31 protein-coding genes (2 of these 31 only partly in view) are annotated in these 57,671 nt (G+C 64.7%); 11 read left to right on the forward strand and 20 right to left on the reverse strand.

Features of this window, described 5'->3' with window-relative positions:
* The 3 genes in view from J3U95_RS17120 to J3U95_RS17130 are tightly spaced (each overlapping or abutting the next) and all read right to left on the reverse strand, a layout consistent with a single transcriptional unit that may run on beyond the window.
* A protein-coding gene (locus J3U95_RS17120; RefSeq protein WP_229519890.1) for an ABC transporter ATP-binding protein crosses the window boundary here: on the reverse strand, positions 1 to 483 show its start. Its footprint begins 1,218 nt before the window's first position; 483 of the gene's 1,701 nt are visible here — the first part of the coding sequence; its start codon is at positions 481 to 483; its stop codon lies beyond the left edge, outside the window.
* On the reverse strand, positions 480 to 1,511 hold the full coding sequence (locus J3U95_RS17125) for an ABC transporter permease (RefSeq protein WP_208279877.1): 1,032 nt from the start codon (positions 1,509 to 1,511) through the stop codon (positions 480 to 482). Before J3U95_RS17125 ends, J3U95_RS17120 begins: the two co-directional genes overlap by 4 nt.
* Positions 1,508 to 2,446 (reverse strand): ABC transporter permease, encoded by a 939-nt coding sequence (locus J3U95_RS17130; RefSeq protein WP_208279878.1) that lies wholly within the window; start codon positions 2,444 to 2,446, stop codon positions 1,508 to 1,510. Before J3U95_RS17130 ends, J3U95_RS17125 begins: the two co-directional genes overlap by 4 nt.
* Positions 2,447 to 2,980: 534 nt before the next feature.
* Between J3U95_RS17130 and J3U95_RS17135 the strand changes: the two genes are divergently transcribed.
* Entirely contained in the window at positions 2,981 to 5,893 is a 2,913-nt protein-coding gene (locus J3U95_RS17135; RefSeq protein WP_229519891.1) for a TonB-dependent receptor domain-containing protein, read from the forward strand.
* An 85-nt stretch (positions 5,894 to 5,978) separates the two neighbouring features.
* Here J3U95_RS17135 and aroG read toward each other — a convergent pair whose 3' ends face one another.
* On the reverse strand, positions 5,979 to 7,037 hold the full coding sequence (gene aroG, locus J3U95_RS17140) for a 3-deoxy-7-phosphoheptulonate synthase AroG (protein WP_208279879.1): 1,059 nt from the start codon (positions 7,035 to 7,037) through the stop codon (positions 5,979 to 5,981).
* A gap of 516 nt (positions 7,038 to 7,553) precedes the next feature.
* Between aroG and J3U95_RS17145 the strand changes: the two genes are divergently transcribed.
* Positions 7,554 to 10,421, forward strand: a complete 2,868-nt coding sequence (locus J3U95_RS17145) for a TonB-dependent receptor (protein ID WP_208279880.1) — start codon at positions 7,554 to 7,556, stop codon at positions 10,419 to 10,421.
* A gap of 73 nt (positions 10,422 to 10,494) precedes the next feature.
* Here the strand turns inward: J3U95_RS17145 and J3U95_RS17150 are convergent, their stop codons facing one another.
* The 4 genes from J3U95_RS17150 to J3U95_RS17165 form a co-directional block, all read right to left on the reverse strand.
* Positions 10,495 to 13,194 carry a TonB-dependent receptor gene (locus J3U95_RS17150; protein ID WP_208279881.1) on the reverse strand — a complete coding sequence of 900 codons (2,700 nt, stop codon included), beginning with the start codon at positions 13,192 to 13,194 and terminating at the stop codon, positions 10,495 to 10,497.
* Positions 13,195 to 13,356: 162 nt separating this feature from the next.
* The gene (tldD, locus tag J3U95_RS17155) at positions 13,357 to 14,817 is read right to left on the reverse strand and encodes a metalloprotease TldD (RefSeq protein WP_208279882.1); all 1,461 of its coding nucleotides are present in this window, start codon (positions 14,815 to 14,817) and stop codon (positions 13,357 to 13,359) included.
* 89 nt (positions 14,818 to 14,906) lie between these two features.
* The gene (locus tag J3U95_RS17160) at positions 14,907 to 15,704 is read right to left on the reverse strand and encodes a carbon-nitrogen hydrolase family protein (protein ID WP_208279883.1); all 798 of its coding nucleotides are present in this window, start codon (positions 15,702 to 15,704) and stop codon (positions 14,907 to 14,909) included.
* 1 nt (position 15,705) lies between these two features.
* Positions 15,706 to 19,899: a YhdP family protein gene (locus J3U95_RS17165; RefSeq protein ID WP_208279884.1), complete on the reverse strand. Its 4,194-nt coding sequence runs from the start codon at positions 19,897 to 19,899 to the stop codon at positions 15,706 to 15,708.
* A 214-nt stretch (positions 19,900 to 20,113) separates the two neighbouring features.
* On the opposite strand from J3U95_RS17165, the gene glnE reads away from it, so the two are divergent.
* The 4 genes from glnE to map all read left to right on the forward strand — a co-directional run bounded on the left by glnE (position 20,114) and on the right by map (position 30,196).
* On the forward strand, positions 20,114 to 22,831 hold the full coding sequence (glnE, locus tag J3U95_RS17170; RefSeq protein WP_208279885.1) for a bifunctional [glutamate--ammonia ligase]-adenylyl-L-tyrosine phosphorylase/[glutamate--ammonia-ligase] adenylyltransferase: 2,718 nt from the start codon (positions 20,114 to 20,116) through the stop codon (positions 22,829 to 22,831).
* Between the two features lie 348 nt (positions 22,832 to 23,179).
* On the forward strand, positions 23,180 to 26,047 hold the full coding sequence (locus J3U95_RS17175; protein ID WP_208279886.1) for a TonB-dependent receptor domain-containing protein: 2,868 nt from the start codon (positions 23,180 to 23,182) through the stop codon (positions 26,045 to 26,047).
* 319 nt (positions 26,048 to 26,366) lie between these two features.
* The gene (locus J3U95_RS17180; protein ID WP_208279887.1) at positions 26,367 to 29,276 is read left to right on the forward strand and encodes a TonB-dependent receptor domain-containing protein; all 2,910 of its coding nucleotides are present in this window, start codon (positions 26,367 to 26,369) and stop codon (positions 29,274 to 29,276) included.
* Positions 29,277 to 29,431: 155 nt separating this feature from the next.
* The gene (map, locus tag J3U95_RS17185; protein ID WP_208279888.1) at positions 29,432 to 30,196 is read left to right on the forward strand and encodes a type I methionyl aminopeptidase; all 765 of its coding nucleotides are present in this window, start codon (positions 29,432 to 29,434) and stop codon (positions 30,194 to 30,196) included.
* Positions 30,197 to 30,289: 93 nt separating this feature from the next.
* Here map and J3U95_RS17190 read toward each other — a convergent pair whose 3' ends face one another.
* The 3 genes from J3U95_RS17190 to tkt all read right to left on the reverse strand — a co-directional run bounded on the left by J3U95_RS17190 (position 30,290) and on the right by tkt (position 36,612).
* Positions 30,290 to 33,034: a TonB-dependent receptor gene (locus tag J3U95_RS17190; RefSeq protein ID WP_229519892.1), complete on the reverse strand. Its 2,745-nt coding sequence runs from the start codon at positions 33,032 to 33,034 to the stop codon at positions 30,290 to 30,292.
* Between the two features lie 478 nt (positions 33,035 to 33,512).
* On the reverse strand, positions 33,513 to 34,526 hold the full coding sequence (gap, locus tag J3U95_RS17195; protein ID WP_208279890.1) for a type I glyceraldehyde-3-phosphate dehydrogenase: 1,014 nt from the start codon (positions 34,524 to 34,526) through the stop codon (positions 33,513 to 33,515).
* An 88-nt stretch (positions 34,527 to 34,614) separates the two neighbouring features.
* Positions 34,615 to 36,612, reverse strand: a complete 1,998-nt coding sequence (tkt, locus tag J3U95_RS17200; protein WP_208279891.1) for a transketolase — start codon at positions 36,610 to 36,612, stop codon at positions 34,615 to 34,617.
* A gap of 133 nt (positions 36,613 to 36,745) precedes the next feature.
* Here tkt and J3U95_RS17205 point away from each other — a divergent pair, with 133 nt between their 5' ends.
* Positions 36,746 to 37,471 (forward strand): 16S rRNA (uracil(1498)-N(3))-methyltransferase, encoded by a 726-nt coding sequence (locus J3U95_RS17205; protein ID WP_208279892.1) that lies wholly within the window; start codon positions 36,746 to 36,748, stop codon positions 37,469 to 37,471.
* A 76-nt stretch (positions 37,472 to 37,547) separates the two neighbouring features.
* Here J3U95_RS17205 and J3U95_RS17210 read toward each other — a convergent pair whose 3' ends face one another.
* The 4 genes from J3U95_RS17210 to J3U95_RS17220 all read right to left on the reverse strand — a co-directional run bounded on the left by J3U95_RS17210 (position 37,548) and on the right by J3U95_RS17220 (position 47,871).
* Positions 37,548 to 40,439 carry a TonB-dependent receptor gene (locus J3U95_RS17210; protein WP_208279893.1) on the reverse strand — a complete coding sequence of 964 codons (2,892 nt, stop codon included), beginning with the start codon at positions 40,437 to 40,439 and terminating at the stop codon, positions 37,548 to 37,550.
* A gap of 660 nt (positions 40,440 to 41,099) precedes the next feature.
* Positions 41,100 to 42,494: an outer membrane beta-barrel protein gene (locus J3U95_RS28380; protein WP_229519893.1), complete on the reverse strand. Its 1,395-nt coding sequence runs from the start codon at positions 42,492 to 42,494 to the stop codon at positions 41,100 to 41,102.
* On the reverse strand, positions 42,395 to 44,137 hold the full coding sequence (locus J3U95_RS28385) for a TonB-dependent receptor (RefSeq protein ID WP_229519894.1): 1,743 nt from the start codon (positions 44,135 to 44,137) through the stop codon (positions 42,395 to 42,397). The genes J3U95_RS28380 and J3U95_RS28385 overlap by 100 nt, the downstream gene beginning before the upstream one ends.
* Before the next feature lie 671 nt (positions 44,138 to 44,808).
* Positions 44,809 to 47,871, reverse strand: a complete 3,063-nt coding sequence (locus J3U95_RS17220) for a TonB-dependent receptor (RefSeq protein WP_208279894.1) — start codon at positions 47,869 to 47,871, stop codon at positions 44,809 to 44,811.
* Between the two features lie 666 nt (positions 47,872 to 48,537).
* Between J3U95_RS17220 and J3U95_RS17225 the strand changes: the two genes are divergently transcribed.
* Complete coding sequence (locus J3U95_RS17225; RefSeq protein WP_208279895.1) at positions 48,538 to 50,157, forward strand: NAD(P)/FAD-dependent oxidoreductase; 1,620 nt, start codon at positions 48,538 to 48,540, stop codon at positions 50,155 to 50,157.
* On the forward strand, positions 50,154 to 51,032 hold the full coding sequence (locus tag J3U95_RS17230; protein ID WP_208279896.1) for an EamA family transporter: 879 nt from the start codon (positions 50,154 to 50,156) through the stop codon (positions 51,030 to 51,032). Before J3U95_RS17225 ends, J3U95_RS17230 begins: the two co-directional genes overlap by 4 nt.
* On the opposite strand, the gene corA is transcribed toward J3U95_RS17230, so the two are convergent.
* The 5 genes from corA to glnA form a co-directional block, all read right to left on the reverse strand.
* On the reverse strand, positions 51,033 to 52,001 hold the full coding sequence (corA, locus tag J3U95_RS17235; RefSeq protein WP_208279897.1) for a magnesium/cobalt transporter CorA: 969 nt from the start codon (positions 51,999 to 52,001) through the stop codon (positions 51,033 to 51,035).
* Positions 52,002 to 52,079: 78 nt separating this feature from the next.
* Entirely contained in the window at positions 52,080 to 53,594 is a 1,515-nt protein-coding gene (gene ntrC, locus J3U95_RS17240) for a nitrogen regulation protein NR(I) (RefSeq protein ID WP_208279898.1), read from the reverse strand.
* Positions 53,595 to 53,657: 63 nt separating this feature from the next.
* On the reverse strand, positions 53,658 to 54,746 hold the full coding sequence (gene glnL, locus J3U95_RS17245; RefSeq protein ID WP_208279907.1) for a nitrogen regulation protein NR(II): 1,089 nt from the start codon (positions 54,744 to 54,746) through the stop codon (positions 53,658 to 53,660).
* An 11-nt stretch (positions 54,747 to 54,757) separates the two neighbouring features.
* The gene (locus J3U95_RS17250) at positions 54,758 to 55,273 is read right to left on the reverse strand and encodes a DUF4124 domain-containing protein (protein WP_208279899.1); all 516 of its coding nucleotides are present in this window, start codon (positions 55,271 to 55,273) and stop codon (positions 54,758 to 54,760) included.
* 161 nt (positions 55,274 to 55,434) lie between these two features.
* Positions 55,435 to 56,850: a type I glutamate--ammonia ligase gene (glnA, locus tag J3U95_RS17255; protein ID WP_005668489.1), complete on the reverse strand. Its 1,416-nt coding sequence runs from the start codon at positions 56,848 to 56,850 to the stop codon at positions 55,435 to 55,437.
* Positions 56,851 to 57,167: 317 nt separating this feature from the next.
* Here glnA and J3U95_RS17260 point away from each other — a divergent pair, with 317 nt between their 5' ends.
* Positions 57,168 to 57,623 carry a rhodanese-like domain-containing protein gene (locus J3U95_RS17260; protein WP_208279900.1) on the forward strand — a complete coding sequence of 152 codons (456 nt, stop codon included), beginning with the start codon at positions 57,168 to 57,170 and terminating at the stop codon, positions 57,621 to 57,623.
* Positions 57,620 to 57,671, forward strand: the 5' end (the start) of a protein-coding gene (locus tag J3U95_RS17265; protein ID WP_208279901.1) for a hypothetical protein. It continues 704 nt past the right edge of the window; 52 of the gene's 756 nt are visible here — the first part of the coding sequence; it begins with the start codon at positions 57,620 to 57,622; its stop codon lies off the right edge, out of view. Before J3U95_RS17260 ends, J3U95_RS17265 begins: the two co-directional genes overlap by 4 nt.

Consider the following 57,671-nt stretch of genomic DNA (forward strand, 5'->3'; position numbering starts at 1 on the left):
CGGGTAGGCGTCGATCTTGCGCTCGGGTTCGGGAATGCCGACTTCGTGCAGCAATTCCAGGGTGCGCGCGCGCGCCGCACGCTTCGTCATGCCCATGTGCAGGCGCAGGACTTCGCCGATCTGGAAACCGACCGTGAACACCGGGTTGAGCGAGGACATCGGCTCCTGGAAGATCATCGCGATGTCCTTGCCGCACAGCGCGCGCCGTTCGCGCAAGGGCAGGCCGAGCAGTTCGCGGCCGGCGAAGCGGATGCTGGAACCAGGATCGACGATGGTGGTCTGCGCCGGCAGCAGGCCCATCACGGCCATCGAGCTGACCGACTTGCCGCTGCCGGACTCGCCCACCAGCGCCACCGTGCCCGTCGCCGGCACGTCGAACGAGATGCCCCTCAAAGCCTCGAAGGTGTTGTGCTTGTCGGTGCGAAAGGCAATGCGCAGGTCACGCACTTGCAGCAACGGTTCCTGGGTCATAGTGAGGGTCATTTAATCTTGGGGTCCAGCGCGTCGCGCAGCGCATCGGCGAACAACGAGAAGCTCGTCACCAGCAGCGCCATCGCGCCGGCGGCGGCCGCCAGCTGCCACCATTTGCCGAGGATCAGTTCGTTTTGTGCCTCGTTGAGCATGCTGCCCCAGGAAACGGTGCCGACCGGCACGCCAAAGCCCAGGAACGACAGGATCACCTCGGCCTTGATGAAACCCACCACCAGGATCGACATCTGCACCAGCGCCACGTGCGAGACATTGGGCAGGATGTGGCCGAACATGCGCTGCCAACCGGAAGCGCCGATGGCATCCGCCGCCATCACGTATTCGCGCGCGCCGTGCTTGATGTATTCGGCGCGCATCAGGCGATAGGGCCCGGTCCAGCCGGTCAGGCCGAGGATCAGCACGATGGTGGCGACGCCTTTTTGCTGGAGCACGGCGGCCACGGTCAGGATCATGAGGATCGAAGGGATCGCCGTGAAGATGCTGTAGAACCAGTTGAACAGGTCGTCGACCCAGCCGCCATAGAAGCCCGAGACGGCGCCGAACAGGGTGCCCAGCGTCACCGCCAGCAGGGCCGCCACCAGGCCCACCACGATCGAGGTCTCGCCGCCCTTGATGGTTTTCTTGACGATGTCATGGCCCCATTTGTCGGCGCCGAACGGCAAGGTGGTGCGCTTTTCCACCGGCGGATGGGTCTGCGCCACCTGCGCCTCGAGCTCGGCCAGATCAAGCGCCAGCGGATCGAAGGCGTTCGGCGGCGTGGCGCGCGGCAACTGGGCTTGTGCCAGCGCGCGCGCCGTGGCGTCGGCGCCGACGAAGGTGGGCGGCGCATAATTGACCGCCACCTCTTCTTCCCAATCACTGGCCACCAGACCCATGCTGGAAGCCAGCACCAGCAGCAGGAAAGCGGCGACGACGGCCAGCGCCGCCATCCCGACGCGGTCGGCGCAGAGGCGCCGCCAGGCGAGCGCCCACAATCCGGGCGAACGCGCTTGCATGGTCATGTGCATGGTCGTCATGGTCATTTGAGCTGCACGCGGGGATCGACCGCCTGGTACAGCAGGTCGGCCAGCAGGTTGAACACCATGGTCGCGGCGGCCACGTAGACCGTGATCGCCTTGATCACCGGGAAGTCGCTGCGTTCGACGGCCAGGATCACTTCGCGGCCGATGCCGGGAATGCCGAAGAAACGTTCGAGCAGGAAGGCGCCGATCAGCAGCGCCGGCAGGTTGGCCATCACGTGGGTGATGATCGGGATGGCGGCATTGCGCAGCACGTGGACCCAGACGATACGCCCCTCCGGCAAACCCTTGGCGCGCGCGGTGCGCACATAGTCCTGCCCTGCCTCGTCGAGCACGAAGCTGCGGTACAGGCGCAGGGTCGGCGCGATCGAGACCGCCAGGCCGATGACGATCGGCAGCAGCGCATAGCGCAGCAGGTTCTCGCCCAGGCTATTGCCCCAGCCCTGGACCGGAAACAGCCCCAGCTGGTAGGCGAAGACGTACTGGAACACGATGATATAGACCAGGATCGAGATCGACATCCCGACCGTGCAGGCGACCATCACGGCGCGGTCGGTCAGCGAGCCGCGCACGAAGGCGATCGCCAGCGCCAGCGCGATGCCGAACACGGTTTCCAGCACGGTGAGCGGAATCAGGACCGTGAGCGACGGCCCCAGGCGGCTGGCGATGATGTGGGACACCGGCTCGCCCGTGCTCCAGGCATTGCCGAAGTCGAAGGTCAGGATCTGCTTGACGAAGATCCACAGCTGCACGGTATAGGGCTGGTCGGTGCCGAGCTGGCGCCGGATGTTCTCGATCGCTCCCGCGTCGGCCATCTTGCCCGCCAGGAGGTAGGCGGGATCCCCGCCGACCCAGTTGAACAGGAAAAACACCAGCAGCACGACGCCGGCCATCGTCGGCAGCATCTGCCAAAGGCGTCGCAAGACATAAGCGAACATCGCACTCCCGAATTTGCGGATTGGGCGAACGGGCCGCCCCCAAGGTTTGCCACCATGCCAAATCCAAGGTGACTAAACCGACACGATAGCGCATATCCGTACGCACCAACAGACGCGCAATCTTATGCCTCGATAGTCACAGGTTATTACCACGTAATGACATGATTATCATGGATATGTATAAAAAGCTTGCGCACGCGCTGAAATATGCATATCGGATTTTAAGCAATTTCATGCCTTGAAAATATAGTTTGATCGAATCAAATTTCATATCAAACTTTATTTTCCGCATGATATTCCACGTTTCGAGTTTTGTGACTTTTGCGTGACTAGCATCAATAATTCAAATTGTAAAGACAAGTTATCAAGTAGTTGTATTTTGCATCAGTATGTACCTTCAGGATTGACACTGTCTTATGGTCAATGTTTTTATTGCCAAGTAGTAAAAAAATGCTGCGTCAAAAGATCGTGGCGATTCACTTGACTTTACTGGCCGGCGCAACCCGCCGCCAGGTCTTACGGGGAAGACTGACTATGATGGTTGAAACTGTGTTATCTCGATCGGTGCGCCTGATCTGCGCCGGCGGCCTGGCCGTCGCCTGCACGACGGCGTACGCCCAGGAAGCGGCGCCTGGCGCCGAATCGCTCCAACGTGTGGAAGTGACCGGCTCGCGCATCGCGACCGCCAACCTGGAAAGCGTCAGCCCGGTGACCGTGGTCAACGCCAAGGACATCAAGTTGGAAGGTGTCCGTTCGGTCGAGAACCTGCTGAACAACCTGCCACAGGTGTTCGCCGACCAGGGTGGTTCGGTCTCGAACGGCTCGTCCGGCACCGCAACCGTCAACCTGCGCAACTTCGGCGCCGACCGCACCCTGGTGCTGGTCAACGGCCGTCGCCTGCCAGCCGGCAGCCCGCGCAATACCGCGGCCGACCTGAACCAGATCCCGGTGGGCCTGATCAAGCGCGTCGAAGTGCTGACCGGCGGCGCCGGCGCCATCTACGGCTCGGACGCCGTGGCCGGCGTGGTCAACTTCATCATGGACGACCGCTTCCAGGGCGTCCAGATCGACGCCAACTACCAGTTCTACAACCACGACCAGAACGGCGGTCCGGTGGCAGAAGCCGCCCAGCGCCGCAATTTCCCGCTGCCGGGCGACAAGGGCGCCGACGGCAAGGTCAAGGACATCAGCCTGACCATGGGCGGCAACTTCGCCGACGGCAAGGGCAATGCGGTCGTCTTCTTCGGCTACAAGAAGGAAGACGCGCTGCTGCAATCCGAGCGTGACTTCACCTCCTGCGCGCTGAACGGCTCCACCGTTGGCAACACCTTCAACTGCGGCGGTTCGGGCACCAGCTTCCCTGGCCAGTTCATCACCGCCACCGGCCTGAAAACCGTGGCCGACGCCGCCGGCAACGTGCGTAACTACGTGGCCGCCCAGGACGCCTACAACTTCGGCCCGCTGAACTACTTCCGCCGTCCGTCGGAACGCTATACCTTCAGCTCGTTCACCCACTACGACATCAACGACAAGGCCCGCCTGTACGCCGAGGCCAGCTTCCACGACGACAGCACCGTGGCCCAGATCGCGCCATCCGGCCTGTTCGGCCTGGACGCTTCCGGCGCCAACGCGATCCGTTGGGAAAACCCGCTGCTGTCCGACGCCTGGCGCAGCGCGCTGGGCATGACTGGCCCCGGCGACACCGCCGACGTCGTCATCCTGCGCCGTAACGTCGAAGGCGGCGGCCGCCGCGACGACCTGCGCCACACCTCCTACCGCGGCGTGGTCGGCGTCAAGGGCGACATCGGCAACTGGCAGTACGACGCCTTCGCCCAGGTCGGCAAGGTGCTGTACTCGGAAACCTATTTCAACGACTTCTCGGTCTCGCGCAGCGCACGCGCACTGAACGTGGTCCCGGGCGCCAACGGCCAGCCGGTCTGCGCCAGCACGCTCAACGGCGTCGACCCGAACTGCGTCCCGTACAATATCTGGAGCCTGGGCGGCGTGACCCCGGAAGCGCTGACCTATCTGCAGACCCCTGGCTTCCAGAAGGGCCATACCTCGCAGACCGTGCAGGGCATCAACCTGTCGTCGGACCTGGGCGAATACGGCATCAAGCTGCCGACCAGCAGCGAAGGCGTGGGCGTGGCATTCGGCTGGGAACACCGCACCGAAAAACTCGAACTGAACTCGGACGTGGCGTTCGAATCCGGCGACCTGGCCGGCCAGGGCGGCCCGACCAAGAACGTGAGCGGCCAGTTCAGCGTGCGCGACTACTTCGCCGAAACCCGCATCCCGATCCTGCAGAACGTGCCGTTCGCCGACCAGCTGACCCTGACCGGCAGCTATCGCAAATCGGATTATTCGACCGGCCAGGACACCAACTCCTACGGTGTGGGTCTCGAGTGGGCACCGGTGAAAGAAGCCAAGTTCCGCTTCAGCTACCAGCGCGCCGCGCGCGCCGCCAACGTGGTCGAGCTGTACACCCCTGCCGGCCTGGCACTGTTCGGCATGGGCTCCGACCCATGCGCCGGCGCCGATCCGTCCGCGACCCTGGAACAGTGCGCACGCACCGGCGTGACTGCTGCCCAGTACGGCAACATCCTGAACTCGCCGGCCCAGCAGTACAACCAGATCATCGGCGGCAACACCAACCTGGAACCGGAAGAATCGGATTCGTACACCCTGGGCCTGGTGCTGACCCCGACCCGCAACACCTCGCTGACCATCGATGCCTTCGACATGAAGGTCAAGGGCGTGATCGGCGGCCTGCCGGCCACGACCACCCTGACCCAGTGCCTGGAGACCGGCGATCCGCAGTTCTGCGGCCTGATCACGCGTGACCGCCTGGGCAGCCTGTGGACCCTGGAATCGTCGAACATCGTCGCCACCAACCAGAACCTCGGTAGCCGTTCGACCAAGGGCATCGACCTGGGCGCCAACTGGAGCACCAAGATCGGCGCATGGGGCAACCTGAACCTGTCGCTGATGGGCACCTACCTGAAGGAATTCAAGCAGGAAGACTTCCCTGGTTCGGGCGAGTACGACTGCGCCGGCCTGCACGGTTCCACCTGCGGCACCCCGCTGCCGAAATGGCGTCACAAGGCGCGCGCGGTGTGGGGCACCCCATGGCGCGGCGTTGAGCTGGGCGCGACCTGGCGCTACGTGCGCGGCGTCGACCTCGACTACACCAGCGCCAACCCGCTGCTGGCAGGCGAATTCGAAGCAGGCGACGCACGTATGGGCGCACGCAGCTACCTGGACCTGACCGCCGCTTGGCAGATCAGCCCGGTCTTCGCACTGCGCGCAGGCATGAACAACGCACTGGACAAGGATCCGCCAGTGTCGGGCGTGCTGGCCGAAGTGTACGGCAACGGCAACACCTACCCGCAGGTGTACGACGCGATGGGCCGTCACGTGTTCCTGAACCTGACCGCCAAGTTCTAATCCTCACGGGCTAGAAACAGGAAGGGCGCACCGCGGTGCGCCCTTCTTCATTTTCACGGCGCTGCTTCGAGCGCCGCTTGCCGTCTTACTCCTGGCGCAGCCGGCGCTGGCGCACCGCCGCCGCCAGTCCTTCCAGCACCTGCAGGCTGGTATCCCAGTCGATGCAGCCGTCGGTCACCGACTGGCCATAGGTCAGTTCCTTGCCCGGCACCAGGTCTTGCCGTCCGGCCACCAGGTGCGATTCGATCATCACGCCGACGATGCGGTCGTCGCCGCCCGCGATCTGGGCCGCGATGTCGGCGCACACCGGCACCTGGTTCTCGGGCTTCTTCGAACTGTTCGCATGCGAGGCGTCGATCATCAGGCGGCTGGCCAGGCCGAGCGCGGCGATCTGGCGGCAGGCTTCCTCGACGCTGGCGGCATCGTAGTTCGGCGTCTTGCCGCCGCGCAGGATGATGTGGCAATCCTCGTTGCCCGAGGTCGACACGATGGCCGAGTGGCCGCCCTTGGTCACCGACAGGAAGTGGTGCGGCTGCGATGCGGCCTTGATCGCCTCGGTCGCGATCTTGATATTGCCGTCGGTGCCGTTCTTGAACCCGACAGGGCACGACAGGCCGGAGGCCAGCTCGCGGTGCACCTGCGACTCGGTGGTGCGGGCGCCGATCGCGCCCCAGCTGACCAGGTCGGCGATGTATTGCGGGCTGATCACGTCGAGGAATTCGGTGCCGGCCGGCAGGCCCATCTCGTTGATGTCGCGCAGCAGCTCGCGCGCCATGCGCAGGCCGTCGTTGATGCGGAAGCTGTTGTCCATGTACGGATCGTTGATCAGGCCCTTCCAGCCGACCGTGGTGCGCGGCTTCTCGAAATAGACCCGCATCACGATCTCGAGTTCGCCGGCGAAGCGCTGGCGTTCCTTGACCAGCCTGCGCGCGTACTCGAGCGCGGCCTTCGGATCGTGGATCGAGCATGGTCCGATCACCACCATCAGGCGGTCGTCCTGGCCGTGCAGGATGCGGTGCAGGTCGACGCGCGCGCCACTTGCGGTCTGCTCGGCCTGCGGGGTCACCGGGAACTCGCGGATCAGGTGCGAGGGCGGCGTCAGTTCCTTCATTTCACGGATGCGTAAATCGTCGGTGCGGGGCATGCTGGGACTCCCTTTCGTGCTGTTCTGTGCTGGTCTTGTTCAGGACTGGAAATAAAAAAACCGCCATCGCTGGCGGTTTGTCTGGATGCTGCCGGGACTGTTACTGCGCGTACCCGCCGCTACTCCACCGCCAGGGGCTGGAATGGCTAAAGTAAAAAAAGCGGGTAAAGAAAGCGTGGCGCATGGTGTCGTCCGGGTTTGGTCGAATTGACTATAACAACAAGGCATGAACGTTGGCAAGCCTTTTGTCGCAGGTTCCACGCTTGTACAGACAACAATCGGTTGCAGCAATCTGACATCTCTACTTGCGCATGACCGCCACCTTATGCGCATCTTGCGCTACCTCATTCCCGACGCGGCTACCGATGCAACAGTCGATTCAAGCCCGGCTGCCGCTCGTGTTGATTGTAGACACAAATAGGTACTAAGAGGTGCCAAAGAAATTGATCTGCACTAAGGATCGAGCCCTTCACCCGCGCGGCATCCGAATCTTCCCATCCACTGGAGTGTCGGACCATGACTGAAACCCTGCTTTCCCGTTCCGTGCGCCGCCTGTTCGCGGGGGGCGGCGCCGCCGGCCTGGCGCTCGCCGGCCCCGTGCTGCTGGCCCTTCCCCACCCTGCCGCCGCCCAAGAAGCCGCTCCCGTGGCCCGGGTCGAGATCACCGGCTCGAACATCCGCCGCGCCCAGGCCGAGACCGCGTCGAGCGTGCTCACCGTCAACCGCAACGACATCGAGCGCTCGGGCAAGACCACGGTGGCCGAGCTGCTGCAGACCCTCGCGGTCGACAACCAGGGCTCGGTGCCGATGAGCTTCGGCAATGGCTTCGCGGCCGGCGCCTCGGGCATCTCGCTGCGCGGCCTGGGTACCGCCTCGACCCTGGTGCTGCTCAACGGCCGCCGCATGGCGCCCTACGGGCTGGCCGACGACGGCCAGAAGGTGTTCGCCGACCTCAACGTGATCCCGTCCGACGCCGTCGAGCGCATCGAGATCCTCAAGGACGGCGCCTCGGCCATCTACGGCTCGGACGCGATCGCCGGCGTGGTCAACATCATCCTGCGCCGCAACTTCCAGGGCACCAGCGCACGCGCGCTGTACGGCAGCGGCGAAGCCGGCGACGGCCAGCAGCACAACCTGGCCCTGGCCTGGGGCTTCGGCAACCTCGAGACCGACCGCTATAACGTACTGTTCAACGTCGAGTACAAGCACACGCAACAGATCTGGAACCGCGACCGCGGCAACCGCGACTACATCGGCAAGCTCGACCTGCGGCCCTATGGCTATTCGGCCCAGGAAGGCTTCGGCGGCACCGGCGCCATCACCGGCAACAACCAGTCGGGCAACGCCATCAACGGCAATGTGCGCAATCCCGACACGCTGGAGTACTACAACCGCGGCAACCTGGCCGGCCCCGGCTTCACGCGCACCTTCCCGGGCGCCGCCTGCAGCAATTTCACCAACCACCCGCAGGGCGATCCGGGCGGCGGTTGCCTGGTCGATTCGGGCTTCCTGTACAACCAGATCCAGCCCGACAGCGAAAACCTGTCGCTGTACACCCGCGGCACGCTCAAGCTGCAGGGCGATACCGAGGCCTATGCCGAACTCAATCTGTACAACAGCCTGACCCAGACCAGCAGCACGCCGAACCCGATCGCGGCCAGCGTCGGCTATCCTGGCGGCCCGGTCAGCAACGCCGGCGTGCAGCTCGGCGCCGAGCACCCCGACAACCCGTACTTCGGCCGCGCGGCGCGGCTGCGCTACCTGCCGTTCGACGTCGGCCCGCGCCAATCCGACATCTCTTCGAACTTCATCCGCGCGCTGTTCGGCGCGCGCGGCACCAGCGGCGCATGGGACTGGGATACCTCGCTGCTGTATTCGACCAGCAGGGTCGACAACGACCGGCGCGGCTACCTGCAGCGCGACGCAACGTTCGCCCTGCTCGACCCGTCGGCCGCGAACGTGGCGGCGGCCCAGGCCAATCCCGGCTACCGCGCCCTGCCGGCGGGGACCTATTGGCGCATCGCCGAAAGCGCGGGCCTGAATTCGCCGGCCGTGTACGCCGCCCTGTCGCCGACCATCTCGAACGACGCCAAGACCGAGATCGCCCAGGTCGACTTCAAGGCCACGCGCGAGATCGGCAAGCTGGCCGGCGGCGCGGTGGGCGTGGCCCTGGGCGCCGAGTTCCGCCACGAATCGGCGCGGCTGGATCCGACCGCCGGTACCGAGCGCGGCAATATCATCGGCCTGGGCTATTCGGCCTACGACGGCCAGCGCAACGTCACCGGGCTCTATGGCGAGGTGCTGGCCCCCGTATGGACCGGCGTCGAACTCACCGGCGCCATGCGCTACGACCACTTCACCGACGTGGGCGACGCCTGGACCCCGAAGGTCGGCGTCAAGTGGAACCCGCTACGCGAGCTGGCGCTGCGCGCCACCTGGGCCAAGGGCTTCCGCGCGCCGAGTCCGGCCGAGAACGGCGTCGGCGGCCTGGCGGCCTTCGCCAACGCCACCGATCCGGTCCGCTGCGCGCTGGGCGTGCAGACCGCCTGCAGCCCGGCGTCGGTGTCGGTCATCACCTCGCCCAACCAGGACCTGAGCCCGGAACGCTCGAAGAGCTGGAATATCGGCGCGATCTGGGATCCGCTGCCGCGCACCAGCTTCTCGCTCGACTTCTGGAACATCAAGCGCAAGAACGAGATCAACCAGCAGCAGATCGACGCCGCGATCGCCGCCGGCGACGTGGCGCGCGATCCGAGCACGGCGGTGCCGACGATCCCGGGCGACCCGGGCGCGATCACGGCGGTGCTGGCGGAATACGTGAACTCGGCCGAGACCGAGGTGCGCGGCATCGACCTCGACGCGCGCCAGGGCTTCGGGCTGCCGAACAACTGGGGCACCCTGACCTTCGACGTCAAGTACACCTTCCTCGACAAATGGGAGCGCACCGAACAGGACGGCACCACGCGCGACTATGCCGGCACCCACGGCAACTGCGACGTCAGCAACTGCATGGGCACGCCGGACCACAAGGCCAACCTGCGCGCGACCTGGGAGCGCGCCAACTGGCGCCTGTCGGCCAACGTCAACTATCGGGGCAAGATCGACAACACCTTCTTCAAGGACGACCCGGAAGGCTGCGCCAGCCAGTTCGCCAACGGCGACGATGCGCCGAGCGATTGCGAACTGGCCTCGTTCACCACGGTCGACCTGGTGTTCCGCTGGAAGCCGCAACCGCGCTGGGAAGTGTACGGCTCGATCCAGAACGTGTTCGACAAGCAGGCGCCGCTCGATCCGCTGACCTATGGCGCGGTGTCGTACAACCCGCTCGACTACTACGGCGCGATCGGCCGCTTCTTCACGCTGGGGGCGAGATACGCGTTCTGAAATGATTACGGTTGAACGCGAAGAGTTGCTCGCACCAAGGGCACGAACAACTCTTCCCGTCAGCGGACGTCGATCAACCGCCGAAGTGATAATTCAGCTCGACCCACCCGGTCCGCCCCGCCGGGCTGTAGCTGCCCACCGCATAATTGGGCCAGCCGCCGGTCGTGTCGTGCTTGATGCGATCGAACACATTGTTGACGATGGCCGACAGGGTCAGGCGGTCGTTCACGCGATACACGACGCTCGCATTGACCAGGGTGGTCGGCGTCAGGTAGTCGGTCTGGGCCGAGTTCGGGATCTTGCCGTAGCGGGTCGCGAACACGGTCGACGACCAGGCACCGCCGTTCCAGTTCAGGCTGGCCGCCAGCTTGTCCGGCCAATCCGAACTGGTGAGCGAATTGAGTTCGTCGCGCACCGTGTCGCCGGCAAACTGTTTCGAGCGGCGGGTCAGGGTTTTCGAGTAATTGCCGCGCAAGGTGAACGTGCCCCAGGCCGCGGTGCGCAGCGCATAGCGGGCGCTGACGTCGATGCCGCTGCTCGATTCCTGCGCCGCATTGATCGGGTTGACGCGGATCTCGCGGATCTCGCCTGGACGCACCGGCGAATCGGCCGCGTAGCGCGTGATGCGCGAGATCGTGTCCACGCACAGCGAAGAACCGATGTCCAGCGAGCCCAGGCGGCAGGCCGCTTCGTCGCGCAGCAGCTGGTCGGCCGACAGATTGGTCACCAGGTCGTCGATCTTGATGTCCCAATAGTCGATCGAGGCATCGAAGTTCGTGCTCGGCGACCAGACGATGCCGGCGCCATACGATTTGCCCTGCTCCGGCTTGAGGTCGGCGCTGCCGTACTGCACGTAGTCGGCGCCCGGCGAGTAGCTGGCAAATTCGCAGCTCGCCAGCGGCTGGCCGGTCACGCCGCAGCGGTAGTGGTCGGTGGTCGACGAGTAATAGCCGGTGCCGCGCGCCTTGTAGATGTAATTCATGTCCGGCGCGCGGAAGCTGGTGGCGTAGTTGGCGCGCACCAGCAATTCGCGCGTCGGCCGCAGTTCCAGGCCACCGGCATAGGTGAACTTGCCGCTGTCGCGCTCGGCGAATTCATAACGGTCGTAACGGCCGGCCAGGGTCGCGGTGAGGATTTTGTGCAAGGGGATGCTGGCCTCGGTGCCGAGCGCATAGCGGTTGCGGGTGCCGGCCGTGACGGCGGTGTTCGGCGCCAGGTTGAAGTAGCCCGCGTTGATGCGCTCGTCGGGCGCATTGGTAAAGCCCTGGCGGCCGGCCTCGGCCACCACCGCCAGTTGCAGCGGACCGGCCGGCAGCTGCAGCACTTCCCCATTGGCGCTGGCCGATACCGTATGGGTCCAGGATTCGTCGTCGCTTTCGGCATAGCCGGTGATGGTCCCGAATTCGTCCGGGTTCACGCGGGTCGCCAGCCGCGCCGGGTCCGGCGCATAGATGGCGACGCCGCTCGCGTCCGTTCCCAATCGCGGCCCCAGGAAGAAGCTGTCGATGTTCGACAGTGCGCGCGGGGTCTTGCCCTTGCTCTCATACCAGGACGCGCTGTAGCCGGCTTCCCACTTCCAGCTGGTCCCGGGCACGATGCCGCGCGCGCCGAGCGAAGCGGCAACGGCGCCGTCTTCCCAGAAGCGGTTGTAGCGCGACAGGCCGCCCATCTCTTCCGGCGACATATAACGGGTCCAGGCTTCGTAATGGCCCGTGTTCCGGTTCAGGAAGTAGCCGTTGTTCAGCGAATTCGAGGTCCACGATGGGCCGCGCGTATTGTTGACGGTGTCGTTGCGGCCTAGCAGGATGTCGGCGAACAGCGTCGTGTTTTCGTCGAGATCATAGGTGGCGCTGCCGAACGCATTCTTGCTCTGGTTCCGGGTCTGCACCGACCAGTAGGTCGGGCTGACCTTGTTGCTGGCGCAGTAGTTGCCGGTGCGCGAAGCGTAGTTGACGACGCTGCCGCCGAACAGGTCGCCCAGTTGCCCGCAGGTCGCGCCCGGATCGATGTAGCGGCCCACGGTGGCGTCGCGGCGCGACAGCATATTGGTGGGCGTGCCCGAGCGCTCGGCCATGAAGTCGCGCTGGTAGGCGCCGATCGGATTGCGTTCCGAGAACTCGAGTGCGAACACGGTGCTCAGGCGGTCGAACTGCTTGCCGCCAGTGAACTGCACGCGCCGCTCGGCGCCGCCGCCGCGGCTGGTGCCGCCCAGCTTGACGTTGACGTCGAAGCCTTCTGCCTTCTTCTTGAGGATGATGTTCACCACGCCGGCGATCGCGTCCGAGCCATAGATGGCCGAGGCGCCGCCGGACAGGATCTCGATGCGTTCGACGATGGACGAGGGAATATTGGCCAGGTTGGTGAAGTTGACCGTGCCCTCGTAGGCGATCGGGAAATCGGCCAGGCGCCTGCCGTTGAGCAGGACCAGCGTGTGGTTCGGCCCCAGGCCGCGCAGGCTGATGGTGTTGGCCGACGGCGTGAAGGTGTTGCCGAAGTCGGCGCCCTGCACGAAGCCGCTGTTCTGCACCTGGTTGTTCAGGGCGTCGAACACGTTCTTGTAACCCTGGCGCGTGATCTCGTCGCCGGTGATGACGGTGACCGCCGATGGACCGTCCAGCTGCGCGCGGGCGATGCGCGAGCCGGTGACGAGGACCGACGCGGGCGCGGCGTTGGTGGTGGCAGCGGCGGCCGGCGCATCGGCGGAGGTCGACGTCTGGGCGTGGGCCAGCAGTGGCGCGCCAATGGCGGCGGCGAGGAGGTAAGTGTGTTTCATGATTGGCTTGTTCTTATTGGGAAACGAACTCTAACAAGCCGACAAGTCAGAACAAACGAATTATTCTGAGCAACATTATAAGAATAATGTTTGGCACTGGCCGCGCCAATAAAAACGCCCGGCGCAAGGCCGGGCGTTTTTATCGAAGAAAGGAAAAACGGATCAGGCCGTACCGCCCACCGTCACCCCATCGATGCGCAGGGTCGGCTGGCCGACGCCCACCGGCACGCTCTGGCCTTCCTTGCCGCACACGCCGACGCCCGAATCCAGGCGCATGTCGTTGCCGATCATCGAGATGCGGTTCATCACGTCCGGGCCGTTGCCGATCAGGGTCGCGCCCTTCACCGGATAGGTGATCTTGCCGTCCTCGATCATATAGGCCTCGCTGGCCGAGAACACGAACTTGCCGTTGGTGATGTCGACCTGGCCGCCGCCGAAGTTCACCGCGTACAGGCCGTTCTTGACCGAAGCCAGGATTTCTTGCGGGTCCTTGTCGCCAGCGCGCATATAGGTATTGGTCATGCGCGGCATCGGCAGGTGGGCGAACGATTCGCGGCGCGCATTGCCGGTGACCGGCATCTTCATCAGGCGCGCATTCATCGTGTCCTGGATATAGCCCTTCAGGATGCCGTCCTCGATCAAGGTGGTGCACTGGGTCGGGTTGCCTTCGTCGTCGATGTTCAGCGAACCGCGGCGGTCCTGCAGGGTGCCGTCGTCGACCACGGTCACGCCCTTGGCCGCCACGCGCTGGCCGATCATGCCGGCATACGAGGACGAGCCCTTGCGGTTGAAGTCGCCCTCCAGGCCGTGGCCGACCGCCTCGTGCAGGAGCACGCCGGGCCAGCCCGGTCCCAGCACGATGGTCATCGGACCGGCCGGGGCCGGACGCGCCTCCAGGTTGACGCAGGCCGACTTGACCGCCTCGCTGGCGTAGCGGTCGAGCACCTCGTCGCTGAAATAGCCATAGTCGAAACGGCCGCCACCGCCCGACGAGCCGACTTCGCGCCGGCCGTTCTGCTCGGCGATCACGGTCACCGACACGCGCACCAGCGGACGGATGTCGGCCGCCAGCACGCCGTCGCTGCGCACCACCAGCACCACGTCGTATTCGCCGGCCAGGCCCGCCATCACCTGCACCACGCGCGGATCCTTGGCGCGCGCCATCTTTTCCACGCGCTCGAGCAGTTTCACCTTGGCGGTCGCGTCGAGCGAAGCCAGCGGATCGTTGGGCAGGTACAGCGAACGGCCGCCGGTCGGCAGCGCGCTGCCGGCCACCTTGATGCGGCCGGCGCCGGCGCGCGCGATGGTGCGCGTGGCGGTGGCGGCGTCCAGCAAGGCGCGCTCGGAAATCTCGTCGGAATACGAAAACGCCGTCTTGTCGCCAGAGATGGCGCGCACGCCGACGCCCTGGTCGATCGAGAAGCTGCCGGTCTTGACGATGCCTTCTTCCAGGCTCCAGCCTTCGCTCTTGGTGAACTGGAAGTACAGGTCGGCGTAGTCGACCTTGTGCGTGAACATCGTCCCCAGCGCGCGCAGCAGCTTGCCCTCGTCGAGGCCGAATGGCGTCAACAGCACGTCGCGGGCGACGGCGATGGAGGAAAGGTTCGGTTCGAATGGAGTCATGTTGGCGTTCGGTTTTTTCTGGGATAGATCATTGTGCCATATCCAGTGTTTTCACACTGGACGCATGCTGGATGCGTCCATGCAATCCCTTACATCTTGCGGTGGCGCAATGCCGGCAAGCTCTCGCGCACCCCGGCCAGGTAGCCCGGATCGAGTTCACCGCTAATCACGCCTTCGCCTTCCGGCAGCACCGCCTTGACCTCGCCCCAGGGATCGACCAGCATGCTGTGCCCATAGGTGCGACGGCCGTTGACGTGCAGGCCGCCCTGGGCCGCGGCCAGCACATAGCACTGGTTCTCGATCGCGCGGGCGCGCAGCAGCACTTCCCAGTGCGCGCGGCCGGTGGTGTGGGTGAAGGCGGCCGGCACGATGACCAGGGCGCATTCGCCCATCGCGCGGTACAACTCGGGGAACCGCAGGTCGTAGCACACCGACAGGCCGACCCGGCCGAACGGCGCGTCGAACACGCCCACCGTCTCGCCCGGCACGATGGTGCGCGCCTCGTCATACGACTCGGTCCCCTTGTTGAAGCCGAACAGGTGGATCTTGTCGTAGCGGCTCATCGACCGGCCCTGCGGGTCATAGACCAGGGTGGTGTTGAGCACCTTGCCGGCTTCTGGCGAGACCATCGGCAGGGTGCCGCCGACCAGCCAGATCCCGTGTTCGCGCGCCAGCTGCGCCATGCAATCCTGGATCGGACCGCTGCCCCGCTGCTCCGCGTGCGCGACCTTGTCGGCATCAACCATCCCCATGATTGGCCAGTATTCCGGCAAGGCCACCAGGGTGGCGCCCCGGCCGGCGGCGTCGGCCACCAGGCGGCGCACGGTGGCCAGGTTTTCGCCGACCTCGGGGGTGGATACCATCTGGATCGCGGCTACGGTCGTCATATCACTCCTTCTTGGCTGGTGGGACGGCGGCCGCCGCCGCCGGATTGTCGATTTTCGTGATGACCGGCGCCTTCCACGGCCCCGTCACCTGCATCTCATACGTCAGCGCCTTCATCACCGGCGCGCGCAGGAACAGCTGGGCCAGATAGCCCCCCAGGCCGATCACCGGGTTGACCGCCAGGCCATACACCAGCGGCCCGGTGCCCAGGTTGAATTCAGGGATCACCACCACGCGCAGGTTCGTCGATTCGTTGGCGATGTCGGCGCTGCCGTTCATCAGGACGGTGGCCGCCACCCCATGCATTCTAAGGTTGTCGGTGCGCACCACCCCGCGCTGGATCATGGCATTGGCGCTGATGCCGTCGAACGCCAGGCCTTCCGAGAACACGTCGTGGAAATCGAGCTTGAGCAGGCGCGGCAGCGCTTGCAGGCTGAGCACGCCCAGCAGCTTGGCGGCGCCCGGATCCTGCTTGAGGAACTGGCCCGATTCCACGTTCATCTCGATCTGGCCCGACAGGCTCGGGATGTCCATCGCATACGGCAGGCCGGCCCAGGAGATGTCGCCGGTCAGGGTGCCGTTGCCGCGCCCGATCGTGCCGGGAAAGCCCAGGCGGTCGAGCAGCTTGCCGGCGTCGTCCAGGTGGAGCGCGAAATTCAGGCTGGTATTGCTCTTGCCATCCTTGGTCAGCCAGCGTCCGTTCGCTTTCAATTGGCCATCCGGGTTGGCGAGCAGGACGCGGTCGATGCGCCACTCGCGGCCCGCCAGCGCGCGCACATTGCTGGCGCGCAGTTCCAGCCGGCCGAGGCGCTTGTCGAACAGTTCGAACTGGTCGGCCACGATGTCGAGCGAGGGGATGGTGGCGCTGGCGCCCCGGTTCGACTCCAGCAAGTCCTTGACCTCGGCCTCGGCCGATTCGGGAATCGTGAGCGAGGCCAGGCGCGCCGTTACCTTGCCCAGGCCGCTTCGCGTCTCGGTCCAGGTGAGGTAGCCGCTGGCCTGGCGCGAATGCAGGTTCGCCTGCCAGGTGTCGCGCGTGTGGGTGGCGCCGACCACCACGTCGGCCACGCGCCGCTCGCCGATGGTCAGTTCGCTGATGCGTCCGGCCAGCACGGTCGGCAGGATGTACTGGGTGAAGTCGGCGCCGCCGCCGGCAGCCGTCGCCGGTCCGGCCATCGCGCCCGGCGCCGGCAAGGCGGCGCCGGCATCCGCATCCGCCTCGGCGCCGGCGATGGCGCGTCCGGCCGCCAGCCAGTGGTCGATATTCAAGGCCTTCGAATCGACGTGGACCATCATGCCTTCGTCCGGCAGCGGCGCCGGCACGTTGACGCCGATGCCGCCCTGGGTCACCCGCCACGGGCCCTTGCCCTGCTTCTCGCGCAGGTAGCGCGCCGCCAGGTTCGGGCCGACGCCGACGCGGATCTCGTCGCGCCCCAGGCCGGCCATGGTCGGCGCGCCTTCGAGCACGAAGCTGAGCGGCAGGCTGGCGTCCGCCGCCTTGTTCAACGGGTGCGGCAATTCGACGCCCAGGCCCGACAGGCTGGAGTCGATGGCGATCGTGCGCCGGCCTTCGCGCACCACGATCGTGCCGGTGTAATGGGTGCTGCCCGACAGGCGCTCGGCCAGGCGTCCCAGCGCCGGCGCCGGCGCCGTGCGGCGCATGCCCTCGGCCGACAGCACGCCGTCGAGCAGCACCCGGGTGCTGCCGTCGCGCTGGGTGCCCCCGGCCACCGAGACCGGCTCGCCCAGGAAGTTCGCGCGGATCGCCTCCAGGCCGAAGCCGTGGTCGTGGAAATCGATCCGGCCCTGGGCGCTTTGCAAGGTCGGCAGTTCGGGGAACAGGCTGACGTCGTTGTTCTGCAATTGCAGGCTGCCCTGCACCTTGGTGTCATGCATGTGCGACAGCGGCATTCGCAGCTTGAGGCCCAGTCTGGCATTGCCGCTGCCGCGCGTGTCCTCGGTGAAGTGGCCGATCCAGTCCAGCACCGGCGTCACCGACACATAGCGCAGGAATTCCTGCAGCGGCCCGGCGCCCTGGCCGTCGATCTCGAGCATCATGTTCTCGTGGGCGCCGAGGTCGGGGATCACCGCCTTGACGTTCGACAGCGCCACGCCCAGGGTACGCAGGGTCTTGCCGTGGATTTCCATGCGCGCCCGGTCGAATGCGATGCTGCCGTCGATCGCCTCGGCCAGCGGCCACAGCGGCGTGCCGTCCGGATGGCGGTGGCCGGGGGCGTATTCGAGGCGCGCCCCTTCCAGCCGGCCGCTCACATTGAATTCGCCGCGCGCGCGCTCGGCGGCGTTGGCGGCCTTGAACGGGAAGTGCGCCAGGTCGCCGCGCAGGCGCAGGCTGGCGTCACGCAGGCGCCCGCCCTGCAGGGCGCCGACCAGCCAGTCGTGCAGGCTGTGCGGGGTGGCCAGCGGCAGGTAGCGTCCGATCTGGTCGATCGCGAAGCCGTCCAGGCTGCCGCTGAAGTCGGCGGTTCCAGGACCGTGGCCGGGCTCGAGCGGCAGCACGTGGCGCCCCGAGATCTCGCCGCTGAACCCGCCCTGGCGGAACGTCAGGTCGTCGACCTCGACTTGCAACTGTTTGCCTGGATCGAGCTTCCAGCCGGCCTTCAGCGCCAGCCGGTCGAACGGCATGCGCGGCTCGGCGAACCAGGCCGGCATGAACAGCGCCAGTCCCTGCGAGTCAAGCGCCACGCTGCCGCCACGCTCGTTCGCATCGATGTGGCCGCTCAGGTGCTCGAAGCCGGGCGTGGCGGGCCGCGCCGGCAGCGCCGGGACGCCGCCCTGGGCGTTTCTCGCCGGGCGCGCGGCGACCGCATTCAGGGCCAGGTCTGCCACGTCGCCGCGGATGCGCCAGCCGCTCACGTTCGGGTAGCGTCCATCCCATTCGGCGCTGACGTCCTGCAGCATGCCGCGCGGCGCATAGTCGGCCAGCAGCTGGCGCTGCACCGGCGTGACCGGCAGGTACTGGGCCAGCGCCGCCAGCGCGCCGATGTCGAGCCCGCGCGCGCGCAGGGCGCCGCGTTCGGGCTGGCCGTTCTTCGCGGGACGCCAGGTTTCTTCGAGCGTGGCCGGCGGCAGCGCGCGGCCGCCCTCCACCACCACGGCAAAATTGTCGAGGCGGATCGTGTGGCCGTGGGCGCCGAAGGTCGGCTTGCCGTCGGCCCCGTCCGGCAGCAATTCCTCGCGCGCCGACAGGCGGCCGCTGACGCGCGCCAGCTGCAGCGGCGCGATGTCCTTGCCGAGCCGCGCATTGACCCCGGCCAGGGCCAGGTCGGCGGTGAAGCCGGCCAGGCGCGCCTGGTCGAAGCCGAGCCAGGCGCGCAGCGAACCGCGACCGCGCTCGAGCTGGATCGGATAATCGACGAAGCGCCTCCAGGCGCCGAGGTCGACGTCGCGCAGGTCGGCGTACAGCTCGCCCTTCCAGCGCAGCACGTCCGACGGCCGTTCGCCGAAGCGGTGGCGGAACTGGGCGCGCACGTCGATCGGGCTGCCCAGCGCGCGCGGCGGCGTGGCCTGCAGCGCGAAGTGGTGGGTGCCCCAGCGATTGAGCAAGGCCAGGGTCACGCCTTCCAGCGCCAGCGGCGGCGTGCCGCGCAATTCATCGGTCCAGTCGACCCGGCCGTCGCGGATCAAGATCTCGCGCTGGCGCAACAGCCAGTCGGCGCCGCCGCCGCCGGCCTTGTTGGGGTCGAGCCGGATGCCGGCGACTTCGATCACGCCATCCAGGCCGCGCCGCACCGCCAGCTGCGGTCCCTTGATCTCGAGCGAGGCGAAGCGCGGCTCGAAGGCGGCCACGCTCCACCAGCCCAGGGTCGCATCGACCTGCGGCAGCGCCAGCACCTGGCGCCCGTCGCGGTCGTGCAGGCGCACCTCGGCCAGCGAAAGCGCCGGCCGCAAGCCGTGCCAGGAAGCGGCCAGGCGCGCGATCGTGACCCGGCTGCCGAGGGCATTGCCGGCCATGCGCTCGATGTCGCTCTTGTACAGGTCGATGTTCGGGAGAATGGCGTAGCGCAGCACCAGGAACAGCACGGCGAGCGCGAAATACACCAGCAGCACGAGCTTGATGGTAAAGCCGAGCACGTGGTGCGACGCCAGGTTGGCCATGCGGTAGGCCGAACGCAGCCGCCGCCAGCGCACGGCGAGCGGCGATGCCGCAGTGGGCGCCTGCGGATCCGGGTTGTGCATCAAAGTGCTAATAACAAAGGCTCGCCGTAAAGTTAACTCTTGAATAAAACAGGTCGCTTGCAACAGTTGCGGCGTCTACCTTACCATCGGTGCTGACCCAGGCAGCGTATTGTGTCCGATGAGCGGGCCATTCTACCGCATCGCACATGAGCCGGACCTTAAAAACGCCCCCCTGCCGGGCGACACCGACCCGCGGCATTTACCAGGATTGACGATGACCCCAGCTTCCCCCGCCTGCGCTTCCCGCTTCGTCCAGCGTTGGCTCGACGCCGCTCCCGAGCGTGCCGCCCAATTGGCCGAACTGTCATCATTATCGCTGGGCGGCGCCGATTTCCGCGCGCTATTGGAGCGCGAGCTGGGCAATGGGCTGCCGCTGGAACGGGCCATGCGCCGCGTGCGCAACCTGCTGGTCTCCACCATCGTGGCGCGCGACCTGGGCGCTCAAGCCGACCTCGACGAGGTGGTCACGGCCATGACGGCCTTCGCCGACTTCGCGATCCAGACCCATGTCGCCGCCCTCACCGACGAGCTGGTGGCCAGCCACGGCATGCCGATGGGCGAGGAATCCGGCCGCCCCCAGCACCTGATGGTGCTGGCCATGGGCAAGCAGGGCGGCGGCGAACTGAATGTCTCGTCGGACATCGACCTGATCTTCGTCTATCCGGAAGAAGGCGAGACCGCGGCCGGCCCCGGCCAGCGGCAGTTGTCGAACCACGAGTTCTTCGTGCGCCTCGGGCGGCGCCTGAACGCGGCCCTGTCCGAGGTGATCGAGGACGGCTTCACGTTCCGGGTCGACATGGCGCTGCGTCCCAACGGCAAATCCGGCCCGCTGGCGGCCAGCCTGGGCATGGTCGAGGAATACCTGATCGTCCAGGGCCGCGAATGGGAGCGCTATGCCTGGGTCAAGGCGCGCGCCGTCACCGGCGATCCCGAGGACATCGCGGCGCTCGACGCCATCGTACGGCCCTTCGTGTTCCGGCGCTACCTCGACTTCGGCGTGATCGACGCGATCCGCAATATGCACGCCCAGATCCGCGCCGAGGTCAAGCGCCAGGAGCGCCTGCATCCCGAACGCAGCCACAACGTCAAGCTGGGGCGCGGCGGCATCCGCGAGATCGAGTTCCTGGCCCAGGTGTTCCAGCTGATCCGCGGCGGACGCGATCCGGCCTTGCGCGAACGCTCCACCCGCAAGACCCTGCTGCTGCTGGCCGAGCGCGAGCTGCTGCCGCAAGAGACGGCCCGGCGCCTGCTGCAGGCCTATGTGTTCCTGCGCAATCTCGAGCACCGGGTGCAATACCTGGAAGACGCCCAGACCCACACCCTGCCGGCCAACCCGGACGACCGGCTGGCGGTGGCGCGCATGATGGGTTTTGAAGACGAAGCCACCCTGCTGGACCGGCTCGACGCGCAGCGCAGCTATGTGGCCCAGCAGTTCGACGCCATCTTCGCCGACAAGGAAAAATCCGACGACAAGCCGGACTCCCCGGCCCTGGCCGACGAGCTGGACAATGTGGATGCGCTCGCGGCCCGCCTGGCCGCGCTCGGCTTCGACGACGCGCGCACCGCCGGCAGCCGGCTGGCCGCCACCCTGCAGGGTCCGCGCTTGTCGAGCATGCCCGACGCCAGCCGGGAGCGGTTGCTGGCGCTGGTGGACGCCGCCCTGCCGCTGGTGACTACCGTGGTGGCCGAGGCCGGGATCGGCAGCCACGCCGCCACCCTGGGCCGCCTGCTCGACCTGTTCGAGGCGATCGCGCGCCGCTCGGCCTACCTGTCGCTGCTGACCGAATACCCGCACACGCTCGAGCGCGTGATCCGGATGATCAATGCCAGCGGCTGGGCCGCTACCTTCCTCACCCAGCACCCGATCCTGCTCGACGAACTGCTGGACGACCGCAATGCCGGCGCCGGCGACCTCGGGCAGCTGGCCGCGCTGCTCGACGAACATTTGCTTGAAGCGGCCGGCGACACCGAGCGCCAGCTCGACATCCTGCGCGAAGCCCACCATGCGCAGCTGTTCCGCCTGCTCGCCCTGGACCTGGCCGGCGAGCTGTCGGTCGAACGCCTGGCCGACCACCTGTCGGCGCTGGCCGATATGATCGTCGGCGCCGTGGTCAGGCATGCCTGGCGCACGGTCAATGGCCGCCACCGCGAGGAACCGGCCTTCGCCGTCATCGCCTACGGCAAGCTGGGCGGCAAGGAGCTGGGCTATGTGTCGGATCTCGACGTGATCTTCCTGTACGACGACGAGGATCAGGACGCCCCGCCCATGTATGCGCGCCTGGCCCAGCGCTTCATCACCTGGATGACGGCCCATACCGCGGCCGGCATCCTGTTCGACGTCGACATCGCCCTGCGTCCGGACGGCGCCAGCGGCATGCTGGTCTCGTCGGTGGCCGCCTTCGAGCGCTACCAGAACGATTCCGCCTGGCTGTGGGAACACCAGGCATTGACGCGCGCCCGCTTCTGCGCGGGCGACGCCGCCATCGGCGCGCGCTTCGAGGCGATCCGCGAGCGGGTGCTGCGCAAGGACCGCAGCGACCAGGAAGCCCGGCTCCGGGAAGAAGTGGTGAACATGCGCCAGCGCATGCGCGACGCCAACGTCAACCGCAGCGAGCTGTTCGACCTCAAGCACGACGCGGGCGGCATGATCGACATCGAGTTCATCGTGCAATACCTGGTGCTGCGCCACGCCGCGCGCTACCCGCAGCTGACGGCGAACGCCGGCAATATCGCCCTGCTGCGCGTCTGCGGCGAGCTGGGCCTGATCGACGCCGGCCTGGCGGCCGAGGTCGCCGACGCCTACCGCGCCATGCGCAAGCTCCAGCACAGCGTGCGGCTGCAGGGCCAGGACAAGACCAGGGTCGAGCCCAGCCTGGTCGGCCACCATCCGGACAGCGTGCAGCGTCTGTGGCATGCCTGTTTCGGCGCCTGAATTACTGCATTTCCTTCCTCTCCCTCCCCTCGATTCTTAGGCGCACCACCCCAGTGCGCCTACCCGTCGCGCGCACCAGAATTACTCATCCATACACCTTTTATGCACTACCGATAAGCGATTGAATTTCCTGACTTTTAGGTCATTTAATTTCTTTTTGATAACTGTTGTTTTTGCCACAAAAACGGACCTCCGACGCGTTGACACTGATCAATACGGAATGGTTTTATACAGATGTGTATGCACTACGGAACAGCCCGTTACCCACGGGCGTCCGCATGCGCACGGGTTGCACCTATTAATCATAAAGGTCGTTCCGCCCCTGGCGGGACGCAGGATGGAGAGCACATGCAACAACGTACCAAGATCGCATTAGCCGTCGCGCTGGCAATGCCGGCCATGACCGCCATCGCGCAGGAAGCACTGCAGCGCGTCGAAGTGACCGGTTCCCGTATTCGCCAGGTGGACCTGGAAACGGCGCAGCCGATCCAGGTGATGAACCAGGAACAGATCCAGAAGAGCGGCCTCGTCACCGTCGGCGACATCATCAACAACCTGTCGTCGGCCGGCACCCCGGCATTCAGCAAGGGCACTGCACTGGGCGCAGGCCGCGAACAGGGCGGCCAGTTCCTCGACATGCGCAACCTCGGCGCGCAGCGCCTGTTGGTGCTGGTGAACGGCAAGCGCTGGACCCAGACGGTCAACGGCTATACCGACATGTCGACCGTGCCGTCGGCGCTGATCGAGCGCGTCGAGATCCTGAAGGATGGCGCCTCGTCGATCTATGGTTCGGATGCGATCTCGGGCGTGGTCAACATCATCCTGAAGACCTCGATGCAGGGCGGCCAGGCCAGCGTCTACCATGGCCAGAACGAAAAGAACGACGGCAAGACCAAGGATTACTCGATCGCCTATGGCGCCGGCGACGACAAGGCATCGCTGCTGTTCGGCGTCACCCACAGCGAGCAGGAAGCCGTCTGGGCCAAGACCCGCGAAGTGACCGCCTACGGCAATGGCCCTGCAAACAGGAACGCGGGCCTCGGCACCGGTCCCTGGGGCCGTATCCGCCAGGTCAGCGCCACCGGCGCCGCCACCGGCTTCGACCGCGTGCTGAATCACACCAGCGGCAACCTGGGCGACGGCGTCGGCACCGATTCGCGCGACCCGAACAACTACCACACCTATGCTGGCAGCCCGGACGACCTGTTCAACTCGACCAGCCAGATGCACTTCCAGACGCCGACCAAGCTGACCTCGATCTTCACCAAGGGTGAAATCGCGCTGCCATGGGATATGCGCCTGAAAAGCACTGCAATGTATGCCGAGCGCAAGTCGTCGCGCCAGGTCGCCGGCTACCCGCTGAGCTCGACCTCCCAGGCGAAATACCCGGTCTACATCGACAAGGACAGCTACTACAACCCCTACGGCAACCAGGTGGCCGGCGCCGGCAATGGCCAGGACCTGTTCTTCTTCCGCCGCACCACCGACGTGCCGCGCGTGACGGACAACGGCAACCGCACCCTGCACATCGACGCTTACCTCGAAGGCGAATTCGAGGCGCGTGGCCTGCCATGGAACTGGAGCGTGGGCTACAACCACAGCAACGTCAACGGCAACGTCCGTGGCTATGGCGACCTGAACCTGATCAACCTGAAACGCGCCCTGGGGCCGTCGTTCATGAACTCCTCGGGCCAGGTCCAGTGCGGCACCCCGAGTGCGCCGATCGGCCTCGCCGAGTGCACCCCGTTCAACATCCTTGGCGGCCCGACCGCCTCGACGCCGGAAGCGCTGGCCTACGTGATGTCGACCGCCCAGGCGACCTACAGCTCGGTCGTCAACAGCGCCACCGCCGACATTTCGGGTGAGCTGTTCACCCTGCCGGCCGGCGCGGTCGGCGTGGCCGGCGGCCTCGAGCACCGCGAAGTGCGCGGCACCGATGTGCCGGGCCAGTTCGAGCAGTCGGGTTATTCGTCGAGCCTGGCCGGTAACGCGACCTACGGTCGCTACACCGTGCGCGAAGCCTACCTGGAAGCGAACATTCCCCTGCTCAAGGGCGTGACCGCGGCCGAGCTGCTGAGCGTCAACGTGGCAACCCGCTACTCGGACTACTCCAACTTCGGTTCGACCACCAACAGCAAGGCCAGCGTGATGTGGAAACCGGTGCGTGACGTGCTGGTCCGCGGCACCTATGCCGAAGGCTTCCGCGCGCCAACCCTGGGCGACACCTTCGGCGGCGGCTCGCAGACCTTCTCGAACTACCTGGACGCCTGCGACAGCCTGTACGGTGAAGCGGCGCGCAACCCGGCCGTCATGCAGCGCTGCCTGGCCGCCGGCGTGCCGGTCGGCTTCCGCCAGAAGAACCAGGTCGGCGGCAACGTCGAGTCGAGCGGCGGCCAGACCCCGGTCCCGTTCACCACCGGCGCCGGCAATGCCTTCCTGACCCCGGAAACCGCCAAGACCCGCACCCTGGGCCTGGTCATCAGCCCGGCGTCGGTGCCTGGCTTCTCGGCATCGATCGACTGGTTCAACATCCAGATCGACAACCTGATCACCGGCGTGTCGGCCACCGATACGGTCGAGGAGTGCTACGTCAAGAACGTGGCCAACTTCTGCTCGCTGATCAAGCGTGACGCCACCGGCCAGATCGTCGACCTGCAGATCGGCAACACCAACCGCGGCAAGGTCGAGACCGAAGGCGTCGACGTGGCGATCAACTACCGCCTGCCGCGCACCCAGTGGGGCCAGTTCGCGCTGCGCACCGAGACCACCTACACCGACTCGTACAAGGACCAGACCGAGGCCGGAGGAGAGTGGACCGAGTACGCCGGCGAGTACGATATCTTCCGCCTGAAGTCGAACATCGCGCTGGACTGGAGCCTGGGCAACTGGAGCGCCACCTTCACGACCCGCTTCTACAGCAGCCAGAAGACCCGTTGCTTCAACACGTCCGTCAATTGCTCGGATCCGACCGTCCCTACCTCGTGGGGCACGGGCTACGACCGCCTGAAAGAGATGTGGTATAGCGACCTGTCGGTGGGCTACGCCCTGCCGTGGAATGCGAAGATCCTGCTGGGTGCGAACAATGTGTTCGACAAGAAGCCGGTCGTCAACTATAGCGCCATGGCCAACTTCGGCGGCAACTCGTCGTCGTCGGCGGTGAGCCCGGACCTGCCGATCGACCGCTTCATCTACTTCCGCTACAACCAAGCCTTCTAAGCAATTTAATTGCTCGAAAAACCCGTCCGGCGCAAGCCGGGCGGGTTTTTTTTCGTGTTTCCAAATTTAGATCAATTATTGACTTGGCAGTCAATTACTTGTCAAATCCATAATCTATAAATACACATTTCTGCAACACATTCGTTATGCAGACGTTTTAGCGTTGACAGTCATGCACTGCGAGTGTTTTTATTGCTGCCTTGAAAAGTCAATTGACCAATCCGTTGGCGATTTTCAGCGAGTCGCTTCGCGACATTTTTCGGTGGCAGTGCCCTTCCCCGTGGTGCCGCCGCGTTTTCACCCCTAGGAGTTTTGCAACATGATGGAAACACTCTTGTCCCGCTCGGTGCGTGCGATCTGCCTCGGCGGCATGACCCTCGGCATGACCGCAGCGATCGCACAGGAAGCTTCGGCACCCCTGCAACGCGTTGAAGTGACCGGTTCGCGTATCCGCCAAGTCGATCTGGAAACCGCACAGCCGATCCAGATCATGAACGCGGAACAGATCGCGAAATCCGGTCTGGTCACCGTGGGCGACGTCCTGAACAACCTGTCGTCGGCTGGTGCTCCTGACTTCAGCCGTTCGGGCTCGCTGACCTCGAACACCGAAGCTGGCGGCCAGTACGTCAGCCTGCGCAACCTGGGCGCGAACCGCCTGCTGGTCCTGGTGGACGGCAAGCGCTGGACCCAGACCGTTGCCGGCTACACCGACCTGTCGACCATCCCGTCGGCCATGATCGAGCGCATGGAAATCCTGAAGGATGGCGCTTCGTCGATCTACGGCTCGGACGCGATCGCAGGCGTGATCAACATCATCCTGAAGAAAAACATGCAGGGCGGCCAGCTGTCCCTGTACACCGGCCAGAACGAAAAGAACGACGGCAAGAACAAGGACTTCTCGCTGACCTACGGCGCAGGCGACGACAAGGCATCGCTGATGTTCGGCCTGTCGCACACCGAGCAAGGCGTCGTGTGGCCTGGCACCCGTGCACAGACCTCGACCTCCTATGGTCCTGCGCACCCATATGACGGCTTCGGCGCCGGCCCATGGGGTCGCATCACCCCGGTCAACCCGGCCAATGGCGGCTCGCTGACCAGCGCCGCAGCTGGCGGCTTCAACAAGTACCTGAACCACACCGGCGACTGGACCGGCAACGGCGTCGGCGCCAACTCGCGCGACCCGAACAACTACCACGCCTACACCGGCCTGAACGAGGACAAGTACAACTCGAGCCAGGACATGCACCTGCTGTCGCCGAGCAAGCTCGATACGCTGTTCGTCAAGGGCGAAGTCGCCCTGCCGAAGGACATGCGCCTGAAGACCACCGCGATGTATTCGCAGCGTGAAGCGCTGCGCCAGATCGCCGGCTACCCGCTGCAGTCGACCTCGCAGGCCAACTACCCGGTCTACATCGACAAGGATAGCTACTACAATCCGTACGGCAATCAAGTCGCCGGCGCCGGCCTGGGCCAGGACCTGTTCTTCCAGCGCCGCACCATCGAACTGCCGCGCCTGACCGAGAACGAAAACCGCACCCTGCACATCGACGCCACCCTCGAAGGTGAATTCACGGTCAAGGATCTGGCGTGGAACTGGAGCGTCGGCTACAACCACAACAAGGTGTCGGGCACCGCGGCCGACAGCGGCAACATCAACCTGCTGAACCTGAAGCAGGCCCTGGGCCCGTCGTTCATGAACGCCTCCGGCGTCGTGCAGTGCGGCACCCCGGACAATCCGATCGCCCTCGGCTCGTGCACCCCATGGGACATCCTGGGTGGCCCATCCGCGTCGACCCCGGAAGCGCTGGCTTACGTCAACTCGACCGGCACCAAGACCTACGGTTCGACCATCAACAGCGCTACCGCCGACCTGGCCGGCGAACTGTTCCAGCTGCCAGCCGGCGCCGTCGGCCTGGCAGTCGGCCTGGAGCACCGCGAAGTCAAGGGTTCGGACGTTCCTGACCAGTTCTCGCAGTCGGGCTATTCGACCAACCTGTCGGGCCAGCCGACCTACGGCCGCTACACCGTGCGCGAAGCGTACGCCGAGCTGAACGTGCCTGTGCTGAAGAACCAGCCGTTCGCAGAACTGCTGAGCTTCAACGTGGCGACCCGTCACTCGGACTACAGCAACTTCGGCGTGACAAACAACAGCAAGTTCAGCTTCATGTACAAGCCAGTCAAGGACGTGCTGGTCCGCGGTACCTGGGCTGAAGGCTTCCGCGCTCCGACCCTGGACGACATCTCGGGCGGCGGTTCGCAGTCGTTCGATACCTTCCTGGATCCATGCGACACCCGCTTCGGCGAAGCAGCGCGCAATCCTGCTGTCCAGGCACGTTGCGTCGCCGCTGGCACCAGCCCGACCTACCGTCAGCTGATGCAGGCAGGCACCCCGATCACGAGCTCGGGCGGCACCCAGTCGCTGGTGGCGTTCAACTCGGGCGCGGGCAACGAATTCCTGCAGCCTGAAACCGCAACCACCAAGACCGTCGGCTTCGTCTACAGCCCATCGTTCGTGCCTGGCCTGAGCGTCGGCCTGGACTGGTACAACATCTCGATCGAAAACCGCATCACCGCCATCGGCGCCGACTACGTCGCCGAAGAATGCTACATCCGTGGCAATGCAAATTACTGCGGCGTGATCGGTCGTGACGCAGTGACCGGCCAGATCAACCGTCTGTCGCGCGGCAACGCCAACCTGGGCGAAATGGAAACCGAAGGCCTGGACCTGGCGATCTCGTACCGCCTGCCACGCACCGCCTACGGCCAGTTCGGCTTCCGTAACGAAACCTCGTACGTCGACAAGTTCCGCACCCGCGACGGCGCTGGCAGCGAGTGGAACAACTACGCCGGTCTGTACTTCTACAACCGCGTGAAGTCGAACACCTCGATCGACTGGTCGTTGGGCAACTGGAGCGCCACCTGGGGCTTCCGTTACTACAGCCCGGTCAAGGACAGCTGCTGGGACGTGGACGAAGGCATCGAGTGCAACATGCCTGAATACAAGAGCTACTCCTATGGCACCGGCGCTAACAAGCTGGGCTCGGTCACCATCCATGACCTGAGCGTCGGCTACAAGACCTCGTGGGACGGCCGCTTCCTGGTCGGCGTGAACAACGTCTTCGACAAGAAGCCTCGCGTCGTGTACGAATCGGCGGCTGACGCATCGAAAGTCGATGCCGACCTGTCGCTGGACCGCTTCTTCTACGTCCGCTACACCCAGAACTTCTAATGGAACGGGGTCGCAAGACCCCCTCCTCGGAAGCTGACCGAATGCCCGTCCGGCCTTGCCGGCCGGGCATTTTTTGTTGGGCGCCCCACCCTGGCGCCGGCAACGCGGTATCATGGCGGTTTGCCCGCGCCACGCGTCCCCCGAATCCCCACTGTATGACCATCAAACTCAAGAACGATAAAGACATCGCCAAGATGCGCGTCGCCGGCGGCCTCGCCGCCGAAGTGCTGGAAATGATCAAGGAATACGTCGTGCCCGGCGTCTCCACCGAAGAACTCGACCGCCGCTGCCACGACTACATTCGAAAGGTGCAGAAGGCCACGCCGGCCAACGTCGGCTACCACGGCTTCCCCAAGACCCTGTGCACCTCGATCAACGGCGTGGTCTGCCACGGCATCCCGAGCGAGAAGGACGTCCTGAAGGATGGCGACATCGTGAACATCGACGTCACCGTGATCAAGGATGGCTGGCACGGCGACACCAGCCGCATGTACTTCGCCGGCACGCCCAGTCCTGAAGCGAAGAAGCTGGTCGACACGACGTACGAGGCGATGATGGCCGGGATCCGCGCCGTGCGTCCGGGCGCGCGCCTGGGCGACGTCGGCCACGCGATCCAGAAGCTGGCCGAAGGCGCCGGCTACTCGGTGGTGCGCGACTACTGCGGCCACGGCATCGGCCGCGTCTACCACGAAGAGCCGCAGGTGCTGCATTACGGCCGCCCGAACACCGGCCTGCTGCTGAAGGAAGGCATGACCTTCACGGTCGAGCCGATGATCAATATTGGAGAAGAGGACGTGATCCAGCTCGACGACGGCTGGACCGTGATGACGCGCGACGGTTCGCTGTCGGCCCAGTGGGAACACATGATCGTGGTAACGAAGAACGGCTTCGAGATCCTGACGCCGTGGCCGGACGCCTGAGGCGATCCGTATGAGTGAAAAAGCCGGATTCCTTGCGGAACCCGGCTTTTTTTGTCCTGCCCGCGGCGTACCGTGGGCAGGAGTCGTGGCAACTTAGAACTTGTAGTTGCCGGTGACGTACAGCTGGCGGCCGAGCGGATCGGCGTAGCGCGGGTCGAAGCCGACCTGGTGGCCCGACGAGGCGCGCAGCGACAGAGGCGGCTTGCGGTCGAAGATGTTCTTCATGCCGGCGCGCAGCGTGAAGGCATCGGTGAACGCATAGCGGCCTTGCCAGTCGAAGGTGGTGAACGACGGCACCTCGAGGCGGAAGCCGGTCACGTTGACGCCGGTGTCCAGGTTACGCACGGTCGCCGCCGCGTCGGTGTAGCCGTTGCGGTAGTTGACGATCAGCGAGTTCGACAGCTTGCCGGTGTCGAGGGTGGTCGACAGGCGGACGATGTGGCGGAACGTCACGGCATTGTTGGTGCCGAAGTAGTTCAGGCTGTTGGTCCAGTCGTTGGCGGTGCCGGCGCGGGTGTAGTCCGACTTCAGCATGTAGGTGCCGTTCAGGGTCGCCGTCAGGTTGCCGAAGCCGAAGCGGTGGCGGCCGGTCAGGTCCCAGTCGATGCCGCGGTTGTGGGTCTGGCCGATGTTCACCGACGAGCGCAGGAAGGCCCAGTAGGTGTTGCCGGTTGCCGGTTCGGTGTAGGTGCTGAACAACTGGCGGAACTGGTCCGGGTTAGCCCAGGCCTGCTGCTCGCTGACCGCACTCACCGCATCCTTGATCTTCACGTCCCACAGGTCCAGGCCTGCCGAGAAGCGCGACGACGGCTCGAAACGCATGCCGACGGTGAACTGCTTCGAGGTTTCCGGACGCATGTTCTCGTTACCCGTCGACAGCACGTTGTACTGGGTGGTGCCTGGGCGGCACAGGGTCGGATCCTGGATCGGGCAGCCCCACGACGACGCGGTGAAGCCGGCATTGACCAGCGGCTGGGCGATGTCCAGCATGTCTGGCGCCTTGAAGCCGGTGCCGTATGAGCCGCGGAACAGCAGCTGCTGCGAAGGCTGCCAGCGCGCCGAGACCTTGTAGGTGCTCTTCGAGTGGTCGCTGCCGACCTTGCGGCCGCGCACGGCGTCGTCGATCTCCGAGATGGTGTCGTAGCGCAGCGCGGCCGTCACTTCGATCTCCTTGGTGATCGGCGCCAGCACTTCGGCGAAGGCGCCGGCGTTGTCGCGGGTCAGGTCGTAGCGCGCTGGGGCGTTGAAGTTGTAGATCACGCCATTGACCGCATCGGCCGACGGATCCTGCTGGTAGTGGTACTCGCGGTAGTCGGCGCCGATTGCGAGCTGGGCCATGCCGCCGCCCAGGGCGAACAGCTCGTGCGAACCGCGCACGTCGGCCGCCTTCAGGGTGGTCGACGCTTCGCGGATCGAACCGTGGAAGATCGAATTCTTGATCAGTTGCTGGGTTGCTTCGCTCTGCTGGCCGATCGGGGCGAACGGATTGAAGGCGTTAGTGGCCAGCATCGAACGGAACTCGGCGTTCTTCATGTAGCCACCGACATAGCGCTCGTCGATCGAGTTTTCCGACCAGGTCAGCGCGCCGCTGACGGTCCAGCCGGCGATCTCGCCGTCCAGGCCTGCCACTGCGTGCTTCGACTCGGTGATGGTCTGGCTGTCGCGGGTGCCCCAGTCATAGGCGCGGTAGTTGCCCGAGACGGTGTTGACGCGGCCGAGCTGCTCGGCGGTCAGGTAAGGCGCGACGTACTGGTTGAACTGCGCCGAACCGTTGGCGATCGAGAATGGCGCGGTGTTCGGTGCGATACGCGCGGTCAGGTCGAAGCGCGAGTAAGCGATGTCGGTAAACGCTTCCCAGTTGTCGCCGAGCTTCTTGGTGCCCTTGACGAAGAAACTGTCGCGCTTGTTTTCCGGGACCATCTCGACGGTCTGGATGTAGTCGAAAGTGCAGTTGCGCGCGGTGGTGCCGTTGTTGTTGATGCTGACCACGTTCAGGTCCGGGCAACCGCCGTTGGCCAGCAGGTAAGGCGAGAAGCCCACCGATGGCAGCGCCGGCACGCCGGCCGGGTTGCGGAACGCGACGGTGACGTTGGCCGGCGCCGAGGCGGTGCTGGTGTTGTCGTAGACGTAGTTGGTGCCGTTGCGCGAGAAGGTGCGGAAGGCGGTGCTCGCGAAGTCGCGCTTGGTCGACAGGATCTGGTCCTGCTCGTCGCGGCGGTAGCTGACCAGCACGTTCCAGCCGTCGCTGTCCAGGTCGCCGAAGCCGTAGGTGGCCGCGACGTAGCGCGAACCGCCATCCTTGCCGGCGGTCGGCTGGCTGTAGTTGGCTTCGATGTCGCCGCCCTGCTGGTTCTTCTTCAGGACGAAGTTGATGACGCCGGCGATGGCGTCCGAGCCGTACAGCGCCGATGCGCCGTCGGTCAGGATCTCGACGCGCTCGACAGCGCTCATCGGGATGGCCTGCAGGTTGACGGTGCTGCCCGAACCTTGCGGCGCCAGGCGGCGGCCGTTCAGCAGCACCAGGGTGTAGGATTCGCCGATGTCGTGGATCGATGCCGAGACGCGGCCGCCCGAGTTGGTACCGGCGGCGATGGCGCCGATGGTGAAGCCCTGCATCGCTGGCAGGGTCTGGATCAGTTCGGCGACGCTGGTAGCGCCGGTCTTGGCGATCGCTTCCTGGCTCAGGGTCTGGATCGGCAGTGCGCCTTCGACGTTGATCCGCTTGATCGCGGAACCGGTCACTTCGACGCGCTGGATCGGCGCGTCCTGGGCAACTGCTTGGGTAACTGTGAGGCCGGCTACGAGGCCGAAGGCGAGCCGCACTGCGCGGGCACCCATCTTTTCTTTCAACATCATTGGCATCTTTCTACTATTTACGGTGATAAGACGCGCTCGCAACACCCAGGATGTGTCTCCCCTGCCCGGCGCCACGACGCGTCTTGATTATGCAAGTGAGCTAAGTTTATGTAACGCAATTTAATCCAAATGTAACTTTGTATTGCTCTGCCATTGGAGGGATTTTTGTATTTACTTCGCGCAATTTGTCGACAACCTCGGACAATCTGGCGGTAAAACGAATAGATGCGGTGCAGCATTTTATTTGCGATACATATGTGATTCACGAAACATTTTGTTGTGGAATCGCAACCAAAATAATGTTTGTTCGGCAGAAGCGCATCCGCATTGCATGAAAGGCCACTACCTCCTGCGCAAAAAAAACCGGCATCAGCCGGCTTGTCGATGGATTTTCACGTAATACCGACGTAAAAAAGCCCTGGAGGCCAGTACGGCGTCCAGGGCTCGGAGGACGAACGGATTACTTGGCGTTCATCAATGCGACAGTGGTGTCGAGCATGCGGTTCGAGAAGCCCCACTCGTTGTCGTACCACGAGGTCACTTTCACCAGGCGGCCCGAGACCTTGGTGAGCGTGGCGTCGAAGTTCGACGATGCCGGGTTGTGGTTGAAGTCGACCGAGACCAGCGGATCGGTGTTGTAGGTCAGGATGTCCTTCAGCGGGCCTTCGGCGGCGGCCTTCTTCATGATCTCGTTGATCTCTTCGACCGTGGTGTCGCGCTTGGCGATGAACGACAGGTCGACGATCGACACGTTGATGGTCGGCACGCGAATCGCGAAGCCGTCCAGCTTGCCGTTCAGTTCCGGCAGCACCAGGCCGACCGCGGCGGCGGCGCCGGTCTTGGTCGGGATCATCGACTGGGTGGCCGAACGGGCGCGGCGCAGGTCTTCGTGCATCACATCGGTCAGCACCTGGTCGTTGGTGTAGGCGTGCACGGTGGTCATCAGGCCGGTTTCCAGGCCGATGGCGTCATGCAGCGGCTTGACCAGCGGGGCCAGGCAGTTGGTGGTGCACGAGGCGTTCGAAATCACGGTGTCGGTCGACTTCAGCACGTCCTGGTTCACGCCGAACACGACGGTCGCGTCGACGTCCTTGCCGCCCGGGGCCGAGATGATCACCTTCTTGGCGCCGCCCTTCAGGTGGGCCGAGGCCTTCTCTTTGGTGGTGAAGAAGCCGGTGCACTCGAGAACGACGTCCACGCCCAGCTCGCCCCATGGGATTTCGGCTGGATTGCGCTGCGCGAACACGCGGATCTTGTCGCCGTTGACGATCATACTGTCGCCTTCGACCGTGACGGTGCCCGGGAACTTGCCGTGGGCGGTGTCGTAGCGGGTCAGGTGGGCGTTCGATTCGGCGTTGCCGAGGTCGTTGATCGCCACGATCTGGATGTCTTGTTTCTTGCCGCCTTCATAGAAGGCGCGCAGGACGTTGCGGCCGATGCGGCCATAACCATTGATTGCAACTTTGATCGTCATGCTGTGCTCCTGATTAGAAAAAAACTTTTTTCGTAACGAACATAGTAAAACGGGCCGCCCGCCCGGACGGCCCGCATGCAGCAAAACCTTATGCTGCGATAACTTCTTTCGCTTTCGCGACCACGTTCTCGACGGTGAAGCCGAAGTGCTTGAACAGCACCGGCGCCGGCGCCGATTCGCCGAAGGTGTCGATGCCGACCACCGCGCCTTCCAGGCCCACGTACTTGTACCAGAAGGCGGTCACGCCGGCTTCGATGGCCACGCGCGGCACGCCCTTCGTCAGCACGCTTGCCTTGTAGGCGGCGTCCTGGCGGTCGAACACGTCGGTCGACGGCATCGAGACCACGCGTGCGGCGATGCCCTCTGCCGCCAGCGCGTCGAACGCTTTCACTGCCAGTTCGACTTCGGAACCGGTGGCGATGAGAATGACCTTGGCGTCGGCGCTGTCGCGCAGCACGTAACCGCCCTTGGCGATGTCGCTCACTTGCGCCGCTTCGCGTGCCATGAACGGCAGGTTCTGGCGCGAGAAGATCAGGGTCGATGGGCCATCCTTGCGCTGCACCGCCGCACCCCATGCCACCGCCGACTCGACGGTGTCGCATGGACGCCAGTTGTCCAGCCCCGGGATCAGGCGCAGCGACGAGACGTGCTCGATCGACTGGTGGGTCGGGCCGTCTTCGCCCAGGCCGATCGAATCGTGGGTGAACACCGAGATCGAACGCACCTTCATCAGGGAAGCCATGCGCAGGGCATTGCGGCTGTAGTCCGAGAAGGTGAGGAAGGTCGCGCCGAACGGGATGAAGCCGCCGTGCAGGGCCACGCCGTTCTGGATCGCCGACATGCCGAATTCGCGCACGCCGTAGTTGATGTGGTTGCCGGCGATGCCCGAGCGCACAGGCACCGATTCCTTCCAGTTGGTCAGGTTCGAGCCGGTCAGGTCGGCCGAGCCGCCCAGGAATTCAGGCAGGGTCGGGGCCAGGGCCTGGATCGCGTTCTGCGAGGCCTTGCGGGTGGCGATGGTCTCGGCCTTGTCCACGCAGGCGGCGATCGCCGCGTCCAGGGTCTTGCCGAAATCGGCCGGCAGGTCGCCCTTCATGCGGCGCTCGAATTCGGCGGCCAGCTCCGGGTAGGCGCCGCGGTAGGCCGCGAACAGCGTATTCCATTCAGCCTCAAGCTGCGCGCCGCGCTCTTTCGCGTCCCAGGCTTCGTACAGCTCGGCCGGGATGTCGAACGGGACCGGATCCCAGATCAGGTGCTTGCGCACGGCCGCGATCTCGGCGTCGCCCAGCGGCGCGCCGTGGACCTTGTCGCCGCCTTCCAGGTTCGGGGCGCCCTTGCCGATGATGGTCTTGCAGCAGATCAGGGTCGGACGATCCGATTGCTTGGCCTTCTCGATGGCCGCATCGATGTCGGCGACGCTGTGGCCGTCGACCTTCGGGATCACGTTCCAGCCATAGGCTTCGAAGCGCTTCTGGGTATCGTCGGTGAACCAGCCTTCCACACGGCCGTCGATCGAGATGCCGTTGTCGTCGTACAGCCAGATCAGCTTGTTCAGGCGCAGGGTGCCGGCCAGCGACGCCACTTCGTGCGAGATGCCTTCCATCAGGCAGCCGTCGCCCAGGAAGGCGTAGGTGTAGTGATCCACCACGTCGTAGCCTGGACGGTTGAATTCGTTACCCAGCAGCCATTCGGCCAGCGCCATGCCGACCGAGTTGGCGATGCCCTGGCCCAGCGGACCGGTGGTGGTCTCCACGCCCGGGGTGATGCCGACTTCCGGGTGGCCCGGGGTCTTCGAGTGCATCTGGCGGAAGTCGCGCAGGTCGTCCATCGTCAGGTCGTAGCCGGCCAGGTGCAGCAGCGCATAGTGCAGCATCGAGCCGTGGCCGTTCGAGAGCAGGAAGCGGTCGCGGTTCGACCAGCCCGGATTGGCCGGATTGTGGCGGTAGTGCTTGTCCCACAGTGCGACGGCAATCTCGGCCATGCCCATCGGCATGCCCGGGTGGCCCGAGTTGGCTTTCTGGACGGCGTCCATCGCCAGCGCGCGGATCGCGTTGGCCATCAGGGTGGTGGTTTGCGTAGATTTCATGGAGATCGTGGATCAGGGATTGGAAAGCGATGGCCCGCGAGGCCGTAGCCCGTTATTCTACCAGACCGGGGTGCTGCCGATTTAAAATGCAGGTTTATTCCTTTAACGCAAGAGCGCGCTGCGCCCCCACCGAATGCCCCGTTTTTACTGCCCCCAGCCGCTCGCCGCCGGCCTCACCATCGACCTGCCGGAAGCCGTCGCCCACCACCTGCACGTGGTGCGCCTGCAGCCGGGCGCGGCGCTCACCCTGTTCAACGGAGAAGGAGGACAGTACCGCGCCACCCTGCTGGAAACCGGCAAGCGCCGCGCGACCGCGACGGTCGACGCCTTCGAGGAGATCGAGGCCGAACCGCCCTACCCCGTCACCCTGGCCCAGGGCCTGCCGGAAGGCTCGAAGATGGACTGGATCGTGGAAAAGGCGGTCGAGCTGGGCGTGGCGGCGATCCAGCCGCTGGCGGCCCAGCGCAGCGTGGTGCGCCTGTCGGGCGAGCGGGCCGAGAAACGTCAAGCCCATTGGCAGGGGGTGATCGTGGCCGCCTCCGAACAGTGCGGCCGCAACCGGCTGGCGCGGCTGCATCCGCTGCTCGACGTGCAGCCGTGGCTGGCGGCGCCGGCCGAGGGGGTGCGCATCCTGCTCAGCCCGCGCGCAACGCAGTCGCTGGCCGGCTGGGCGCGCGACCATGCTCCGCAGCCGGTGACCTTCCTGATCGGCCCCGAAGGCGGCCTCACGCCGCAGGAAGAAACCGCGGCCGTCGCCGCCGGCGCCCTGTCCCTGTCGATGGGACCGCGCGTGCTGCGCACCGAGACCGCCGGGCTGGCCGCGCTGGCGGTGCTGGCCGGGGCCTGGGGCGGCATGTAACGATTCGCACTATATAGAAGAGGAAAAGCCCGCCGGCATCCCTGCCGGCGGGCTTTTTACTGGACATCAAGCAGGCTTAGAACGTGTAGTTCGCGCCCAGGGTGAAGAAGCGGCCCACCGCGCCAGGCTGGTGCAGCGAGGCGTTGTACGAGGTCTGGTTGCCCGCGTTGCCGTAGGTGGCGACGTCATACGGGGCTTCCTTGTCGAACAGGTTCAGGATCGCGCCACGGATGGTCAGGTTCTCGGTGACCTTGTACGCCACGTTCAGGTTGGTCGTGGTGAACGACGACACGTCGCAGTACCATGCCGGCTGGACCAGGCCCTGGAAGTAAGGACGGCCGCCGACGTTAGTGCCGGTCGAGGCGCAATCGGTCTCGCCCAGGGCCGGATCGAAGGTCGAGAAGCCGCTCGTGTAGTTCACGGTGGCGGTCACGTCCAGCGGGCCGCGGGCATAGCCGAGGGTGAACTGGGCGCGGTCTTTCGGGTTGCCGGTGGCGCCGCCGACCGACGATGGACCTTGGGTGCCGGCCAGCTGGTAACGCTCGCCTGCCACTTCGGTCTCGTAGCCGAAGGTATGGGCCGCGCTGAGGTTGGCCGTGATGGTGCCCATGTCGCCCAGGCGCCAGCGATAGCGCACGTCGGCTTCGATGCCGTGGGTCTCGGTGCTGCCGGCATTGATGTACGGCGACAGGCCGTACAGGATCGGACCGGCGGCAGGCATGCCCGGCACCGTGTTGGTGCCGACGCCGGTCGCGATGTCGATCGTCGCCGCTGGACCGCGCACCCAGGTCGGGGTGAAGCTCGGATCGTTGCCGGCCTGGGTCACGATCAGGTTCTTGATCTGGATCTTGTAGTAATCCAGGGTCATGTTCAGGCCGCGCATCGGCTCGAGGATGACGCCGAAGGTGTACGACTTCGATTTCTCGGGCTGCAGGTCAGGATTGGTGGTCTGGACGTATGGCGGGCTGAACGAGCAGGCGGACGGCACGTTGCCGGCCGTGGTCTGGCTGCCGTTGGCGCACAGGATCGGATCGCTGATCGCGTTGAAGGTGAAGAAGGAACCTGCATTGCCGACCTCGGCCGGAGCCGGCGCGCGGAAGCCGCGTGCGAAGGTGCCACGCAGGCCGATCTGCTGGCTCGGCGTCCACTTGAAATTGGCTGACGGCGTGAACGAGCGGCCGTAGGTGTCGTAGTGGTCATAACGGCCGGCCAGGCCGACTTCGACGTTCTTGATCGGGGTCGCCTGCAACTCGGCGAAGGCGGCCTTGTTGGTCTCTTCGCCGATGGTGAAGGCCGAGGTGTTGGCGACCGCGCCGTTGGCCGTCAGGCTCGACGGTGGCGCATCCTGCTCGCGCTTGTGCCAGTGCAGGCCGGCCGCGAAATTGAGCGGACCGGCGCCAAAGCTCGACAGCAGCTCGCGCGAACCGATCAGGTCGGCGTAATTCAGGGTCGACTCGATCTTGTTGCTGAAGCGCGGCGATACCTGGCTCATGACGGCCGGCGAGTTATTGCCCAGCACATTGAAGGTGCCGTTACGCAGTGCGGCGTAGAGCGCGTTGCGGTTGACGTAGCCGCTATAGTCGAGGTCGTTCTTGACCTTGGTGGCGCCGATCGAGGCGGTCACGTCCCAGCCATAGGCGCTGCCGATCAGGTCGGCGGAGAAGCGGGTGGCGGTCGATTCGTTCTTGGTGGTCAGGGCGGCGCCGACATCCGGGATGTAGCCGTACAGTCGGGCATTCTGGCCGAACGGATTGGTGACGTTGGCGCCGACCTGGGCGCCCGGCGCGAAGGTCGTGTCCGGCACAGCGCCGACGCGCGGGGTCAGTACGCCGTTGACCAGTGTGGTGGTACCGTTGAACGCGGTCGGATTGAAGGCCAGCGGCGACGTGCCTGCGCCGTTGCGGTTGTTGGTGCTTTCGCGGCGGAACAACGAGCCTTTGAACTGCACTTCCCAGTCTTCGCTCAGTTTCTTGGTCATGCCGACCAGGACGTTGACGTTCTCGGTTGGCGGCTGGATGAACGATTCGGTGTCGCGCACCGCGCAACCACCGGCGCGATACTTGGTGAAGTTACAGTTTGGATCCAGGAACAGATAGTTGGCCGGGTTGTTGACGTTGGTGACGCCGGCCGGGTTGTTCGGATTGGACGGGTTATACAGGAAGGGGCTGCTCGACGCGGTCAGGAAGTTGTTGATATTGGTCGGCACGCCCAGGGTCAGGTCGTTGCCGCCGCGCGCGCGCCAGTCACGGTTGGCGTAGCCGAACTGCTCGCGGTCGGCGACATAGATCGGGTCCTGCTTGCGGTATTCGGCGGTGATGAAAGCGTTGTAGCCGTCGGCGCCGAGGTCGCCGATGCCAGTGCTGATCGAGGCGCGCTTCGTCTTGCCGCCGCCGTGCTGGGTGTCGCCCACTTCGGCCGACAGGCGGGTGCCGTTCAGGTTCTTCTTGAGCTTGATATTGATCACGCCCGCGATCGCGTCGGAACCGTACAGCGAGGAAGCGCCGCTTTTCAGGACCTCGATGCTCTCGATGGCATCGAACGGAATCGCCGACACGTCGACGAAGGAGCGCTGGGCGTCGTCCGACAGCGGATACGGGGCCATGCGGTGGCCGTCGATCAGCACCAGGGTGGCGCCGACGGTCAGGCCGCGCAGCGAGATGCCCGATGCGCCGTTGGCGAAGGCGCCGGCGAAGCCGGTGCCCAGGGTGCCGGCACCGTTGGCCGCCAGGTCGGTCAGCAGTTCGGCGACCGAGGTCTTGCCGCTCTTCTGGATGTCGGCCGCGGTCAGCACCTGGATCGGGGTCGGTGTTTCGGTATTGGTGCGGCTGATCAGCGAACCGGTCACGACGACGCGCTGCGGCGCTGCAGCGGCGGCTTGGTCCTGGGCCAGTGCCGGTGCGGCGCCAGCCAGGGCGCCGCTGGCGATCACGCAGGCGATAGCGCACGGCATCGACTTCAATTTCAACATTGTGTTTCTCCTTGCTGTTCTTTTGGATAGTTTTATGCAAGCGCAGCGTCTTGGACCGTGCGCAAAATGCCACCCTAAAACAAATTCGCCCACATCCAGACGCTTTTTCAAAGCGTTCCATATGCAGATATGTCGTAGGGAAGTCACTCTCAATAGGCGCCGATCATCAATCGGACGACTTATGATTCATTCCATAAAACCATATCGAAACAAAAATCGTCAACAAGCAAAAGAGATGTGCAGATTGTTAAAAAGTGGAAAACGATGGACCGGCACATTACGCCAGTCGCGGCTTCCCGGCGGCCCGCCAAGTGGCGCCACCCCAAGTATTATCGGACGAACGCATCCAAAACACCGCTAAGTCATTGTATTTACGAAAGTTTCATTAAATTATGGATGAGTTGAATCGACATGCATATCCATTTATTTCCGCAAACTGGCTATGTACGCCGTATGCATGGCTGCCAGATGTATAAAAAATGTAGCTGACTCATGGGATAGTTGCGTAAAAGAGACGACAAGAATGGATGATTTAATCAATTTCGACAAAATATAAAACATTTGAAGAAAAGTAGTTTCCTTTTTAAAAATAAAAATGCCCTGGCAATGCCAGGGCGGATCAGAGAACACCGGGAACGCCGACGTTTCTTCGATCGTCGATCAGAACTTGTGATCGTAGGACACCGAAATCCGCGCATAGCGCGGCGGGGTCAAGGACAGCGGGGTTTCGTACAGGCTCGACACCGCGTCACCACTGTTATAGGCTTCGGTCACGTTCTGCACGGCCTGCTCATTGGTCACGTTGAACACGTCGAGACGAAGCTGCAAGCCCTTGAGCATGGCCGGACGGTAGGCCAGGTTCAGATCAAGCCGCTTGTCCCACGGCAGGTTGCCGACGGTCCCGCGCTGCACGATGAAATTTTGTGGGACTTCGGCGCCACCGCACCAGAAGCTCTGGTTCTCGTAGTTCGGCGAATCGCCCGGGTTGGCCGAAGTGCCGATGCAGCTGCGCGGGCGGCCGGCGGCCAGCAGCACGTTGCCGCCGACCGAGATTTCCGGCGTGACTTCATAGAAGCCGAAGGCCTTGATCTGGTGCTTGCGGTCATTCGGCAGCAGGCCGTAGGCGCCTTCCATCAGCTCAGGATAATCCCAGGTCGAGGTCACGGCGACGTCGGCCTGGCCGTTATCGGAACGCACCTGGCCTTCGGTATTGCCCTTGTTGCGCGACCAGGTGTAGTTCACCTTGCCATAGAAGCCGTTGCGGTAAGGGTGTTCCAGGAACAGGTCGACCGCGGCGTAGGTGCGCTTCGGCTTGGCGAAGCCCTGATCGGCGGCGGTGAGCGAGACCTTGGTCAGGTTCGCCGGATCGCCCGAGAAGTCGACCATGAAGGTATTGTTGCGGCCCGGGTTGAAGGTCTGGCAGGTATTGCCCCAGTACGGATTGGTGATCTCGATGCCATTGGCTTCGGCGTAGCGTTCGAACGGACGCACGTCGCAGAAATCGTCGATCGTCTCTTTCAATTCGCGGTAAGTGGCCTTGGCGCCGAAGGTCAGGCGTGGCGTGATGGCGCGCTCGAGCCCGATGGTGACCTCGTCCTGGTAGGCCGGCTTCATGTCGAGCGCCGCGAGGGTTGCCACCACCTTGTCCTGGCCGAACTCGTTATTGCCCGACAGCGGTTCGGTCAGCTGCACCAGCCCGGTCGGGGCGCCGTTGGCGTCGACGCCGGTATAGGTGTAGTACTGGTTGGTGAAGGTCGAACGGCCGGCGCCGCGCACCGAGATGTGGGTCGGGATCGGCACCGAGTAGCGCCCCAGGGTGGCGAACAGCTTGGTCGTGCCGTCGCCTTTCACGTCCCAGGCCGCCGCCAGGCGCGGCTGGATCTGGTTGTCCATGTCGAGGAAGGTCACCTTCGTGTCGTTCTGGTTCTTGAACGACTCGCTGCGCACGCCGATGGTCAGCAGCAGGTTCTTGGTGGCTTGCCAGCGGTCTTCGACATAGAAGGCGCTCTGTTCGGCGTACGAGTCGGTGACCGTCGAGAACAGGCGCTTGGACACGTAGTAACCCTGGGTGCCCAGGCCGCCGCCACTGGCGGGCGCCGGCACCGTGCCGCCGGCCACGCCGATCGGCCGGTTCGGATTGGCCGTGCGGAAGTAGGCCCAGGTGCCGCCGCCTGCCTTGAATACGCCGGCATTGAGCGATTCGACGTCGGTGCGGTCGTAGCCCGCGCGCAGGTTGTGGTCGCCAAGGCGGTACTCGAGGTCCAGGCGACCCGACTCGACCTTGTCCTTCGCATCCGGCGCCAGGATGTTGCCCGTGATCGCCTGCGGGTTGGCGTGGTTAAGCCTGGCGCGCGGTTTTCCGGCGACGAGGTGGTCGAGAAGATGTTGGGCTGGTAGTTGCTGAAGGCATTGTCGTGCTTCAGCTCGCTACGGCCGTAGAGCGCGGTCAGGGTCAGGTCGTCGGTCAGGTTGCCGATATAGCGCAGCATGGCGGAGCGGCCACCGTTGTCGTCCACGTTGCGGCGGGTGGCGGTCGAGGTGACCACGCCGTTGCGGGTGCGGGTGGCGTAGTCGAAGCCACTGTCCTTGAAGGTGCGCTTCGGGAGGTCGCCCAGGGCCGTCAGTTCGAAGCGGTGATTGTCGGTGATGTTCCAGTCGACCTTGCCCATGTAGCGGCCGAGTTCGCGCTCATCGTCGCGCCAGCCGTTCTGGGCGTTCGAGGTGCCGGTGCGGAAGCCCTCGACGTAGCCGCGATCGTTCTCGATCATCTCGCCGGCCAGGTAGACGAACAGCTTGTCCTTGACGATCGGGCCGCCGACGTAGGCGCCATAGGTCTTCTGCTCGCGCGTGTTCTCGCGCTGGGCGCGGCGCAGGGTGCCGTCGGTGAGCGGGTTGTAGCCGGTGTTGGCGTAATAGATGTCGTTCTCGCTGGCGCGCCAGCTCTTCGGCTCGAACGTCACCTGGGCGCCCGCCTCCCAGGTATTGGTGCCGCTCTTGGTGATCACGTTGACCACGCCGCCGATCGAGCGGCCGAACTCGGCGCCGAAGCCGCCGACCAGCACCTGCGCCTCGGCGATCGCGCCGAACGGCAGCTGGGATGCGCCCAGGCCGGTCAGTGGATTGGTGACCGGGAAACCGTTGATGTAGTAGGAGTTCTCGGACGCCGCGCCGCCGCCGAACGAGGCGCCGCCGGCGAAGCGCGAGTCCACGCGGGTGGTGTTCGGCGCCAGCTGGATGATGCCCTGGATGTCGCGCGTCACCGGCAGCGCGGCCAGTTGACGGGCGTTGAAGGTGGCGCCGGACGAGGTCGAGGTGACGTCGATGTTGCGGCGCTGGCCGGTCACTTCGACCGTCTGCACGCCCGCCTCGGCAAAGACCGCCTCGGCGTTCTGGCCGATGCTGGTTTCGACCCTGGTGGTGGCCACCACGCTATCGCCGCGGTACTGGGTCACCGTATAGGAGCCGGTGGGCAGCGCGGTGGCCTGGAAGCGGCCTTGCGCATCGGGCGTCACGGTACGGCGCAGGCCGGTGGCCGGGTTTTCCAGCACGACGCGCACGTCGGCGCCCGGGGCGACGGCGCCGTACACCACCGACGTGGCGTTCGACTGCGCCAGGGCCGGCGCCATCGTGCCGATGGCCAGCACGGCGCCGCCGAATGCCAGCGTCAGGGCGTGGACTAGAACGGTTTTCTTGAGCATGTGTGATTTCCTGTCTTATGTCGGCCACTCCCACGGAACGGCCGCGGATGGTTGTATGTGAATCACGATCCAGGCAGCGTTGGCTGCTTTTCCTCTCTTGGGCCCACTGACGAAATATTCATTTAACTGATAATTAGACTAAAAGGCACTTTTCGGATAGAACCATGGGGAAACTTCTTGTGTCAATGACACAGTTCCCTTCGGTATGCATACAAACAACACTGTTTATGAGAAATCACAACGGATTACGCCAACCGAATAAAAATCGCCAAAAACGGGCACCGATGCACAGAATTGGCCATCTTTTGCACCAAATTGCCCATCAAACGAAATCTTCTTTCGCCGTTCACAGAACGGCTATGTACGCAGTACATATGGACCGAAATCGAGGAATTTTCCGTACGACCTTTGGATGGATGTCATATAGAGACAATTTTGTGAATTTTTAGTTACCAAGAAATAAGGGAGGATATTCGATCTATTGATAGTGCATTGCGAAGAACGGGCGACTCGCCCATCAGTACCGGATTTCAGTACCGCTGACCATCGAATTTGCAAGCACAGAAGCGCAGTTCGTTGATCCAGCACAAATCGATGTGAAAAAGCAAAAAAAAGGCCGCTCCGAAGAGCGGCCTTCTGGCTGGCGACGGCCTCGCGACCGCCACTCAAGATCAGAACTTACGATCGTACATCAGCGAGAAGCGTGCATAACGCGGCGAGGTCAGCGACAGCGGGGTCTGGTACAGGCCGCTGACGTTGGCGCCGTTGTTGTAGGCCTCGGTCACGTTGCGCACGACCTGGCTGTTGAACACGTTGAACACGTCGACGCGGAACTGCAGGCCCTTGACGAAGTTCGGCTTGTAGGCCACGTTCAGGTCGTAGCGGTGTTCCCACGGCAGGTTGCCCACCGTGCCGCGCGGGGTCAGCACGTTCTGCGAGCGGGTCAGGCCGCCGCAGTAGAAGGTCTGGTTCGCATAGTTCGGCGAGTCGCCCGGATTGGCGGCGCTGCCGATGCAGCTGCGTGGACGGCCCGATGCGATCAGCACGTTGGCGCCGACCACGACTTCCGGCGTGACTTCATAGAAGCCGAATGCCTTCAGCTGGTGCTTGCGGTGGTTCGGCAGGTAGCCGTAGGCGCCTTCCATCAGCTCCGGATAGTCCCACGACGAGGTGACGGCGACGTCGGCCTGGCCGTTATCCGAACGCACCTGGCCTTCGGTATTGCCCTTGTTGCTCGACCAGGTATAGCTGGCCTTGGCGTACCAGCCATTGCGGAACGGATGCTCCAGGAAGGTCTCGATCGACTTGTAGGTACGCTTCGGCTTGTCGAAGCCTTGGTCGGCCGCGGTCAGGTTCACTGGCGTCAGGCGCGACAAGTCGCCCGAGAAGTCGACCAGGAACTCGTTGTCCTCACCCGGGTTGAAGGTCTGGCAGGTGTTGCCCCACAGCGGGTTGGTGATTTCGATGCCGTTGGCTTCGGCGAAGCGCTCGAACGGACGCACGTCGCAGAAGTCGTCGATGGTCGAGCGCATCTTGCGGTAGATCGCCTTGGCGCCGAAGTTCAGCGATGGCGAGAAGGCCTTTTCGAAGCCGAAGGTCAGCTCGTCCTGGTATTGCGGATCCATATCGCGCGCCGCCAGGGTCTCGACAACCTTGTCCTGGCCATATTCGTTGTTGTTCGACAGCGGTTCGCTCAGCTGCACCAGGCCGGTCGGCGCGCCGTTGGCGTCGGTGCCGGTATAGGTGTAGTACTGGGCGGTATAGGTGGAACGGCCGGCGCCGCGCACCGAGATATGGGTCGGGATCGGGACCGAGTAGCGGCCCAGGGTGCCGTATACCTTCAGGCTGGCGTCGCCGTTGACGTCCCACACCGCAGCCAGGCGCGGCTGGATCTGGTTCTTCATCTCCAGGAAGGTGGTCTTGGTGTCGTTCTGGTTCTTGAACGACTCGTTACGCACGCCCAGGGTCAGCAGCAGGTTCGGGGTCGCCTGGAAGCGGTCCTCGAGGTACCAGGCGCTCTGTTCGCCAAACGAGTTGGTGACGGTCGAGAACAGGTTGCGGGTTACGTAATAGCCCTGGCTGCCCAGCGGGCTGCCGGTGCTGGCCGGCGACGGGATCATCACGCCGCTCGGCCCCTCGATCTGCGCGTTCGGGTTGCTGGCGCGGAAGTAATCCCAGCGGCCGCCGCCGGCGATGAATTCGCCCGCCGCGACCGACTCGACCTTGGTCTGGTCGAAGCCGCCGCGCAGGGTGTGGCGGCCCAGGCGCCATTCGACGTCGAAGCGGCCCGAGTCGACGATGTCTTCCGAGCCCGGGGCCAGGATGTTGCCGCTGATGTTTTGCGGGTTGTTGTAGCTGAGGCCAGGCGCGCGGGCGTCGACCGTCGACGAGATCTGGAACAGGTCCGGGTTGTAGCCGGTGAAGTAGTTTTCGTGCGTCGACTTGGAGCGGCCGTACAGCGCGGTGACGGTCAGGTCGTCGGTCAGGTTGCCGACGTAGCGCAGGGTGTTGAGCTTGGCGCCGTTGTTGTCGACGTTGACCAGGCGCTGGGTCGAGCTGACGGCGCCGGTGCGGGTGCGGGTGGCGTAGTCGAAGCCGCTGTCCGCCCTGGTCACTTCGGGCGTATCGCCCATCGTGGTGAATTCGATGCGGTGGTTGTCGGTGATGTTCCAGTCGAGCTTGGCCATATAGCGCTCGACCTTGGTGTCGCGGTCGCGCCAGCCGACGGCGCCGTTGTTGGTGGCGACGCGGAAGCCGTTGACCAGGCCCTCTTCGGTATCGTGCTTTTCGGCCGCGGCGAAGAAGAACAGTTTGTCCTTGATGATCGGGCCGCCGACGTAGGCGCCGTACACCTTGCGGTCGACGGTGTTCTCGGCGCGCGCCAGGCGCAGCGTGCCGTCGGTGGCGGCATTGTTCGGGGTGCCGGTGCGGCCATAGTAGATGTCGTACGGGGTCGCGCGCAGCGACTTCGGCTCCCAGGTCACCAGGCCGCCCGCTTCCCAGGTATTGGTGCCGCTCTTGGTGACGATGTTGACCACGCCGCCGATCGAACGGCCGAACTCGGCGCCGAAGCCGCCGGTCAGCACTTGCGCCTCGGCGATCGCGCCGAACGGCAGCTGGGCCGCGCCCAGGCCGGTCAGCGGATTGGTGACGGGGAAGCCGTTGATGTAGTACGAGTTCTCGGAGGCCGCGCCGCCGCCGAACGAGGCGCCGCCGGCGAAGCGGGTGTCGGCCGTGGTGGTGTTCGGGGCCAGCTGGATGATCGATTCGACGTTGCGGCCGATCGGCAGCGAGGCGAGTTCGCGTGCGTTGAAGGTGGCGCTGCTGCCGGCGCTGCTGGTGTCGATGGTGGCGCGGCGGCCGGTCACCTGCACGACGGCGCCGCCGCCGGCGGCCGGGGCGCCGGCGAAGATCGCCTCGCCGTTGCGGCCGATGCCGGTTTCGACTTCGACCGTCGCCACGCTGGCGCCGTCGCGCAGCTGCGTCACGCGGTACACGCCGCTCGGCAGCGAGCTGGCCACGAAGCGGCCCTGCGCGTCCGGGGTCAGGGTACGGCGGATGCCGATGTCCGGGTTCTCGATCAGGATCTGGACATTGCTGCCAGGGGCGACGGTACCGAACACGCTACCGGAAGCATTCGACTGCGCCATTGCCGGCGACATCACGGCCAGGCCCAGCGCGGCGCCGCCGAAGGCGATGCTCAGTGCGTGGACCAATACGGTTTTTTTCAACATGCGATTTCCTGTCCTCTTGTCGGCCGCTCTCATGAAGTGGCCGGTTCTGGTTTTTAGTTGTGGGCACAAGTCACTCTTACATGACTTTTTCTCTCCCCGCGACAACTGACGGCATATTCATTTAACTGATGACGCCGTTTCGTTGTCTGGATTCATCAGAACATGGGCCAAGTTCTTGTGTCAATGTAACACTTTGATCGTATGCATATAAACAACACTCTCCCATGAGCCAGAACCGTAGACAAATAAAATTCACCCAATTTGGTGCGGCGCTGCACAATTTTGGCCTTCTCATGCACCAGACATGAGGTCGCGCGCAATTTTCTGTCAAAAATCATGTTTTGTCAGACAAGTGTCGTATTTACAGGATGATTGCCTGCTTTTTATGCAAATAACATTTGGTCAAGTGTCACATTTACCTAATTTCGCTTGTATAAAAACCATCGTTTAGAGCATAAGGATATTTGTTCTACTAATAAAGCACAGCCAAGAAAACCCATACTTATACAAAAATCCAACCGACAGTCTTGGCGAATCTATGGGTGACGGTCAGTACGCAACCCGTCCGGCCGGCGCCAGGCGCTTTCCGCACACGGCCCCGATGACGCCAAGTAAAATAGCGCCTTGTCCGCTTCCTTTTTGTTGCCTCACCAGCAACCACCCTCCATGCTGCGTATTAACGAACTCAAACTCCCCCTGAACCACCCTGAAACCGCCCTGCGCGAGGCCATCCTGGCCCGCCTCGGCGTACCTGGCGCCGACCTGGTCGACTTCACCGTCTACAAGCGCAGCTACGACGCGCGCAAGAAGGCCGCCATCGTGCTGATCTATTCGATCGATGCCGAGGTGCGCAACGAGGCGGCGGTGCTGGCGCGCCTCAAGAGCGACCAGCACGTGATGCCCTCGCCCGACGTCGACTACAAGTTCGTGCAGGTGGGCAAACCGGCCCCTGGCACCCCGCGTCCGGTCGTGGTCGGCACCGGCCCCTGCGGCCTGTTCGTGGCGCTGGTCCTGGCGCAAATGGGCCTGAATCCGATCATCCTCGAGCGCGGCAAGATCGTGCGCGAGCGCACCGTCGACACCTTCGGTTTCTGGCGCAAGCGCAAGCTCAATACCGAGTCGAACGTGCAGTTCGGCGAAGGCGGCGCCGGCACCTTCTCGGACGGCAAGCTGTACAGCCAGATCAAGGACAGCAACCACCACGGCCGCAAGGTGCTGACCGAGTTCGTGCGCTTCGGCGCACCCGAAGAGATCATGTACGTCAGCAAGCCGCACATCGGCACCTTCCGCCTGGTCAAGATGGTCGAGCAGATGCGGGCCGAGATCATCCGGCTCGGCGGCGAGATCCGTTTCGAGACCCGCGTCGACGACGTGCTGATCGAGGAGACCGGCGGCGTGCGCCAGGTGGTCGGCGTGCGCCTCGCCAGCGGCGAAGAGATCGCGACCCGCCACCTGACGATGGCGATCGGCCACAGCGCGCGTGACACCTTCCAGATGCTGTACGACCGCGGCGTGTACATCGAAGCCAAGCCGTTCTCGATCGGCTTCCGGGTCGAGCACCCGCAGTCGCTGATCGACGTCTGCCGCTTCGGCCCGAACGCCGGCAACAAGCTGCTCGGCGCCGCCGACTACAAGATCGTGCACCACGCATCCAATGGGCGCTCGGTCTACAGCTTCTGCATGTGCCCGGGCGGCACCGTGGTCGCCGCATCGAGCGAGGAAGGCCGCGTCGTCACCAACGGCATGAGCCAGTATTCGCGCGCCGAGCGCAACGCCAACAGCGCGATCGTGGTCGGCATCACGCCCGACGACTATCCCGGCCACCCGCTGGCCGGGATCGACTTCCAGCGCGAGCTCGAATCGCGCGCCTTCGTGCTGGGCGGCGGCACCTATGACGCGCCGGGACAGCTGATGGGCGACTTCGTCAAAGGCAGGCCCTCGACCGAGTTCGGCGCCGTGATTCCCTCGTTCCGCCCGGCCGTGCACCTGACCGACCTGGCGACCTCGCTGCCGGACTATGCGATTGTGGCGCTGCGCGAAGCCTTCGTCGCCTTCGACAAGCAGATCAAGGGCTACTACAAGGAAGACGCGGTGCTCACCGGCGTCGAGACCCGCACCTCGTCGCCGATCCGCATCAGGCGCAACAACGACGACCTGCAAAGCCTGAACACGCGCGGCCTGTTCCCGGCCGGCGAAGGCGCCGGCTACGCCGGCGGCATCATGTCGGCGGCGGTGGACGGCATCCGAGTGGCCGAGGCAGTGGCCCGAGCGATGGCAGCCAAGTGAATGACCAGGTGAACGCACGCGCCGCCACTGGCGCCCAGGGCGTGGCCGCGCCCGCGCTGGCCATCCTGGGTTCGCTGGTGTCGGTCAATGCCGGCGCCGCCTGGGCCAAGGGCCTGTTTCCGGCGGTCGGCAGCGCCGGCGTGGTGGCGCTGCGGGTCGGCTTGTCGGCCCTGATCCTGCTCGCCATCGTGCGGCCATGGCGCTTTCCGCTGCGCCGCGCCGACCTGCCCAATCTCGTCATCTACGGCGTGATGCTGGGGGCGATGAACCTGTTCATCTACCGCTCGTTCGAACGCATTCCGCTCGGGATCGCGGTCGCGATCGAAGTCACCGGGCCGCTGGCGGTGGTGATCCTGTCCTCGCGCCATGCGCGCGACTTCCTGTGGGTGATCCTCGCCGGCGCGGGCTTGTGGCTGCTGCTGCCCGTGCGTGACAGCGTGGCGGCGCTGGACCCGGCCGGCGTCGCCTATGCGCTGGCGGCGGCGTTCTGCTGGGGGATGTATATCGTGTTCGGCAAGCGGGTGTCGACGCTGGACGGCGGCCAGGCCGTGTCCTGGGGGCTGCTGGCGGCCTGCGTGTTCGTGGTGCCGTTCGGCGTGAGCCACGCCGGCGGTGACCTGCTGGCGCCCGCGGTGCTGGGCGGCGGCCTGGCGGTGGCGCTGCTGTCGTCGGCCCTGCCCTATACGCTCGAGATGAAGGCGCTCAAGCGCCTGCCGCAGCGCGTGTTCGGGATCCTGGTCAGCGCCGGCCCCGCGGTGGCGGCGCTGGCGGGTTTTCTCCTATTGGGCGAACGGCTCACGACGCTGCAATGGCTGGCGATCGCGCTGGTGACGCTGGCTTGCGCCGGCGCGGCGGCGACCGCCGACCGGCGCTGATCACAGCCAGCCGGCCTTCTTGAATCGCCGGTACAGGTAAGCGCACACCCCCACCATGGTCAACAGCGCCAGCGGATAACCCCACTTCCACTTCAGCTCCGGCATGAACTCGAAGTTCATGCCCCACACCCCGGCGAAGGCCGTGAACACGGCGAAGATCGCGGCGTACGAGGCCAGCTTCTTGCTCACTTCGTTCTCCTCGATCGCCACCATCGACAGCGTCACCTGGATCGCGGTGTTGATGGTGTCGCGCACCGCGTCCAGGCGGCCGGCGATGCGGTACAGGTGGTCGTGCACGTCGCGGAAGTAATCCTGGGTCTCGACCACCACGCCCGGCACCCGGCCGCCGTACAGGCGGCCGACGGCGTCCATCAGCGGCACCACGGCGTGGCGCAGGGTCTGCGCCTTGCGCTTGAGTTCATACAGGCGCTCGACGTTGGCGCGCTGCTTGCCCTGCATGCCGAAGATGTGGTCCTCGATCGATTCGAGCTCGGATTCGAGCATGTCGACCACCGGGAAGTAGCGGTCCACCACGGCGTCGACCAGCGCATACAGCACGAAGCCGGCGCCCTTCCTGAGTTGATGCGGCTCGCGCTCGGCGCGCGCGCGCACGCCCAGGAAACCCTGGTTGGCGTCGCGCCGCACCGACAGCACGTAGTTCTCGCCGGCGAACACGGCCAGCTGGCCGACGTTCAGTTCGTCCCCGGCCAGCTCCACGATCTGGACCACGACGAACAGCGAGTCGCCGTACTCCTCGAGCTTGGGCCGCTGGTGGCCGCGCAGCGCGTCTTCCACCGCCAGTTCGTGCAGGCCGAATTCTTCCTGCATCACGGAGATGTCGGCGGGGGCCGGGTCGCGCAGGGCGACCCAGACGAAGGTGTCATCCTGTTTCAGGTATTCGCTGATATCCTCGACCGGGATATCGCACAGTTTCTTGCCTTCCTGGTAGGCGACGCAGTTGATCAGCATGGGGTGAAAAGGTAGAGCGGGCGATGCAGGAGCTTACACCACCCGCCGCACTTTTCACCATCAGACTTTATTGCGACGCTACTCCTCGCGCGCGCCGTCGATCCCCAGTTCCACGATCTTGCGCGTGATGGTGTTGCGCCCGATCCCTAGCCGCATCGCCGCGTCGTTCTTGCGTCCGTGCGTATGCTTGAGGGCTGTCCTGATCAGCGCCGATTCGAACTGGCGGCCCAGGATGTCCATCACGTCCATCTGCCCCGCGCTGAGCATCCCGGCGGCCTGCAGTTCGAGCAGGTCGATCCAGCCGTCGGGCGAAGCCGGAGCCTGCGCCGCGACCTGCATCACATAGCCGCCCGCGCCGATGCCGCCCAGCCCCGATCCGCCTGCGCCCGCCCCCACCACGCCATCGGCCAGCGGCACCGGATTGGCCTGTGCGCCGGCCTGGCCCTGGGTCAGGTCGCGCGGCAGGTCCTTGATCTCGACCGTCTGGCCGGGCGCCATCACGGTGATCCAGTTGCACAGGTTTTCCAGCTGGCGCACATTGCCCGGCAACTCGAGGCCGGACAGGAAACGCATCGCCTGCTCGCTCATGCGCTTTGGTTCGACGCCCAATTGGTGTGCGCTCTGCACCAGGAAGTGGCGCGTGAGGATCGGGATGTCGTCGCTGCGCTCGCGCAAGGACGGCAGGCGCAGGCGGATCACGTTCAGGCGGTGGTACAAGTCTTCGCGGAACAGCCCGTCGCGCACGCGCTGCTCGAGGTTCTGGTGGGTGGCGGCGATCACGCGCACATTGGCCTTCACCGGCTGGTGGCCGCCGACGCGGTAGAAGTGGCCGTCGGACAGCACGCGCAAAAGGCGCGTCTGCAGGTCAAATGGCATGTCCCCGATCTCGTCGAGGAACAAGGTGCCGTCCTCGGCCTGCTCGAAGCGGCCGCGCCGCATGGCCTGGGCGCCGGTGAAGGCGCCGCGCTCGTGGCCGAACAGTTCCGATTCCAGCAAGTCCTTCGGGATCGCGGCGGTGTTCAGGGCGATGAAGGGCTGGGCCGCGCGCGGGCTGTGCTTGTGCAGCGCGCGCGCCACGAGCTCCTTGCCGGTGCCCGATTCGCCCGTGATCAACACGGTCACGTTCGATTGCGACAGGCGGCCGATGGCGCGGAACACCTCCTGCATCGCCGGCGCATGGCCCAGGATCTCGGGCGTCTCGGCCGGCAGCGCCTCGACGCTGGCTTCGCGCAGGCTCTCCTCGAGGGCGCGCCGGATCAGCGCCACCGCCTTGTCGATGTCGAACGGCTTGGCCAGGTAGTCGAAGGCGCCGCCCTGGAACGAGGACACCGCCGAATCGAGGTCCGAGAAGGCGGTGATGATGATGACCGGCAGGCCGGGATGGCGGGCCTTGACGGCCTGCAGCAGGTCGATGCCGGACTCGCCCGGCATGCGGATGTCTGATACCAGCACCTGCGGGGTGTCGGTTTCAAAGGCGGTGAGGGCCTCGCGCGCGTTGGCGAAGCTGCGGGTCTCCAGGCTTTCGCGCGCCAGGGCTTTTTCGAGCACCCAGCGTATCGATGCGTCGTCGTCGACAATCCAGATTGGTTTCATGTATTCGTGCTTCCCGCAACATGGATTCAATAAAGGACTGGTCGGCGCCCTGCTCGCCCGCGCTTATGGCAGGGGCAGCAGGATACGGAAATCCGTCAGTCCAGGCCGGCTTTCGCACTCGATCACCCCCAGGTGCTGCTGCACGAAGGTTTGCGCCAGCGTCAGCCCGAGGCCGCTCCCGCCGTCGCGCCCGGATACGAGCGGATAGAAAATGCGGTCGCGGATATCGGGCGCGATGCCCGGTCCATTGTCGATGATATGCAAGTCTAATGCCAGCCCGTAACGGACCTTGGCCAGGGTGACCTGGCGCGCCACGCGGGTGCGCAAAACAATCTCGGCATCGCCCTGGGCCATGCGGCCGGACAGGGCCTGGGCGGCGTTGTGGGCGATGTTCAGCACCACCTGGATCAGCTGCTCGAAATCGCCGCGAAATTCCGGAATCGAGGCGTCGTAGTCGCGCTTGATCGTCAAGCCTTGGGGGAATTCGGCCAGGATCAGGCTGCGCACCCGCTCGCACACTTCGTGGATATTGACGTCTCCCACGATGTGGGGCTTGCGGTGCGGCGCCAGCAGGCGGTCGACCAGGGTCTGCAGGCGGTCGGCCTCCTTGATGATCACCTGCGTGTATTCCTGCAGCTCGAGCAGGTGGTGCGGCGGCAGCTCGAGTTCCAGCAACTGGGCCGCGCCGCGGATGCCGCCCAGCGGGTTCTTGATCTCGTGCGCCAGGTTGCGGATGAGTTCCTTGTTGGCCTGGCTCTGGTCGAGGATGCGCTCCTCGCGGTCGAGCTTCAATTGCTGCACGTTCTCGCGCAGCTCGATCAGCAGGGTGCCGTCGCCCAGCGCGCTGACGATGCTGTTCACGTGCAGCGGCTCGCGGTTGTTGCGCTGCAGGGTCAGGTCCTGGCGCAGGTCGGCGTACTGGTGGGCCAGCGCCTGGCCGATCAGGGCGGCCAGCTCGGCGCCGTTCTGGAACAGCTCGGGCAGGCGATGCCGCTGCAGCGACTTGAGCGACAGCTCCATCAGGTTCTCGGCGGCCGCGTTCGCATACAACACTTCGCCGTCGGCGCCGGTCAGCAGCACGGCCGAGGCCAGCAGGTCGAGGCCGGCGTAGCGCGCCGGATCGCCGGCGTCGAAGGCGGGAGTGTCGTTCATGGGTGGCAGGGTCATCTGATATTGCCGATCTCGCGCCGCAGCGCCTCGATATTGCGTTCGGTACGGCTGATCTCGTCGCGCATCGAGGCCACCCGCTCCTGGTACTTGGCGTAATTACGCTCATTGCCCTGGCGCTCGGGCTCGCCGTTATTGAATTCCTTCTTGAGGTCGGCCAGCTTGCGCTCCTCGATGCGCAATTCGTCGCCCAGGATCTCGCGCCGCTCGTCGTCGCGCGCGCGCTGCACCACATTGTCCACGCGCGGGAAGCTGGACGGGGTGCTGGCGGCGGCCGGGGCCGGCGCGCTTGCCGCACCCGATCCGCCGGACGAACGCGGGGCCGGGATCGGCGCCGACGCAGCCGGCGGCGAACTGTAGCCGGTGTCGATCAGCTGGCACTTGCCGACCTTGGTGTCGGTGTACAGCGGGCGGCCGTTGGCGTCCGTACAGCGGTAGATCTGGGCCTGGGCCGAGGCGCACAACAGCAGGGCGAATATGGCCACGGCGCCGTGAAAAACGATGTTTGTCATTCCTATCACTCGGTAGCTGGCATCGGCGAAAAGATGCATTGTAGTCGCGCCCGACTATACCCGAAGCAACAAAAAACGCGGGGAAAGCCATGGCTTTCCCCGCGTTTCATGGCATCGCCGTCAATGCTGGCGATGCGCAGGCACAACAACTTGCCAGACGATTACGACGAATAGTACATGTCGAATTCGGCCGGGTGCGGGGTCATGCGCAGGCGCTGCACTTCGTTCATCTTCAGCTCGATGTAGGCATCGATCATGCTGTCGCTGAACACGCCGCCGCGGGTCAGGAACTCGCGGTCCTTGTCCAGGGCTTCCAGCGCTTCTTCGAGCGAGGCGCACACGGTCGGGATCAGCTTGTCTTCTTCCGGCGGCAGGTGGTACAGGTCCTTGGTCGCGGCTTCGCCCGGGTGGATCTTGTTCTGGATGCCGTCCAGGCCGGCCATCAGCAGCGCGGCGAAGCACAGGTAGACGTTGGCCAGCGGATCCGGGAAGCGGGTCTCGATGCGGCGGCCTTTCGGGTTCGCCACGTGCGGGATGCGGATCGAGGCCGAACGGTTGCGGGCCGAATAGGCCAGCTTGACCGGGGCTTCGTAGCCAGGCACCAGGCGCTTGTACGAGTTGGTGCCCGGGTTGGTGATCGCGTTCAGCGCGCGTGCGTGCTTGATGATGCCGCCGATGTAGAACAGCGCGGTTTCCGACAGGCCGGCATAGCCGTCGCCTGCGAACAGGTTCTTGCCGTCTTTCCAGATCGACTGGTGCACGTGCATGCCCGAGCCGTTGTCGCCGTTGATCGGCTTCGGCATGAAGGTCGCGGTCTTGCCGTAGCTGTGGGCCACGTTCCAGATGACGTATTTCAGGTTCTGGGTCCAGTCGGCGCGCTCGACCAGGGTCGAGAACTTGGTGCCCAGCTCATTCTGGCCGGCGCCGGCCACTTCGTGGTGGTGCACTTCGACCGGGATGCCCATCGATTCGAGGATCAGCGACATTTCCGAGCGCATGTCCTGGAACGAATCGACCGGTGGGACCGGGAAGTAGCCGCCCTTGACGGTCGGACGGTGGCCGCTGTTGCCGCCTTCAAATTCCTTGTCGGTCGACCACGAGGCTTCTTCCGAGTCGATCTTGACGAAGCAGCCCGACATGTCGATCTTCCAGCGGACCGAGTCGAAGATGAAGAATTCCGGCTCAGGACCGAAATAGGCGGTGTCGCCGATGCCCGACGATTTCAGGTAGGCTTCGGCGCGCTTGGCGATCGAGCGCGGGTCGCGGTCGTAGCCCTTGCCGTCCGACGGTTCGATGACGTCGCACTGCATGAACAGCGTGGTCTCTTCCATGAACGGGTCGAGGTTGGCGGTGTTCGGATCCGGCAGCAGGAGCATGTCCGAGGCTTCGATACCTTTCCAGCCGGCGATCGACGAACCGTCGAAGGCGTGGCCGGATTCGAATTTGTCCAGGTCGAAGTGCGACACCGGGACCGTGACGTGCTGTTCCTTGCCGCGGGTATCGGCGAAGCGTAAATCAACGAATTTGACTTCGTTGTCCTTGACCAGTTGCATTACATCTGCGGCGGACTTTGCCATTCGGAATCTCCTAATTGAAAAAAGGAAGTCGGGTCATGAGAACCGACAACTTGCATCATGTTGAAGCACGAAGCATGCCAACTTGGTGAAATGCCACGTGCCAACTTATTTGCATGAGGGCATGCACAAATCGTTCTTGGGGGACGGGCCAGTTTACCCATAAAATCGCGTCGATCGACAGTCTTGTCGAAAGATTGTCAGCGCAGCTCGAATGCACCAATCGAGTGCAATTGCGTCACGATGCACCATTCCAGAGCAGGATACACTGATCCACGGTGGTGCAGCATGAGCGAATGCCCAAAAACGGAACGAAGATCATGACGACAGAAAATATTCTCGAGGCAGCGCGCCAGCGCGGCGCAGGTCAGCCCTATGCCGGTGCGGTGACGCCGCAAGAGGCGTTCGAGCTGCTCAAGAGCAGCCCGAAGGTCAAGCTGGTGGACGTGCGCACCAATGCCGAACGCGACTGGGTGGGCCGGGTCGCCATCCCCGACGCCCAGCATGCGGCGGTGCAATGGGCCACCTATCCGGGCGGCGTGCCGAACCCGGACTTCGGCGCCCAGCTCGAAAAAGTCGCAAGCCCGGATGAAACCCTGCTGTTCCTGTGCCGCTCGGGCGTGCGCTCGCGCCACAGCGCCCGCGTGGCGACCGAACTCGGTTATGCGAATTCCTTCGACATCCTCGAGGGCTTCGAGGGTGACAAGGATGGCGAAGGCCATCGCAAGACGGTCGGCGGCTGGTGCAAGGCGGGGTTGCCGTGGGTGGGTGCATGAGCGCGCAGGTGGAAGAAGGGGTAAGCAACCCCATAGAACGCCTGGTGA

This window comes from Massilia oculi (genome assembly GCF_017582745.1).
In the GTDB taxonomy this organism is placed as follows: domain Bacteria; phylum Pseudomonadota; class Gammaproteobacteria; order Burkholderiales; family Burkholderiaceae_D; genus Telluria; species Telluria oculi_A.

What these genes read in the sequence shown, in the direction of transcription:
- J3U95_RS17125 (WP_208279877.1), bottom strand. Translation starts at nt 1,511, where the DNA reads ATGACCATGACGACCATGCACATGACCATGCAAGCGCGTTCGCCCGGA.
- J3U95_RS17130 (WP_208279878.1), bottom strand. Translation starts at nt 2,446, where the DNA reads ATGTTCGCTTATGTCTTGCGACGCCTTTGGCAGATGCTGCCGACGATG.
- J3U95_RS17135 (WP_229519891.1), top strand. Translation starts at nt 2,981, where the DNA reads ATGATGGTTGAAACTGTGTTATCTCGATCGGTGCGCCTGATCTGCGCC.
- aroG (WP_208279879.1), bottom strand. Translation starts at nt 7,037, where the DNA reads ATGCCCCGCACCGACGATTTACGCATCCGTGAAATGAAGGAACTGACG.
- J3U95_RS17145 (WP_208279880.1), top strand. Translation starts at nt 7,554, where the DNA reads ATGACTGAAACCCTGCTTTCCCGTTCCGTGCGCCGCCTGTTCGCGGGG.
- J3U95_RS17150 (WP_208279881.1), bottom strand. Translation starts at nt 13,194, where the DNA reads ATGAAACACACTTACCTCCTCGCCGCCGCCATTGGCGCGCCACTGCTG.
- tldD (WP_208279882.1), bottom strand. Translation starts at nt 14,817, where the DNA reads ATGACTCCATTCGAACCGAACCTTTCCTCCATCGCCGTCGCCCGCGAC.
- J3U95_RS17160 (WP_208279883.1), bottom strand. Translation starts at nt 15,704, where the DNA reads ATGACGACCGTAGCCGCGATCCAGATGGTATCCACCCCCGAGGTCGGC.
- J3U95_RS17165 (WP_208279884.1), bottom strand. Translation starts at nt 19,899, where the DNA reads ATGCACAACCCGGATCCGCAGGCGCCCACTGCGGCATCGCCGCTCGCC.
- glnE (WP_208279885.1), top strand. Translation starts at nt 20,114, where the DNA reads ATGACCCCAGCTTCCCCCGCCTGCGCTTCCCGCTTCGTCCAGCGTTGG.
- J3U95_RS17175 (WP_208279886.1), top strand. Translation starts at nt 23,180, where the DNA reads ATGCAACAACGTACCAAGATCGCATTAGCCGTCGCGCTGGCAATGCCG.
- J3U95_RS17180 (WP_208279887.1), top strand. Translation starts at nt 26,367, where the DNA reads ATGATGGAAACACTCTTGTCCCGCTCGGTGCGTGCGATCTGCCTCGGC.
- map (WP_208279888.1), top strand. Translation starts at nt 29,432, where the DNA reads ATGACCATCAAACTCAAGAACGATAAAGACATCGCCAAGATGCGCGTC.
- J3U95_RS17190 (WP_229519892.1), bottom strand. Translation starts at nt 33,034, where the DNA reads ATGGGTGCCCGCGCAGTGCGGCTCGCCTTCGGCCTCGTAGCCGGCCTC.
- gap (WP_208279890.1), bottom strand. Translation starts at nt 34,526, where the DNA reads ATGACGATCAAAGTTGCAATCAATGGTTATGGCCGCATCGGCCGCAAC.
- tkt (WP_208279891.1), bottom strand. Translation starts at nt 36,612, where the DNA reads ATGAAATCTACGCAAACCACCACCCTGATGGCCAACGCGATCCGCGCG.
- J3U95_RS17205 (WP_208279892.1), top strand. Translation starts at nt 36,746, where the DNA reads ATGCCCCGTTTTTACTGCCCCCAGCCGCTCGCCGCCGGCCTCACCATC.
- J3U95_RS17210 (WP_208279893.1), bottom strand. Translation starts at nt 40,439, where the DNA reads ATGTTGAAATTGAAGTCGATGCCGTGCGCTATCGCCTGCGTGATCGCC.
- J3U95_RS28385 (WP_229519894.1), bottom strand. Translation starts at nt 44,137, where the DNA reads ATGCTCAAGAAAACCGTTCTAGTCCACGCCCTGACGCTGGCATTCGGC.
- J3U95_RS17220 (WP_208279894.1), bottom strand. Translation starts at nt 47,871, where the DNA reads ATGTTGAAAAAAACCGTATTGGTCCACGCACTGAGCATCGCCTTCGGC.
- J3U95_RS17225 (WP_208279895.1), top strand. Translation starts at nt 48,538, where the DNA reads ATGCTGCGTATTAACGAACTCAAACTCCCCCTGAACCACCCTGAAACC.
- corA (WP_208279897.1), bottom strand. Translation starts at nt 52,001, where the DNA reads ATGCTGATCAACTGCGTCGCCTACCAGGAAGGCAAGAAACTGTGCGAT.
- ntrC (WP_208279898.1), bottom strand. Translation starts at nt 53,594, where the DNA reads ATGAAACCAATCTGGATTGTCGACGACGACGCATCGATACGCTGGGTG.
- glnL (WP_208279907.1), bottom strand. Translation starts at nt 54,746, where the DNA reads ATGAACGACACTCCCGCCTTCGACGCCGGCGATCCGGCGCGCTACGCC.
- J3U95_RS17250 (WP_208279899.1), bottom strand. Translation starts at nt 55,273, where the DNA reads ATGACAAACATCGTTTTTCACGGCGCCGTGGCCATATTCGCCCTGCTG.
- glnA (WP_005668489.1), bottom strand. Translation starts at nt 56,850, where the DNA reads ATGGCAAAGTCCGCCGCAGATGTAATGCAACTGGTCAAGGACAACGAA.
- J3U95_RS17260 (WP_208279900.1), top strand. Translation starts at nt 57,168, where the DNA reads ATGACGACAGAAAATATTCTCGAGGCAGCGCGCCAGCGCGGCGCAGGT.